The organism is Pedobacter sp. D749, from assembly GCF_019317285.1.
GTDB lineage: Bacteria > Bacteroidota > Bacteroidia > Sphingobacteriales > Sphingobacteriaceae > Pedobacter.
On record NZ_CP079218.1, the window covers coordinates 922,741 to 980,411 of the forward strand.

Below are 57,671 nucleotides of genomic sequence, written 5' to 3' on the forward strand. Positions count from 1 at the left end.
GCTACAAATGCGGCTCTAAAACACTTCATCGTAAACAAAGAACCCGATTTAAAAGAAATGACATACGAACCTTTTCTTTTTCCTTTAAGCAAATTTCATTTATACGATGATTTTGATAATGGGAAATCGGTGGGAGGTAAAATTGACCAGTTGCGATTATTTGTTTTTCTGGCCATTTGTGTATTATTTATCGCTTGCATCAATTACATGAACCTTTCTACCGCCAAATCTGAAAAACGGGCGAGAGAAGTAGGGGTGCGAAAAGCTTTAGGATCTACCCGCAACACCATCATGGGGCAGTTTATGGTAGAATCATTCCTGCTATCGTTTTTAGCCATGTTGATCGCGTTCACGCTACTCGAGGTTTCATTACCTTATTTTAACAATCTGCTCGATATTTCAATCAAAATTAATTATGGCGCAACCGGCTTTTGGGCGGTATTGCTTGCTATGATTTTGATTACAGGTCTGCTTGCCGGCAGTTATCCTGCATTTTACCTCTCCTCTTTTATCCCTGTAAAAGTACTTAAGGGATTTAAAGGCTCAACAGGTTCATTATCCATCCGTAAAATCCTGGTGGTGGTACAGTTTAGTCTTTCCATCTGCATGATTATTTCGGCAATTGTGATTTATAGCCAGATCCAGCACCTTAAAAATAAGCCTTTGGGTTTTGATGAAACGGCATTGGCACAGATCGACCTGGAAGGGGAATGGACAAAACCCGAAAAACTCAAAACCTTTAAAAAAGAACTGGAAAGGGAAGGAGCCATTGTTGCTGCAACCGAATATGCCAACTCTTTTACCAGTAGCGGTTCAATTACGGGCAATATTCAATGGCCAGGCAAACCCAAAAATGATGTCTCGATTATTAATTATAGAAGTACAGGTTTCGATTTTGCCAAAACAACTGGTGTAAAGATTCTTGCAGGGAGAGATTTTGATCCTAAATTTTCAGCTGATACGGCTACATCACTACTCCTCAATCAAAGTGCTGTTAACATAATGGGGTTAAAAAATCCTGTCGGTACCGTTATCCATTGGGGCGATAACCCACCGCTTAAAGTGGTAGGAGTGGTGCAGGATTATTCAAATGAATCGCTTGCGTCTAAAATACAGCCAACAGTTTATTATTACAATGTTAAAACGAGTCGGGTTTTGCTACTTAAGCTCAATCCGAAACAATCGCTTTCAACTTCTATCGGAAAAATTAAATCGATAAGTCAGAATTTAAACCCAGCTTACCCTATAGAGGTGAAAATGGTTAGCCAGGGCATGGCCGAAAAACTTAGGAGCGAAAGGTTACTTAGTGTCCTTTCGAACATTTTTGGAGGATTTGCCATTTTTATCTCCTGCTTAGGTTTATTGGGTTTAGCGCTATACACCGCCGAGCAGCGCAGTAAAGAAATCAGTATCCGTAAAGTATTGGGCGCTAATCTTTCTGATATCCTGGTCCTTTTGAACAAAGATTTTATGAAACTGGTAATCATATCCAATGTGATCGCTATCCCGGTAGCCTATATTCTTGTTGCCAAATGGCTGGAAAAATATGATTATAAAATTACGATTAATCCATGGCCTTTTTTGCTTGCCCTTTTAACCTCGGTAATTATTGCCATTTTAACAGTAAGCCTGCAAACCTTTAAAGTGGCCAAAGCAAACGCTGTTGATGCACTTAAATATGAATAAGACCTGCGTGAGGCGTTTGGTGTTAGCGATAAATCTACGCTGACCGCCAAACGCTACGCCAAACCTCAAAAATATGTTTAGACTTAACTTAAAAATCGCATTGCGAAACCTTTGGAGAAATAGAGGTATTACTTCAATTAATGTTGGTGGTTTAGCCATTGCTTTGGCTGCTTTTATTTTAGTTGTGCTTTATTTTACTTACGAAACCAGCTTCGATAAAACCAATCCAAATTACAACAATATTTATGTAGTTGGACGGATTTATCCTGATTTTAAAACGAACTACACTTCGCCGCCATTTGCAAAAGCAATAAAACAGAATTTCCCGGAGGTAGAAAATGCGGGAATTACAAAACGCGGGTTTTTTGAATTTGCCATGAAGAATGGCAAGAACACGTTATTTGCCAAAAACTTTATGCAGGCTGATTACAATGCAGCTAAAATTCTCAATTTAAAACCTACGGGCGGATTAGAAAAACCCGCAGGTGAGGCTGACAGACTTTCTTACCTGAGCGAGGAAAACATGAAAGTGCTTTTTCCAAATAAAACAGATAATAAACCTGAAATGGTAGGAATGGGACCAAGCAATTCGGGCATTACCAGTAAAATTAATGGTTCAATTAAAAATAATTTACATTCAAATATTACTTTCGACGGCATTTCAATCGGTAATGAAATAGGACATGGAGAGAATTATGGATATAACAATTACACGACCTATATTCAGGTAAAACCCGGAACAGACGTTTCAAACCTGGAACAAAAAATTACAGACTTATACCGAAAAGAATTATTAAAAGGCGAAACTGACCAAAAAACAATAGAAGAAATAAAGGGTGTTTCAACATTTTTAGACCCGCTTGCAAATTTGCACCTCAGGCCAAAGGCTGGTAATGATGCGCCTTATAAAATACTAATCGCCCTTTTTGTACTTGGAATTCTGATCCTGGTTATTGCCTGTATCAATTTCACCAATCTAAACATTGCTCAGGCTACAAAAAGGGCTAAAGAAGTTGGCGTAAAAAAAGTAATGGGTGCTTATCGTTTCCAGCTTACCACACAATTTCTTACCGAAATATTTATTCAATGTTTTGTCGCTACAATTCTTGCCTTAACAATAGCAGAATTAGCCCTGCCATATTTCAACAACCTTTTTCAGGTTAATTTATCCATCTGGAATATTGAAAATAACCTATTCTGGCAATTGCCTTTAATTTTATGCCTGATTACATTTGTCGCAGGCACTTATCCAGCCTTAGTATTGTCCGGTTTCAAACCTGCTTTAGTACTAAAAGGTAATTTTTCTACCAGTAAACAAAGCTCATGGCTGCGGAATGGCCTATTGATTTTTCAGTTCAGCATTGCGGTGATTTTTATAATCGGTTTGTTCATCATCAACGCACAATTGAAATATATGCGGACTCAGGATCTGGGTTTTACAGCAAATCAGGTTGTTTACATTAAAAACATAAGTCTTTTCCATAAACCTGAAAAATTTGCTCCGGTTAGAGATAAAATCTTAAAAATCCAGGGAATAAAATCAGTAACTGTAGCTACTGGTGTTCCTGATGGTAGCGAAAATGGAGGTAACGGTTATACCGTAAATGGTGTGCAGAAAAGCATTGATTTTGTCGATGTGGATTTTGATTACTTTGAAACACTTGATATTAAATTAAAAGAGGGGCGGTTTTTCTCAAAGTCATTCAGTACCGATACTACGAATTCTGTTGTGATAAATGAAAGTGCTGTTGCGAAATATGGAATTAAAAATCCAGTCGGACAAACAATAAGAGGCTGTAATATAGATTATAAGATTGTAGGGGTAGCAAAAGATTTTAAAGCACAAGGATTTGAAAGTGCTGTTCAGCCTACTATTTATGCAATTAAAAATCCTTGCGGAAATTCAAAAACGCAAATTATGGTTAAAATTGAGGAGAATAAAATGGCTGATGCTTTGGCTGCTTTGAAAGCACAATGGCCACAAATAAATCCTCAGGACGGCGAAGACTTTCGATATGAATTTTTAGATGAACTTTACGGTAAACTTTTTAAAAAACAGGAGCAGTTACAATCCGTGTTTTTCGCAGCGGCATTGCTCACCATCTTCATTGCTATTTTAGGTTTGTTTGCCTTTGCAAAATACATCACCAACGGACGCATCAAAGAGATCGCTGTGCGCAAAATTTTGGGTGCAAGTGATCTTCAAATCTTCAAATTAATTAATAGTTCATTTTTTATCATGGTACTCGTAGCTAACATAATTTCCTGGCCGGTAGCTTATATTCTTACTAAAAAATGGCTCGAAACTTTTGCCTACCGGATTGATTTACCTGTGCTACCCTTTATTAGTAGTGCAACAATTACCATTTTATTAGCTGTAATAACCGTAAGCATTCAGGCGAAAAAAGCGGTTAAAGCAAACCCTGTTGATGCACTTAAATATGAATAATGGTGTAAGCTTTAAGGTAAAAGGCGTAAGGTTAAAGCGCCCAAACCTTAAACCCTACACCTTAAACCTTTTACCTTATGTTTAAACTTAACCTCAAAATCGCCTGGCGAAACCTCTGGAAAAACAAAGGTTATACCCTTATCAATATTCTTGGACTGTCAATCGGGATGGCCAGTTGCATCCTCATATTTTTGTTTGTCCGTTATCAGCTCAGTTTTGATGAAGGTATTAAAAATGAAGACCGGATTTACAGGTTTGTAACCGATTGGAAGTATGATGCTTTTGATGATTACTCTTCCGGAGTTCCAATTCCAGTGGCTAAAGTGGCAAAAAGTGAAATAGCTGGCCTCGAAAAAACAGCTGCCATCGTTAAAAGAGGCACTATCGTACGTGTTCAGGATCAAAGTGGCAAAAATATTTTCAAAAGTGATGAAGATGTTTATTATACTGAACCTGATTTCTTCAGCATTTTTAATACACAATGGGTTTTTGGGTATCCTGACGAAGCCCTGAGCCAACCAAATACTGTCGCACTTTCAGAGGAAATGGCAAGAAAGTATTTTGGTCAGGCACAAAATGCTATGGGTAAAAGTATTTTAGTGGGTACGAAAACTTTCTTCAAAGTGACCGGCGTATTTAAAGACATGCCTCAAAATAGCAGCTATCCGCTTAAAATTGTACTGAGTTATAAAAGTTTTCCCGACCGGGATGATGATTGCTGGGACTGTGTGAGTTCTGGTAACGAATTTTATGTACTGGTAAAAAAAGGCTTAACTGCTAGCGATATCAAGGGGGCATTAGATCAGTTCAACAAAGTGCATTTTACCGATCATAAGATTGCCGGTAATCAGCATAATGTACTTCAGGCATTAAGAGATATTCATTTTAATGAACGCTACAACAACTTCGCAGAGAATTCGATGGGCAAAAAAGAGATTTATGGTCTGATTGTTATAGGGCTGTTTTTAATGATTACGGCTTGTATCAACTTTATTAACTTAAGTACGGCACAAGCCATTAACAGGGCGAAAGAGGTTGGTGTTAGAAAAGTAATGGGGAGCATGCGTAAACAACTTATTTTTCAGTTTTTGAGTGAAACCTTTATGGTTACGTTAGTTGCCATGCTAATCGCCTGTGTCCTTGCCGAATTATGTATTCCCCAGCTGCAAAACATTTTCAAGGGAAATATCACTTTCAGTCTGTTTCAGCATCCTGTAATTTTTGTTTTTATGCTGCTACTGGTGTTATTTGTCGGCTTTTTGGCTGGCTTTTATCCGGCAATAATTATGTCGGGCTTTAGACCTGCCTTAGCCATTAAAAATAAAATTACATTAAAGAATGGTGGCTTGAGTCTTCGTAAAATCCTGGTTATAGTACAGTTTTCCATTTCTATCATTTTGATTATCGGTACAATCGTAGTGATGAAACAAATGCATTATATCCGGCAAAAAACGTTGGGGTTTAATGCTAACGAGGTTGCAATGGTAAGCATGCCTACTGATAGCGTAAGTTTAATGAAACATGCAACATTTAAGGAGCGGCTGTCTAAATTGCCTGGTGTAGAAATGATTAGCTTTTGTCAGGATCCACCGCTTTCTCAAAATGTTAACTCATCCGACTTTACGTTCAATGGAATTAAGAATAAAGACTTTGAAGTAAGAAGGTTAAAGGCTGATGAAAATTTCTTTAAGCTTTTTAATTTAACCATTATTGCCGGAAAAGTATTTTCGAAAAGTGACACCGCGAATGGTTACGTGGTCAATGAAACTTTTCTTAAAAAAGTACATATTGCCAATCCTCAGGATGCGTTAGGAAAACTGATCAATTCTACGGGACAGAATATACCGATTGTCGGTGTGGTTAAAGACTTTAATGATAAATCTTTAAAGGAGAATATTTCAGGGCTTACCATCTCAGCAGGTAGAAACCAATATTACCGGGCAGCAATTAAAATGGATACGAAACAACTAATGACAACCACGAAGCAGGTTGAAGCTTTATGGAACAGCATTTTTCCAAACCATGTATATTTCTCTTATTTCGTTAATGATCGGATTAATAGTTACTACGAAACCGAAAAAGTGATGGGTATTTTATTTAAGGTATTCGCAGGAGTAATCATTTTTATTTCTTTTATCGGGTTATTCGGGCTGATGTCTTTCGTAGCAACACAGCGCACGAGGGAGATGGCCATCAGAAAAGTGCTGGGCGCAACAAATTATGAATTAATTAAAATGCTGAACGGATCATTTCTGCAGATGGTTTTTATTGCCAATCTGGTGGCCTGGCCCCTTGCATATCTTTTAGTGAATAACTGGTTGAATGGTTTCGCGTACCGCATGCATCTAAGCATTTGGCCCTTCTTATCAGCCATGCTGGCCACTATGGTGGTTACTTTAATTACCGTTTCTATCCGTTCTTATAAAGCAGCTGTCGCCAATACAATTAATGCACTGAAATATGAATAGAGATTCGCATATGGCGCCTGGCGTATGCGATAAGTCCCCGCTAACCGCCATACGCTCTACGCTAAACCTTTTACCTTATGTTTAAACTGAACTTAAAAATCGCACTGCGTAGTCTATTTAGAAACAAAGTTTATGCAGCCATAAACATTGGTGGTTTGGCTATTGGTTTAACCTCTTGCTTACTACTGTTATTATATGCTGGTTATGAGTGGGGTTATGACCGGCAATTTAAAAACTCACCGCATATTTATCAGGCGATGATTAATTTAAATGACCAGAAAGGAGAGGTGATCAGAACAATAAACCAATCGCAGAATGTGATGTTGGCTGCACTTAAAGAAGAATTTCCTGAGGTATTATACGGTGCCAGAATTACCGATGTTTATAAAAGATTGGTGGCCAATGGACAAGAAAGCTTAAAATTAGATAGCAGGTACGTCGACCCCGATTTTTTAAAATTATTTGATTATCATTTTATCAGTGGAAATCCTACAAAGGCATTAAATGATCCCAATTCTATTGTTTTAACTGAAACAGCAGCAAAACGGATATTCGGTACAACAGATGTGCTTAATCAAAAAGTACGATTTGAAAATCAGGTTGACTTAAAAGTTACAGGTGTAATAAAAGACCTTCCTACCAATATTACCTATGGTTTCGAATCGTTAACCACATTTACTTTATATGAAAATTTAAACCAGTGGCCAAAAAAACCAAATTGGGGTAGCCATGATTATTACACTTTAATAAAATTAAATGAAAATACAGATATAGAAGCCTTTAATATAAAGTTAAAGGGATTTGTAGGCAAACACTTTGCTGCTGCCAAAGAAGATGTATTTATTTATCCTTTAACAAAATTACACCTATACGGAACATTTTTAAATGGTAAAAGCATTGGGGGCAATATTAAGCAGTTGCAACTGTTTGTTGGTTTATCGATAGGTATCCTCCTTATTGCCTGTATTAATTTTATGAATTTGGCAACCGCCAGCACACAAGGCAGAGCAAAAGAAATTGGCGTCAAAAAAACTATGGGTGCATCCAGATCAAATCTGGTTTTTCAGTTTATGTTGGAATCATTCATTTTAACCCTGATTGGCATTCTGTTAAGCATTATTCTACTCGAATTCAGTTTGCCAATGTTTAACCGGCTATTGGGAATTGAAATTGTGTTTGATTACCTCAATCCAGCCAACTGGATATTGATTTTTAGTATTTTGGTTATAACCGGCTTCATATCAGGAAGCTACCCTTCATTTTACCTTTCTGGTTTTAACGTGATACAATCACTCAAAAAATCCTTAAATTTTAAAAAAGGATATGCCTTAACTTTCAGGCAGGTTTTGGTTGTCATACAATTTGGCTTTTCAGTGGTATTAATTGTGGCAACCATAACCATTTATAAACAAATCCAGTTTATTAAAAACATGCCTTTAGGTTACAGATCAAATGGACTGCTGGAAGTAGCTCACGAAGGATTGTTGTATGAAAAATTCAACCTGTTAAAAACAAGATTACTATCCAGTGGCGCTGTTGTAGGCGTAACACAATCATCTGGCAGTATTTCTAACAAAAACAGCAGTGTAAGAGGCCTGGGCTGGGTTGGGATGTCCGAAAGTGATAAAATGATCGATTTTGATCAGATCTACACCACTTATGATTTTACTAAAACGGTAAACATCAGGTTGTTGGCAGGAAGGGATTTTGATCGGAAATTTGCTTCAGATACAGCGGCAATACTTTTGAGCAAAAAAGCGGTTGAAGTAATGCACCTGAAACGTCCGGTTGGTACCAGCATTGTATACCAGGGAACAAAAAGAAATGTGGTAGGGGTTTTTGATGATATTGTTTGGGGTGACCCGAGTAAAGTTGCCGCACCTATGGTTATTGCTTATGCAGATATCAGTGATGTAATTACCATGCGCCTAAATCCCGATAAAAGTTTAAGTGAAAGCACTAGCATTATTAATAAGCTGGTAAAAGAATTAAACCCAAATTTTCCTGTCGAAATTAAATTTATCGATGGTTTAAACGAAATTAAACTAAAAAATGAAAAGATTTTGGGCACTTTGGCAAATCTTTTTGGATGTTTGGCCATTTTCATATCTTGTTTAGGTTTGTTCGGTCTTTCATCTTTTAGTACAGCGCAAAGAATAAAAGAAGTAAGTATCCGTAAAATCTTAGGCGCTTCAATTACAGAGTTGATGACTTTACTTTCTTTAAGTTTTTTAAAATTAATATTTATTGCAATTGTAATTGCACTGCCAGTTGCCTATTATATTATGAATAACTGGTTAATGCATTTCGAACTCAGAACAAGCTTAAATTTGTGGGTGTTTATGGCAACAGCAACACTTACACTGTTAATTTCAATTTTAACAATTACCTGGCAAACCTATCGCGCCGCAAAAACAAATGCAGTTGATGCTTTAAAATACGAATAATACCTGCGGATAGCGTTTGGCGTTCAGCGTGGATTTCCCGCCAACCGCCAACCGCTTTGCGCTTAATCCTAAAAATATGATACAATTAACCAACATCGAAAAATACTACGCAAACAAAGGCGTTAAAAATTATGTACTCCGTTTGGTAACCACAACCATTAAACAGGGAGAATTTGTTTCCATTATGGGGCCATCAGGTGCCGGGAAATCTACCCTGCTCAACATCATTGGCATGCTCGAAGAGCCAACCTATGGAACTTACGAGTTTTTGGGAGAAGACGTAACTTCACTTAACGAACGTAAACGCATTGAACTTTACCGCAATCACATCGGTTTTGTATTTCAGGCTTACCATTTAATTGACGAGATGACGGTGTACGAAAACATTGAAGCCCCTTTATTGTACAAAAAAATTGGTAGTTCTGAACGTGCCAGTAGGATTGCAGATCTTTTAGACCGTTTTAATATCGTGGCCAAAAAAGATCTGTTTCCTAACCAGCTTTCTGGCGGACAACAGCAATTGGTTGGCATTGCAAGGGCACTAGCTGCTCAACCGTCAATTATTTTGGCAGATGAACCAACCGGCAACTTGCAATCTGCACAGGCAGAAGAAATTATGACGCTGTTTAAAAAGTTAAATCAGGAAGATGGGATTACCATTATCCAGGTAACGCATTCGGAGAAAAATGCACAATACGGAAACAGGATTTTGCACATTGCCGATGGTGTGGTGAAGGAAGACTTAGCCGTATTAAGTTAGGTCAACATTAAAATATTAAGGGTAAATACAGCTTTGGAATTTAATAATTTCTATCTGTGTTTACCCTTTTTATCTGTGGTTAAATTAACTTTGCTTCATGCAAAAATCTTTTACCGATCAAATGGGCAGGGAAATTTCTATTAATTTTCCACCCAAACGGATTATTTCTTTGGTACCCTCACAAACAGAATTATTATTTGATTTAGGGTTGGACCAGGAAATTATCGGATTGACAAAGTTTTGTATCCATCCGATAGAAAAATTTGCAGAACGGACCAAGGTGGGTGGTACAAAAAAGCTGAATATCGATTTGATTAAAGATTTGCAGCCCGATCTCATTATCGGTAATAAGGAAGAAAATACGCAGAGCGATATAGAAGAATTAGCCGCATATTTTCCTGTATGGATGAGTGATATCTTTACTTTGGATGATGCCATGAAAACCATTGCACAGATAGGGGATCTGGTAAACCGGCAACCCGAAGCGGGTTACCTCAATCATTTAATATCGGCAGGTTTTAACGATTTAAAAACACTTGCCCTCCAAAATCATATTGATAAAAAGGTAGCCTATCTCATCTGGCGTAAGCCGTATATGGCCGCAGGAAAAAATACATTTATTGATGATGTTCTGCTGATTAACGGTATGACGAATTTAATTAAAGAAGAACGTTATCCTGCAGTAACGTTGGAAAAACTGAAAACCACAAATTGTGACCTGATTTTACTTTCATCAGAGCCTTATCCTTTTGGTGAAAAACATATAGAAGAAATCAGGGAGGCAATTCCTAATGCTAAAATTTTATTGGTTGATGGTGAGATGTTCAGCTGGTATGGAAGCAGGTTGGTTAAAGCCGTACAGTATTTTTTCGAATTCCAAAAACAACTTTATTAATCATCCCGTTTTAATTTTTGTAAATTGTAGCATAACATTAAATCAACCCGTTTAAACAATCATGAAAAGAATATTAGTATTATCCTTATTTATTGCTGCAATTTTTGGCTGTAGTACTATGAAAGACGCACACCATACCGGTTCTGTTACTGCAAGCGGAACTATTGAAAAACTTGGAGTGAGTACCTTTCAATACGGTACACATTTATTAAAAGCCGATAATAAAACCTATGCTTTAAAAAGTGGTTCGATCAATCTTGATACTTATTTAGATAAAAAGGTTACGATTAAAGGAAAAAAGGTTGCTGGTTATCCTGTTGACGGTGGACCGGAACTGATTGATGTTACGCTAGTGAAATTTTAGGTAAGATGGAAATGAAAAAGGGATAGCGGGTTGAGTTTACTGTGTCTCACAGACCATCTCTGATCAAACTTTTATAAGGTATAAAAATTTGATTTTTCAATTTAGTTTCTATCTTTGCAATCCTTAAAACATCCTAACTGCGGAAGTGGCGTAATTGGTAGCCGCACCAGACTTAGGATCTGGCGCTTCACGGCGTGGGGGTTCGAGTCCCTTCTTCCGCACAAAAAGATAAACCGTTCCGATTTAAAAATCAGAGCGGTTTTTTTATGGCACAGCCCATCAATTTTTGTAATCAGTATTACCTTAGCTATTTTTAACCACAGATGCACACAGATAAACACAGATTTTATATCTGTGTGCATCCTTTTTATCACTAGTCAGTGATGTTTACGCCTGCCTTTATATGCTGGAGGCTAAATAATATTTCCTTTCCGTTCTAGAGGAACGACTCCTTGGTAGCCAATTGCAAATTTGGCGTTTTCGTTCCGTAGGAACGTTTGGTGTTCAAACATCAATCTCTCTGCCGGCTCTGCCATCTAAACCCGATGGAAGCGGTCCCGATTTTTCATCGGGATAAAGCGTACAGCGGGACTGTATCATCCTAAAAGCTATTGAATTTGCTTTCCAAAAAGAATAAAGGCTTAAATGAAACCAATATTTTATTTCAGTAATAGGCCTGCTTTAATTTAAAAATCATTATGGTTTTTGCCTGCCTACATCATCACAAAAGCAACCAGCAAATCTTTTGAGTAATTTTTTCTCCTTAAAAATTAAACAGTTAGCGGTTTTTGAAAGAAATAATCAATAAAATATTGCAGATGCCTTTTGATTATTCAATCTTGTTTCTATCTTTGCAGTCCTTACAACATCCTAACTGCGGAAGTGGCGTAATTGGTAGCCGCACCAGACTTAGGATCTGGCGCTTCACGGCGTGGGGGTTCGAGTCCCTTCTTCCGCACAACAAGATAAAGGCCGTTCCGATTTAAACATCGGAACGGTTTTGTTTTTAAAAACATTGATTAATAAAAATTGATGTGCCGTGCCGGTTATGTCGATATATGGTTTTTTCTCAAATCTCATATCTCATATCTCCCGTCTAACTGTACATCACACTATATCTCAGAAAAAATGAATATTACACAGGAAAAAACCGGCAACTTAAATGCTGTTGTAAAAATCAAGATTGCACCTGCTGATTACACTGGAAAAGTAGAGAAAGCCATTAAAGATCAAGCTAAAAAAGCACAATTACCTGGTTTCCGTAAAGGAATGGTTCCTGCTGCCCACATTAAAAAAATGTATGGCAAAAGTATCCTGGTAGAAGAGGTTAACAACTTGTTAAACGATACCTTATCTAACTATATCGCTGAGCAAAAGTTAGAAATTTTAGGTCAACCCCTTCCTAAAATGGACGATGAGCGTGAATTTAAATGGGACAATACAGATGATTTCGAATTTGATTATGAATTAGGTTTAGCGCCGGCTTTTGATGTAAACCTTTCATCTAAAGATAAATTTACAGAATACGTAATTAAAGCGGATCAGGAAACTTTAGAAAGCCGTATCAAAAATATCCGCCGTAGTTATGGTAAAATGACTAATCCAGAGGTTTCGACTGATGATGATGTACTTTACGCCGAATTAACCCAGGTAGCTGAAGATGGTACTGTTGTTGAAGGTGGTATTACCAGTACTGCGAGTGTTCGTTTAGATCAGATTAAAGATAAAAAAATCCTTAAATCGCTTGTCGGTTTAAAGAAAGATGATGAAGTAACCATCGACATTCAAAAAGCATTTGAAGATGCTGCTGTAATTGCAAAAGCTTTAAATATTTCAGAAGAAGAAGCTGCTGATTTAAAAGCAAGCTTTAAACTTAACGTTAAAAATGTTAACCGTTTAGAAGAGTCGGACTTAAACCAGGAATTTTTTGATAAATTATTTGGTGAAGGTACTGTAACTGACGAAGCTGGTTTCAGGGCTAAAATTACTGAAGAAGTAGAAGGTATGTTTAAACAAGATGCTGAACGTAAATTATCGAACGATATTTATGAAGCACTTTTAACTAAACACACTTTCGAATTGCCTGATGAATTTTTACGTCGCTGGTTAAAAGCTACAAACGAAAAATTAACCGACGAAGAATTAGCTGAAGGTTATGATGATTTCGCTAAAAACCTTAAATGGACCTTAATCGAAAACAAAATCATTAAAGATAACAGCATTGAAATTAAATATGAGGATGTAGTTCAGGCGGCTAAAGCTAAATTAGATGCACAGTTCAGAATGTACAGTCCAAGCCCACTTCCTGAAGATCAACTGGCTCAGTATGCTGTTCAGTTTTTACAGGAAAAAGAAAATGCAAACCGTGTTTTTGAAGAGGTAAAAGCATTAAAAACTTTCGAACAAATCAAATCTGTTGTTACTTTAGAGCAAAAAGATATTGATTACGATAAGTTTTTGGCGCTAGTGGAGAAAAAGTAAAAACAGTTGGCGTTCGGCGCTAAGCGCTTAGCATAGTGTTTAAGCCGTTTTGGAAATGATTGTGCTATTGCTATATTTAGGTATGGCTCAATTTAAATTTCAATCGCTCGAAATTTGGCAGTTATCAATTGTGTTAACTGATAAATTACTAGATATAGCTGACCGATTGTCAGTTGACAAAAAATATAGATTTGCAGAGCAGCTCAATGGGGCTGCTCTTAGCATATCCAATAATATCGCCGAGGGGTCAGGTTCGGTTTCCAATAAGGAATTCGCTCATTATCTGAATATTGCACATCGTTCTACGTTTGAGAATGCAAATATTTTAGTAGTTTTAGAACGGAGGAAATATATTTCTGACACAGAGTTGAATGATTATCTGGAAGAATTAGATAAATTGGCACGGAAATTAACCAACTTCAGAAAATATTTATTAAAGTAACCAGCGTTTTTGGAGGGTTTAACGCTCACCGCAAAACGCCAAACTCTATAATCATGAACATAGATTCACAAGAATTCAGGAAATTTGCCGTTAAACATCAGGGAATTGGCGGTTTACACGTAGATAAATTTATTGCTCAGGCTAATTTGGATCCTAAGAGCATGACGCCATATATTATTGAAGAACGCCAGTTGAACGTAGCACAGATGGATGTTTTCTCAAGATTAATGATGGACCGCATTATCTTTTTAGGTGATGCCATTTACGATCAGAATGCCAACATTATCCAGGCGCAGTTGTTGTTTTTACAATCTGCAGATGCTGATAGAGACATTCAGATCTATATTAACTCGCCAGGTGGTTCAGTTTATGCAGGTTTAGGTATTTATGATACCATGCAGTATATCCAGCCTGATGTAGCAACCATCTGTACCGGTATGGCAGCATCAATGGGAGCCGTTTTATTGGTGGCAGGTGCAAAAGGTAAACGTGCTGCATTGCCTCACTCAAGAGTAATGATCCACCAGCCATCAGGAGGTGCACAAGGTGTGGCATCTGATATGGAGATCAACTTAAGAGAAATGTTGAAATTAAAAAAAGAATTATACGATATTATTTCAGAACACTCTGGTCAAACTTATGATTGGGTAGAGAAAGCTTCAGATCGCGATTACTGGATGACTGCCGATGAGGCAAAAGGTTTTGGTATGGTTGATGAAGTATTATCGAGAAACGCAAAGAAAGATGGCGAAACAAAATAAAGAATCCCGTTGCTCGTTCTGCCATTCTGGCAAGCATGAAACTTTAATGCTGATTGAAGGCATGGATGCATTTATCTGTGATAAATGTGTTACGCAGGCCAATCAGTTGCTTGCACAGGAATTAGGAACCAAAGGGACAAAAAATATTCAAGAGGCGATAAACTTGTTAAAGCCTCTTGAAATTAAACAACACCTTGATCAATATGTAATTGGTCAGGATGATGCTAAAAAGGTACTTTCTGTTGCTGTTTACAATCACTACAAACGTTTAAATCAAAAAATTGATAAAGACGAGATTGAGATTGAAAAATCGAATATCATGTTGGTGGGTGAAACCGGAACAGGTAAAACGCTTTTGGCTAAAACCATTGCGAAAATTCTGCATGTGCCATTCTGTATTTGCGATGCAACTGTTTTAACAGAAGCTGGTTATGTAGGTGAAGATGTAGAGAGTATCTTAACGCGTTTGCTTCAGGCAGCTGATTATGATGTAACGGCTGCTGAACGTGGTATTGTTTACATCGATGAGGTAGATAAGGTAGCACGTAAAAGTGATAACCCATCAATCACCCGTGATGTATCCGGAGAAGGTGTTCAGCAAGCTTTATTGAAGATTTTAGAAGGTACGGTAGTTAACGTTCCACCTCAGGGCGGACGTAAACACCCAGATCAGAAAATGATCACGGTAAATACGAATAACATTCTATTTATCTGTGGTGGGGCATTTGATGGTATCGAACGTAAAATTGCCAACCGTTTACGCACGCAGGCTGTAGGTTATAAAGTAAAGAAAGATGAGACAGTTTTAGACCTTAAAAATCTTTATAAGTATATTACACCTCAGGATTTAAAATCTTTTGGATTAATTCCTGAATTAATTGGTCGTATACCAGTTCTTTCTCACTTAAATCCATTAGATAAAGAATCTTTAAGAAACATTTTAACCGCACCTAAGAATTCATTAATCAAGCAATATGTTAAGCTTTTTGCTTACGAAGACGTGAAGCTTACTTTTGATGAAGATGTTTTAAATTTTATTGTAGATAAAGCAATGGAATATAAACTGGGAGCACGTGGTTTAAGATCAATCTGCGAAGCGATTATGTTGGATGCGATGTTTGATACACCAACGCAGACGGATGTCAAGGAGTTGCACATCAATCTCGATTACGCGATAGAGAAATTTGAAAAGGCCGACTTTAAAAAGTTGCAGGCCGCTTAAAAAAATCAAATCCTTCCCGTAATTCGGGAGGGATTTTTTGTAATATAGTATTGTTAACGCTATGCGCCATGCGCCTGGCTCTAAACCAAAAAGTATGAACGAAGAAAAAGATGTAAAAAAAAACGAGGAAATTGTAGAAAAATCTAAAAAAGTAAAAGAAGTAGAAAGTCCTGTTAAATCTGGATTAAAATCGAAAGATGAAATTGTTAAAAACTGGTTGCCACGTTATACTGGCAGGACCTTAGATCAATTTGGCGATTATATCCTGTTGACTAATTTCAGTAAATATGTAAGTATGTTTTCGGAGTGGAACGACAATGCGCCGATTATGGGTTTAGATAAGCCTATGCAAAGTGTTACCGCAAATGGTATTACAATTATCAACTTTGGTATGGGAAGTCCCCTGGCTGCAACCATGATGGACCTATTAACGGCCATTAAACCTAAAGCAGTTTTGTTTTTGGGTAAATGTGGCGGTTTGAAAAAGAAAAACCAATTGGGCGATTTAATCTTGCCGATTGCGGCCATTAGGGGAGAAGGTACTTCAAATGATTACCTGCCGGCAGAAGTGCCTGCTTTGCCAGCCTTTGCGCTGCAGAAAGCGATTTCTACTACTATACGCGATCATGGTAGAGATTATTGGACAGGAACCTGTTACACTACAAACCGCAGGGTTTGGGAGCACGACAAAGAGTTTAAGAAATACTTGAAAACTTTAAGGGCGATGGCTGTAGATATGGAAACGGCAACGATTTTTACCACGGCCTTTGCGAATAAAATCCCGGCTGGTGCATTGCTTTTGGTTTCCGATCAACCTATGATTCCTGAGGGAGTTAAAACGGCAGAAAGTGATAGCACTGTGACCGAAAAATATGTAGAAACGCACTTGCGCATTGGTATCGATTCATTAAAACAGCTAATTAATAATGGATTAACGGTTAAACACTTATTGTTTTAGCGTGTAATTAAGCTGACCACAAAGACTCAAAGCTCGCCAAGACTTTTCTTAGTGTGTTTAGTGTCTTGGTGGTAATTGGCCTATATTTGAGTTTTAAAACCTGGCAAGTAGCCATGCTTCACCAGATCATCTTCATTATCGATGTTGTAATTACATTTGTTGTGCAACAGTACAATTCTATCAGAAATATCCAGAATAGACTTATAGTAATGATCAGTAATAATAAAGCCCTTATATGCTTTTGTTCTATTGATGTGTTTCTTTAACTCTTCAATCCATACCGGAGATAATTGTGAAAATGGTTCATCAAGAAGTATATATTCGGCATCACTATAAATCATTAGTAAACATTCCATAAACCTTCGTTCTCCGCCAGATAGATCGTAAAATCTGGCATCTAAATTACTGGCAACAAATTCAATTTGCTTTAATTCTGCCTGTCCGTGTTTGCAAAAAGTATTAATTGCTTGCAAAATAGAAATCTTGCCTGGGATAAAGTTATCTTGAGGCAGATAGGACAGGTTTTTAGATAGGTAACCTTTTTGGTATACTTTGTTGTTTATATTAAGGTACTTGAAGTTCGCTTTGACGCTTCCAAAAATGATTTTTAATAAGGTTGATTTACCTGATCCATTCCTGCCCAATAAACCGACTACTTCGCCAATTTTACAGTTTAAGTAAACACTGCTTAATACTTCGCGGTTTGCAAAAGATTGGTTAACACTGTCGATAGAAAGTCCCTGCATGTTGATGATACAATTAAAATTCCGATAAAAACTATTAAATCATATAAAACCAGGTTTGTCATGATTTTTCTGAATCCTATGCCCTGATTTTTGAAATAATATGCAGTAGATTTATAAAACATAAAGTAGATGGCTATTGAAAATAACCAGCCAATAAATTTGATGAATAGGGCAAAGCTGTAAATCCCTGGCTCCTTAAAGCCATTTAAAATGAAAAATACCGATGTGAGTAAGCTAACCAGTACATTCCATAAAAAAATGGGCTTGTATACAGTTAAGGATTTTTTGAGTAAACCAATCGACATAATTTAAAGATATAAAATCATAACGATAAACTTAGTTGTCTGTAAACAAAAAAGATCGGTAGGGGGTAATCGTCATTTCGACCGTAGCGGAGAAATCTATTAACAAAAAAAGACCAGCCTTAGCTGATCTTTTAATACTGTATAAATCTAATCTCTTATCCTAAATAAGATTTTAAGATCTTGCTTCTTGAAGTATGACGTAAGCGTTGTAATGCTTTATCTTTAATCTGACGAACGCGCTCGCGTGTTAAATTAAATTTCTCACCAATTTCCTCTAACGAAAGTGGGTGGTTAGAACCTAAGCCGAAGAATAAAACGATAATTTCTCTTTCTCTCTCAGTTAAGGTAGATAAAGAACGTTTAATCTCTTCTGATAAAGATTCATTGATCAATGAACTATCTGTATTTGGCTCATGGTTTTCCAATACATCCAATAATGTATTTTCTTCACCTTGTACAAAAGGAGCATCCATAGATACGTGACGACCAGAGTTACTTAAAGTATCTGAGATTTTATCTACAGTTGTCTCTAAAATATCTGCTAATTCTTCCGGAGAAGGCTCACGTTCGTATTCCTGCTCCAGTTTAGAAAACGCTTTGCTGATTTTACTTAACGAACCTACCTGGTTTAAAGGCAAACGCACAATACGGCTTTGCTCGGCAATTGCCTGCAAAATAGATTGACGGATCCACCAAACTGCATAAGAAATGAACTTGAAACCTTTAGTTTCATCAAAACGTTTTGCCGCTTTAATTAAACCCAGGTTACCTTCGTTAATTAAATCTCCTAAAGTTAAACCTTGATTTTGATATTGTTTTGCAACAGACACAACGAAACGTAAGTTGGTTTTAGTTAAGCGCTCTAATGCGGCCTGATCGCCCTCACGGATTTTCCTTGCTAAAATTACTTCCTCTTCTGCTGTTATTAAATCTACTTTACCAATTTCGTGTAGGTATTTATCTAACGACTGACTTTCACGGTTGGTTATGGATTGCGTTATCTTGAGTTGTCTCATTTATACGTTTTGTGTGCTCTTTAATTATTGAAGTGTGCAAAGTTACGAAATTGTACGGCAATCCGAAAGGATAAAATGCTGAAAATGTTACCGTTTGCACATGTTTTTTACACTTTTACTTACAACAAAAATCATTCCAATAAAGTTTTTGACATGTTTTGATCAATATATCGTGTTATAGTTGTATTTCGATTATTATTTATTGTAAATCAATAAATATATTTTGATTTGTAATAATTAATTTTTTATGTTTGTCTTGTAAATAATTAAATAAATATGACGTTTCTTAAATTTCTATTTCTCAGGTTAAAAAATGTGCCTGTCAATTATTGGGTGATTTTGGCCCTAAGATTTTTTGTCAGATTACTCGGCGTAATAACTGTGTTTTACTTTTTGGTCTGCCTGGATTCTGAAAGAGCGAATGGGACAAAGTATCTTTATAACTTAATTTCTACAGTTTTTTATGCACTATTTTTTGTGTTTTTAGAATGGTATTTAAAAGCTTCATTAAAAAATGATCAAAAGAATGAGGTACTTAAATGGCTTAATATTTTAAAATGGGTTCCACTTTGTCTTACAGTAATTTTAGTATGTTTAACGGCGAAACTCAACTCCTTTATCTGGCCAAAAGAAACTGTTGAATATATAATTTATTCTTACACCCGGGTGTGGCCAATGGTTTTTATCCCAAATTTAAGTTTTATCATTATCACCCTGCTAATTTTTTATGCTTCAGCGATACTCGTTAGGAATAAGCAGCTAAAAGAAGAAAACGATTTAACGATATAATTATGAAAACGCAGAATCAAATTAGGTTAATTAAAATGGGTTATTTGGCAACACTTTTAATCGTAATACTGTTTTCGCTTAAAGATGCATCCAAGAGCTTTGAAGAAGGATATACAGACGGAGGCAAAGGCGGTGTATTGGGTATAGTACAGGGGTTATTTATATTGATCATTATGTTCTTTAGCTCAAGGGTATTGGTTTATCTCTATCGTTTTATTAATTCGATAGAGATGGGCAGTGTTTTTAGTACCGAAAATACAGGACGGCTTACGCGTATGGGATGGTATTGCACTATGATTCCATTTCTGCTGTTTATTTACAATGCTATGGTTTATGCAAATCAATTAAATAATCGCCAGGATGTAGTATTTAAGATAATTGAAAATGTTGATTTTCAGATTTGGCTATTGATTTTTGGTTTAACTCTTTTAACAATAGCATTTGTATTTAGAAAAGGAATTGAGTTACAACAAGAAAACGATTTAACAATATAAGCCCATGCCTATAATTATAAATTTAGATGTAATGTTGGCCAGGCGTAAAATGTCGTTAACCGAATTAAGTGAACGGGTAGGGATTACGATGTCTAATTTATCGATATTAAAAACCGGTAAGGCAAAAGCAATCCGTTTAGAGACTTTGGAGTCTATCTGTGCAGTTTTAGATTGCCAACCTGGCGATATCCTTGAATTTAGAGGAGAGTAAACCTCGCAGGTTTTTAAAACCTGCGAGGTTTGATCAGACCAAGGACCACAAACCTTTCTTATTAAACCTGATAGAGCGGAAAGCCCACAGCGCAGCGAGGACTTGAAGAGATAGCAGGACTGTCGTCTGCCATCAGCACTGAACCTTAAATTTCCAGAAAAAATGACCACCTAAGGCAACTTAGTACATTTAAATGAAATTGCTATTAGATTTAGATCTATCGGATTTTCTGATAATGATAGTTTAAAGAACACCCCGTCCTGCGGACACTCCTCTAAAGAGGGGAATAAAAAAACCTTCCAGTTTTCACTGAAAGGTTTATACGATATGATTAATGCTTTAGTCTTTTTGCTTTATGCTTATTACGCTTGTTCAGCCAATACTTTAGTTACTAAATCAGCAGCTTCTTTTAAAGCGATTGCTGAGTAAACCTGTAAGCCAGACTCATCGATTAATTTTTTAGCTTCTTCAGCATTTGTACCTTGTAAACGGCAGATAATTGGCACAGGGATATTACCAATTTCTTTATAAGCATCAATTACACCCTGAGCAACACGGTCGCAACGAACGATACCACCGAAAATGTTGATCAAAATTGCTTTAACGTTTGGATCTTTCAAAATAATGTTGAAAGCTGCTTTAACTGTTTGCGCATTTGCAGTTCCACCAACGTCTAGAAAGTTAGCAGGTTCACCACCAGCCAATTTAATAATATCCATGGTTGCCATTGCCAAACCAGCACCGTTAACCATACAACCTACGTTACCATCAAGGTTAACGAAGTTTAAGTTACTAGCACTTGCTTCAACTTCCATTGGATCTTCTTCTGTTACATCGCGCATTGCTGCGTAATCAGGGTGACGGAATAATGCGTTTTCATCTAAATTAACTTTAGCATCAACAGCAATTACTTTGTCATCAGAAGTTTTTAATACCGGGTTAATTTCGAACATTGAAGAATCTGTAGCTTCGTAAGCTTTGTATAAAGCAGTTACAAATTTAACCATTTCTTTATGTGCAGCTCCGCTAACACCTAAGTTGAAAGCTATTTTACGGGCCTGGAAACCTTGTAAGCCAACTTTAGGATCAATTTCTTCTTTGAAAATTAAGTGTGGCGTATGTTCGGCAACTTCTTCGATATCCATACCACCTTCGGTACTGTACATGATGATATTGCGACCTTTTGCACGATCTAACAAAACTGAAATATAGAACTCTTTGGTTTCAGAAGCACCTGGATAATAAACATCCTGAGCCACTAAAATTTTACTCACTAATTTACCTTCTGGGCCGGTTTGAGGAGTAACTAGTTGCATACCAATAATATCGGTTGCACGTTGTTTAACTTCTTCAAGGTTTTTGGCTAATTTAACACCACCACCTTTACCGCGACCACCAGCATGGATTTGCGCTTTAATTACAACCCAGTCAGAATTGTAATCTATTTTAAGTTGCTTAGCAGCCTCAACAGCTTGCTCAGGAGTATCGGCAACTATTCCTTCTTGAACGTTAACACCGAAACTTTTTAATATTTGTTTACCCTGGTATTCGTGAATATTCATTTGCTACAAAATTTGCCCAAAGCTACAATTTCAAACCCTTTAAACAAATAGCAATTGCCGATTTTTTCAGAAAATGAACGTTTTATGTTAATCGGGAAAAAGCATGAAGTAAGGACAGTGACTATTTTGTTTGAACCTCCTTACTATCTTGAATTTTTAAAATCTAGCATGGTTTCTAGGTGTTCTACAACACTTTTTTAGCCAAATTTTTAATTTCAGCTTTAATTTTTTGGTCAAAAACAGCTTTTAAAACTCCGGTTTTCAAGTTGTAAACAAAATATTCAACTTCATCTTTGTCGTTAAATTCTTTATCACTATTCGAATCTTTGATTAGATCCATTAATATTAAATCATGTTTGTCATCAATCTTCCAGCTGCTCAGGTCATAATTGTTTGGAGATATCCTGGTAAAAGACTTTCCTTGCAGGTTAGAGAGGTAAAGTTTTTTTGGATCTTTAGGTGTTAATTTTTTATCTCCATCATAGTCTGAATCAGTAATATTGTAATAAATAAACTGATCAGATAAAGTGTTTTTACTATTTGGACTATTTTCTGAATTGCCAATGCTAAAATGGTTAATGATGATCTTTTCTTTTGTTAGCAATTCACTTTTACCTGAAATAATGTTGTAAAAGATGAGGTTCCAATGATTTGTACTCACTTCCCTTTTATAGCTTTCGTTGTCATCATTATCATTTAATTTTAGTGGGTATAGAAGGATATCTGTTTTATTGATAATGATAGGAGAACCATATTGGATTTTGGGCTGACTCTTGGTTTGTGTGTTAGTGGTTTCATGTGTAGAGATGGTTTTGCTGTCTTCGGTACAGGCTGAAGCAAGTATGATTAGGCCTAATAATGTTGTTGTGATTACTTTTTTCATGTCGTTAATTTTGTGAGTGTAATTTAAACAAAAATAAAGTTGTTGTGAATTTTGTCTCTCAAGGCATATAACCTTGCAGAATGATAAAGCGATGGTTACGTCACAATCTTAGTTTCCCACAAACGGTGTTCCGAATATACCCACCGCCAGTTCTGCCCAGATGAGAAATAGCACAAGCAAAATGACAACAAGAACTATTGTTCTTAACGCGCCGGTTTTTAAGTTTCTAATCACCAGTTCGATGGCCAAACCCGTGCTGAGCAATAAAACTCCTGCGGTTACAAAATCGGATAGTGTCCAATCCACTTCATTTGTAAATTGCATAGCAACCAGTGGAATGGCCAATAAAAATGCCGTTACGCTTAAAATGATGATCATTCTTAGTTTGCCTGAGCTAAGTGTTTCTTGATTTTTCATGGTTTTATAATTATAATATATGATTTAAATAGTTGAAAATTAAACCTTTGCTTCCCGGTGCTAAATTGCACCGGGAAAACCAAATCCAACAAAAGTTTAGCAAAGGCGAGAGGTTAATTATAAAAGATTTTGATTTAATTCTTTAAATGAAAGTGTCTGTTGCTTTTCTTTTTCATTAAGTACAGCGCTACCTGCAACCTTACTTAATTTATATTTCATCTTGTTTAAATAGCGATAAAAGTTAAGCTTACCTGCTTTAAATAATGTTTTATGTGCCTGCCAAACCACTAAACTTGTACAGATGAAGAAGCACGAATAGGCATGATAAGCAATCCATTTCATGAAAGCATTCTTCTGATTAAAAATGATATACAAACGTTCTCTTTGAAAAGTAATGTGAGCAGCCTCATCAATTAGTATATCAGTACAGATTTGTTTGAGCAATGTGCAATTTGTGGCATCTTTTAGTGCCTGGTAAAATATTTGTGCGGCGCTTTCTACGGTAATTACTGCGATTGTCCAAAGCTCCATGTTGGTGTTGAAGTATCTTATTTTCCGGAATAATGTGTCTCCCCAATTTTTTTTAATTCTTTTTTCTTCAATTAAATCAAGGTATATACCTAAGTTATTTCCATGTTTTTGCTCTTCCTTTATAAACAGTTTTACCGCCGTTAGGTATTCGTAATCATTTATTGCTGCTGCATATTTTTTTGATGCATGGATTAAATGTTTGCCTTCCGACGTTTCCCCTAGCTGCCAGGCTTGCAGAGACTTTAGTATGTTTTGTTTTTCTAAATCAGAAATTTCCGGTTTAAGTGTCCAATCGATCCTATTAATTTTGCTGTTGTTTGAGAAGTAATTGGTCCAATATGCTGAGTTTTGTGTTTTCATGATATTGCTGATTAATTTATTCTTCAGTCGATATGTAGGTTGAAAATTTTGTGAACAGTATGGTTCAAAACGAACCACGCTAGTGCAATTAATGCTGACGCCATTGCTATTATTTTATATCGTCTATTCATTTGGTTTTTATTTATTCAGGCCAAAATATTCTGCCGTATTCCAATCCTGTAAATTCCATGATAACCAGCTTTGCTGACTATAACGCTCTTTAAAGTAGCCAATCCGTTGATCTAATTTTCTCATCAATGCTTCTTCCGGCTGGTCTACTTTAGCAATTTCCGAGTCGTTATTTTTCGAAGGATGGATCTTTGCCCGGTTTTTATCAAGAATAGGGAGTGTTTTTTCTGACAGAGAGGTTAAATAATAGGGATCGATCGCAACGGCATCAACATGATTCAGGTTATATTTCACGATTAAGACATCCCAGTTAATGAGCGTAAAAGTCAATAATAGAGCAAACCAGATATTCCCATTCACCTTGAAAAGGTAGAATATAGTTTTCTGTCTGGCTACTTTAAAATAAACGGTTGCCAAACCAATAATACAAAGAGTGGCAAATACCAAAACACCGATTCTTTTATGCGTTAAGCCATGAAATTCGATATAATAACCATCGCGGATGAATACTGAGATGATGAGGATAAAATTCTGAACCATCCAGGTATAGGCCAATAACCTTAAGGTTTTACTTTTATGGTAAAAGTTTAAGTTCCCCCTAAAATAATAGAGGATTACAGCCATGGCCATTACAATACTGAAAATTAATGAATTCGTGCCCTGGTGGAGTTCTCCCGAAAAATTGCCCGAAGGTTCATAGCCAAACCAAAGTGTGGTAATATCAATGGTATTTAACATTAGCAATAAAAGGTTAAGTGCGGCGAACGAAATGATACCCACGATGTACTCCGTTTTTAGTGCCATTTTTCGGGTCAGCAAGTTGCCGGTAAATGTTTCTACCACATTGTACCATATCGTTTTCTGACCTAAGCTTCTTCTCATCCGTATCAGTTGCTCTTTACATTTCAACTCAGCTTTTTCGAGGCTTTTATCAAAAAATGTAAGCAGTAAACCTGCAGTTAAAGCCAATCCAAAGCAAAAATGTATGATGCGATCAAAATTCAAGTCTTTAAAAAAGAAGTGAAATACATTATCTAAAAAGTTGCCAATGCTCGTTAAGATTGCCTCTGCATAATGTGCAAAAACATCACTTGCAGCTGCATAAAGGCATGAAAATATGATTACAATGATGATGGGTATGAAAATGTATTTAATCAAAGTAAAAACGGGCTTAAGGCTCACATTGCCAATACTGATTTGGCTGAGGTGTTTTATCGCATTAAACGGCGCTGTTAGCATCTGTAAAATGGCCGCTAAAAAAGCAGTAAAAATGGTCCTGATTTGTTGATGATGACCAAAACCAATAAATAATAGTAAGCTGATGTAATAAGTTGCCACAGATAAATCGGAATTGTTAATGACTACCAGTACTGCTGCCAGCAAATGTGCCAGGCCGTAAATTTTCAGTTTGGTGCTTTTGACCACGTCCGGATTAATAAAGGTGCTTACAAACAGGTATATGCTGTAAACAAGCAGATTGAGCGCAAGTCTTTCTTCCCAAAAGAGAAAAGTAAACAGCAGGCCGCCCAATAGGACAGACAGTAACATGAGGTTGGACTTATTTTTCATTTTTTAAAAGTTTTGATGATTAGTTTAGGGCTAAAAAGCAATAAAATATGCTTAGGGGAATGTTTAGAAGCATGAATAGCATTATAGTCGCAATTTTTCGCCAATGGTTTTGTTGCCTGAAGCATTCGAGGAGGAGGACGAGGAAAAATACACCATTTATTACGGTAGCAAAATAAATGTAGAACAGTCCGATGAACATAAGTTCGTTAACTTTTAGCGCAAAGTATGCCAAAAGTATGATGGTGCCAATCGAGGCAGAACACACGGCCATCCATTTGCCAGTTTCAATGAGTTCAGGTCTTTTTATTTCTTGTTTTTTCATTTTTAAAAGTACTTTGTATTTCAAAGCATATACTCAAAAAAAATAGTTTATAGTTTTCTAATCATTTTTTCAAGTGCATCTAAATGTGCTTTAAAGGCTTGCTTGCCCAACGCCGTAATAGAGTAGGTGGTACTGGTTTTTCTACCAATAAAACCTTTGTGTACTTTAATAAACTCGGCCTGCTCTAATGTGTTCAAATGTGAAGCCAGGTTGCCATCAGTTAATTCGAGCATTTGTTTCAGGTCGTTAAAACCAATTTCATCATTTACCACCAGGACAGACATAACGCCCAACCTGATCCGGCTATCGAATATTTTATTTAAATCTGCTATTGGGTTTTTCATCCTTACTGACCTCTCTCATATTTAAAATACATTAAAAGACCATAAACAATGTGCAATACACCAAAGCCAAAAGCCCAAAAAATTAAGCCATAACCCACGTAAAACATGCATATCAATCCAAGTATTACCTCGCAAAGCCCCAGGTAGCGAATGTCGCTGTAAGTATATTTACTGGCGTTAATCAGCGCTAGGCCATAAAAAATTAAACAGCTCGGCGCAATAATGGTATAAGTATTCGCATGGTTAATCAATAAAGCAATGATGAATAAACCTCCTGCAAACAGCGGAATAAATAAGTTAATTAAAAGTGATTTAGAAGTTTTATCCCAGATTGGAAGATTGTTTTTCTGACTTTTTCTATAGGTAAATAAAACGCCGCCGGCTAAAGCAATTACTAAAACAAAGATACCAAGTTTAATCAGGTTAAACTCCAGGTCCATTTCTCCATCTACACCATAACCATAACCCCGTTTGTTAATGAATTTGTTAATTTCATCATTTGCAAAATAAGCCCCGATTAAAGCGATAACGCCTGCAAAAACACCAGATAATCCACTTAAAGAAATGAATCTTGATGATCTATCCATCATTTGTCTGATATCTTTCAGGGTATTCAATTGTTCTTCCGGACTATTCATTTTAAAAGTGCTTTGTTTTTCAAAGTTAAATAGAAAATTGATATCTGCAAATCTTTTTTGTTTTTTTTTGGTTAATGGTAGGTTAGTAGTTGGTTAATGGTCACATAGTTCATGGCTGATAGTCTGAATATTCAAGAGATATATTTAATGGTAATTGTTTAATAATCAATGTGAAACATGCAATAAACTATTGTCAGTTAAAGCGTAAGCTAATCAACTATTAGGCGATTATTCATGAATCAATAAACGATTAAACTATTGGAAAAGTAACCATGAACTAATAAACCATCAACTATGAACCAATAAACCTTTGGCCAATGAACTATTGAACTAACAAACCATTTTACTAAATTTGAGGCATGCTAAAAGCCACTGGAATAAGAAAATCGTACGGAAATCTGCAAATTTTAAAAGGCGTTAATTTTGAAGTACAAAAAGGGGAGATTGTAAGTATTATTGGGCCTTCTGGTGCAGGTAAAAGTACTTTGTTGCATATTTTAGGAACATTGGATAAACCTGATGAAGGATTTGTAGAACTAAAAGGTACGGTTATAAATAAATTAAATGGCGATTTGTTGAGTACTTTCCGAAATCAGAATATCGGATTTGTATTTCAGTTCCATCATTTGTTGCCCGAATTTAGTGCTATCGAAAATATCTGTATTCCGGCATTTATTGCCAAAACCAATAAAAAACAGGCTGAAAACAGGGCGCTTGAGCTGTTAGATCTGTTCGGGCTTAAAGATAGGGGGCAGCATAAGCCCAATCAGCTGTCTGGAGGTGAGCAGCAACGGGTGGCCATTGCCAGAGCGCTGATCAATAACCCTTCAATTATATTGGCTGATGAACCTTCAGGGAATTTAGACTCTGAAAATGCAGCAGGATTACACCAGCTGTTTGTGACGTTGCGCGATAATTTCCAGCAAACGTTTGTAATTGTTACGCACAACGAACACCTTGCAAAAACCAGCGACCGTGTAGTGAGCATGAAAGACGGTTTAATTGTCTAAGGTTATGATTATTCTCTAATTCACTCATTCGATCAATTAATCATTCATTAATTACTAATTTATTCATTCAATCATTATACCTTGAAAATACTGATAACAGGGGGAAACAATGCCAAGGCTTTGAAGCTGATGAAAGCGTTCCCAAGTCATTTTGTGCTACTGGCTGATTATGGTGATGTGCCGGCGATAGTTACTGAAAATTATGCCTTTTCATCGCTGGGGCTACTCAATAAAGATAGCATTGCCCATATCCTATTAAATTTTTGCATCACAGAAGCCATAGATTGTATTATCCCTTTGCATGAGTATGAGGTTTTGCCCCTGGCTAAATCAGCAGTGCTTTTCGGGGAGTATGGAATCCAGGTGCTTTTGCCTAATGCTGATGTAATTACTGACTATTTAACTACAGAAAATATTACTCGTCAGCATTTTGCAGTGTTTATTCATGGTGACTGGATTTTTTCAACCGAAGAGCGCCTTGTTCCTGTAAATGCTTCTTCAAACCTGAATGGGGTTTTTGGCTTTAACAATGCTGATGATTTAAAACTTTTTACAATTTAACATGGATGCAAACCAATACGTTAAAGATAAGCAAATCGTAATTTTTGAATTGGATGATGTGTTATTTCCAGAGAAAGATTATTTACTACAGGTTTATTATCTGTTTGCCCAGTTTATAGAGTACACTGAGCAGAAAAGCGCACAGCCCATTCTCGGGTTTATGCGTAGCGAATATGAAAATAATGGCGCAGAAAAGCTTTTTGAAAAAACAGCAAACCAGTTCGGCATTGATCCAAAATATAAATATAATTTCGACCTCCTGCATCAAAATGCCCGCTTGCCTTTAAAGCTTTTGCTTTATAAAAATATGCTCGAATTTATGCAGGAACTTGTAATAGACCGTAAACAAATCGTTATTGTAACGGCGGGCAACCCTGAGCAACAACTTAATAAAATTAGGCAAACAGAGTGGAATGGGCTGGAGCAATATCTAACCGTATACTTTGTTGAAGAACTTGGTCAATCTAAAGCAGAAATTTTTCAGAACATACTAAACAGCAGTAATTTATCGCCTAACCAGGCGTTGGTTGTTGGTGCAAATAAAATTGATGAGCAACAATCTAAATTAATTAATTTGCCGTATATTGTGTCACTAGAAATTTACAAATAAATATGCTTAGAAAATTTATTTCGCAAAATGCATTTTTATGTGCTTTGCTTATTGTGGTTGGATTTACCGTATCGTGTAAAAAATCGAATAATAATCCTGATGCCAATACAGATGTTGAATCCAATCTGTTGCAAACACCAACCAGCGATCGGACACTACTCACTAAAGACTCCATCTTTCTGTACGCCAAGCAAACGTATTATTGGAACAAGAGCTTGCCTACATACGATAAATTCAATCCAAGAGCTTTTTCATCCAATGAGAAATTGCTGTATGCAATGACTCAGATTGCAATTAATCCGCAAACAAACAAACCATACGAGTATGTAGAGCGTTCAACCTCTCCTAAATATTCTTTTATAGATGATGGCTCTGTGGCTGGACAATTAGGTGGTGTGAATGGTGATTTTGGATTTTCGGTATTTTTTGCAGGAGATAACGATTTAAGGATTAAATATGTGTATGCTGCTTCACCTGCTGCCGGTCAGGGACTAAAAAGAGGCTATCAGATTATAAAAATTAATGGTAATTCAACCATAAATACTAGTGATGCCAGTATTAATTATGTAGTGAATGCGATTTTTGGATCCAGTACTACTGTTGCCTTAACTGTTTTAAAACCTGATCAGACCACTCAGGATGTAACGGTAACTAAGGCTGAATATAATGTTAACCCAATATTATTTAGTAGGACATATACCATCGGTGCTAAAAAAGTTGGGTATATTGTTTTCAACACATTTACAACAAATTCTGCGCCTTTGCTGGATAAGGCTTTTACTCAATTTACTACAGATGGTATTACCGAACTAATTGTAGATTTAAGGTATAATGGTGGTGGATCGGTACAAACATCAGAGGCCTTTGCCAACCTGATTGCACCTTCTACACAAAATGGTAAAGTAATGTATACCACTTACTGGACACAAACCATGCAGGATGATCAAGCTACAATTCTTCAAAACCAGAAGTTTTATGCTAAAGGCAGCGATAATGTTACCCGTTTGTATTCGTATTTCGATTATTCTTATAAACCTACAGTTGCAGCCGGAAACCAGGAGGTTTTTGCTAAACGTGGTTCGCTTAATGCCTTAACAAGGGTTTACTTTATCGTAACAGGGGGAACAGCATCTGCCAGTGAGCTGTTGATTAATAATTTGAAACCTGTAATCGATGTTAAATTGATCGGCAAGAAAACTTATGGCAAACCAGTTGGCTTTTTCTCTATCCGTATTGATAAAAACGACTTATATATTCCACAGTTTGAAACCAAAAATCAATTAAATCAAGGTGGTTACTTCGATGGAATGGCTGTTGATAAAGATATTTTTGATGATGTAACCAAAGATTTTGGAGATACCTCAGAAAATATGCTGGCACAGGCTTTATACTATTCTGCCAATGGAAATTTCTCTGCTTTACTGAAAGACAATGCCATTAGCAGTACCGCACCACTATCTAAAACCCGTGTTGAAGATTTGTCTGGTAAAATGGACCATGAATTTAAAGGAATGGTTGAAACCAGAAAGCTGAAGTTTAAATAATTATTAATGTTTTTTCTGAAAGGGCCAGTTTTGTATCTCAAATCTGGCCCTTTTTATATAGTTACTGCAATATTTGAGTAAATAAGTATTGCTTTTTTTATAAAAAATTGATAAGCTTGTTTAACATTAATCGTTAAAGAGACTCATGCCAATAGAAATTGTAGAAAAGGAACATATCAGTTATTTAAATATCATCAATGCTAAGGAAGATCACTCCCATGAACTGCAAACCAAACTTGATGAAGCGCAAAGGTTAGGTAATGAATTTAAATCAAAAGCCGTCATTACTTTTAATACAACCATCGGCCCTAAACGTGTTGATACCACCGTTTGGGCAGTAACAGAGAAATATATACAGCTAAAAAACAATATTCATATTCCGTTAAAAAGTTTAATTGACATTGATTTTTAAGCTTGCTTTAAGGAAATAAATCATCCCGAATTTATTTAACCTTATTACATTATGAGCACGCTACATAAAATTGCCTTAACCTTTATTAAATCTATTGGACCGGTAACGGCCAAAAACCTTCTTGCCTATTGTGGAAGTGCTGAGCAAATATTTTCGGCAAATAAAAAGCAGCTTTTGCAGATTCCAGGCATTGGAGAAAAAACAATTGAAGCCATTCGTGGTACCGATGCCCTGATCAGGGCCAGGCAAGAATTGGATTTTATTGAAAAACACGGGATAGAAGTATTGTTTTTTTCAGACAAGAGATATCCTAAAAGGTTAAAGAATTGTATCGATTCGCCCATCCTGCTTTATTCCAAAGGTACAGTTGATTTTAATCAGCAGCGTATCATCAGCGTTGTTGGAACCCGCAATGCAACAAGTTATGGAAAAAATCTCTGTAAGGAATTGTGCGAAGTTTTAGCGCCATATCATGTTTTAATTGTTAGTGGCCTGGCTTATGGCATTGATGTAACCACCCATAAAGAATGCCTTGCAAATCATATTCCTACTGTTGGGGTACTTGGTCATGGTTTAGACCGGATGTATCCAAAAATTCATAAAACAGTTGCTCAGAAAATGGTTTTGAATGGAGGCCTGCTCACTGAATTTCCAATCCTGACCAATCCTGACCGGCCTAATTTTCCACAAAGAAACCGGATTATTGCCGGCATTGCAGATGTTACCGTGGTTGTTGAAGCGTCAATAAAAGGTGGAGCCCTGATTACCGCAGAAATCGCAAACTCTTATAATAAGGATGTGTATGCTTTTCCGGGTAGAACAAATGACGTTTTTTCAGAAGGGTGTAATTTCCTGATCAAGACCAATAGGGCCGGATTAATCACGAATGCTAATGACCTGATTTATTACCTGGGCTGGGATGATGAGGTAAAGGTAAAGCATCATGTTCAACAAACCACCTTACAACTAAGCCTTACGCCTAATGAGCAACGGGTTATTAGCGCCTTACAAAATGGTCAGCTTTCTATAGATGAACTTTGCACAAACTTGAATATTCAGCAAAGTAAACTGGCCATTGTAATCCTCACCTTAGAGATGCAGGGTGTTATTGTTTCGTTACCAGGGAAAATTTACAAGTTGGTGTAATGGGTCTAGATATTAGATTTCTCTATTCCGTTTCACTACAGTCGAAACGAATCTACTTTCGAAATTGCATTTTACCCAATAATCAATCTATATTGCCTATCATAATTATAGATTATGCAATTAAATTCTTTTTAATTTTGATTATCAAAATTATGTTTCAAATAAAATATAGTTTGTAAAATACTTAATGCCATTGCTTAATTTTGTGATATGTGGTACAATAATATTTTAGAAACGATTGGCAATACGCCATTAGTTAAATTAAATACAATAACAAAAGGAGTTCCTGGAACAATTCTGGCGAAAATAGAGACTACTAATCCTGGTAATTCAATTAAAGACCGGATGGCGGTTAAAATGATTGAGGATGCCGAGAAAAGTGGTAAATTAAAACCAGGTGGTACAATTATAGAAGGAACATCAGGTAATACAGGTATGGGCCTGGCTATGGCAGCCATTATTAAGGGTTACAAATGTATTTTTACTACAACTGATAAACAATCAAAAGAAAAGGTTGATGCTTTACGTGCTTTTGGAGCCGAGGTAATCGTTTGTCCCACAAACGTTGAACCGGAAGATCCCCGTTCATATTATTCGGTTTCTTCGCGTTTAGAACGCGAGGTTCCAAATTCATGGAAACCTAATCAATATGATAATTTAGCCAACTCACAGGCGCATTATGAGCAAACCGGTCCTGAGATATGGGCACAAACAGAAGGTAAAATTACACACCTGGTAGTTGGTGTAGGTACAGGCGGAACCATTTCCGGAACGGGGAAATATCTGAAAGAAAAAAATCCGGATATTAAAATCTGGGGAATTGATACCTATGGCTCAGTTTTCAAAAAATATAAAGAAACAGGTATATTTGATAAGGATGAAATCTATCCTTACATCACAGAAGGTATCGGCGAAGATTTCCTTCCGGCAAACGTAAATTTTGATGTAATCGACCTATTCGAAAAGGTTACCGATAAAGATGCTGCTTTAATGACACGCGATATTGCACGCAAAGAGGGTATTTTCGTAGGTAACTCAGCTGGTGCTGCTATTGGTGGATTAATTCAGTTAAAAGATAAACTGAAGCCGGAAGATGTGGTTGTAGTCATTTTTCATGATCACGGCAGTCGTTATATGGGTAAAATGTATAATGAAGACTGGTTACGTGAACGTGGATTTTTACAGGACGAAAAATTAACTGCCAAATCTATTCTGGCTAAAAAAGAAAACACAGAGATTGTAACACTTGATGCTCAGAAATCAGTGCTCGAAGCTATCAATACCATTAAGTCGATGAATATTTCTCAAATTCCGGTAACTCAGCAAGGAATGATTGTAGGTAAAATTGCTGAAAGTGATATTTTATCTGCCTTGCTTGAAAATCCAGGATTAAAATCAGCTCCGATTTCTGAAATTATGACGGCTACTTTCCCATTTGTAGATTTGAATACGTCGATTGATAAAATTTCTTCGTTGATTAATAAAGAAAACTCAGCAGTTTTAGTGGAAGATGAATCTGGAAAGATTGAGATCATCACTCAGTACGATATTATTAATGCGATATCAGGGTAAGTGGATGTAAGATGGATGATGTAAGATGGATGGTGTAAGATGGGAAATGTGAAATGGGTGATGGTGTAATTCCTACGATCGTCCTCCTGAACTTGTTTCAGGATCTTTCAAGGAGTTATCCCTTTCGATACGTCCTTTCGAGTGGAGTGCAACGGAACCGAGAAATCTGTCAAGTTAGAATCTCTCCATTTCGCTGCGCTTCAGTCGAGATGACGAAAAACCATAAAAAACGTCCGGTAATTATTCCCGGACGTTTTTCTTTATGTTATTTTCGGTTTGGGTTTTACCTTAAACCCTCCACCTTCAAACCTTCTACCTTAGTGACTTGGCGCATCAGCATTTACACGCTTAATTTGCGCACCTAATGCACGTAAACGGGTATCGATATCCTGATAACCACGTTCAATCTGTTCGATGTTATAAATGGTCGATTTACCTTCAGCAGATAAAGCTGCAATTAACAATGAAACTCCGGCCCTGATATCAGGAGAAGTCATACTGATTCCGCGAAGTTTATATTTCTTATCAATACCATTAACGGTTGCACGGTGCGGATCGCAAAGGATGATTTGTGCACCCATGTCAATCAGTTTATCCACGAAGAACAAACGGCTCTCGAACATTTTCTGGTGAATGAGTACGTTTCCTTTTGCCTGTGTAGCCACAACCAAAACAATACTCAATAAATCAGGCGTGAAACCTGGCCATGGCGAATCGGCAATGGTTAAAATCGAACCATCAATAAAGGTGTCAATTTCGTAGTGTTTTTGCGATGGTACGTAAATGTCATCGCCACGACGCTCTAGTTTGATCCCTAGTTTTTTGAAAACCTCTGGTATTACGCCAAGCTCATCGTAACAAACATCTTTAATGGTAATTTCCGATTCTGTCATTGCGGCCATACCAATGAAAGAGCCAATTTCGATCATATCAGGCAGCATTCTGTGCTCGGTTCCACCCAATACTTTAACACCTTCAATAGTAAGCAGGTTTGAGCCTATGCCTGAAATTTTTGCGCCCATGCGGTTAAGCATCTTACAAAGTTGTTGTAAATAGGGTTCGCAGGCTGCATTGTAAATGGTAGTGGTACCTTTAGCTAAAACAGCGGCCATTACAATGTTTGCTGTTCCGGTTACCGATGCTTCATCTAATAGAATATAAGCACCTTGTAAATTGGTGGCATCAACGTTAAAGAAAGCCTTTTTGCTATCGTAAACGAATTTTGCACCTAGTTTTTCGAAACCAATAAAGTGGGTATCCAATCTTCTGCGACCAATTTTATCACCACCTGGTTTCGGGATTGCTGCTTTGCCAAAACGTGCCAATAATGGTCCTACAATCATAATCGAACCACGTAAACCACCACCTTTAGCTTTAAAAGTATCAGATTCAAAGAAATTTAAATCGATATTTTTGGCTTCGAAGGTATAGGTGTCTTTATTAATGCGTTCAACAGTAACGCCCAAATCGCCCAATAACTCGATCAGTTTGTTTACGTCTTTAATATCAGGGATATTGCTGATGGTAACTTTTTCTTCAGTAAGCAATACTGCAGATAAAATCTGTAATGCTTCGTTTTTGGCACCTTGGGGAGTGATTTCGCCTTTTAATTTAATTCCGCCTGTTATTTCAAATGCGTTCATATTTTTTTGTATTTAGTATCAGGTATCAAGTACTGATGTCGGTTTTTAACCTTCCATCTTATGCCTTTTACCCTTCACCCTTAATATTTAGGTTTATTGTTGTTGTTACGCTGACGATTATTGTTGTTATTATTGTTCTGACGGTTTTTACCGTTGTTGTTATTATTGTTGCTTCTGCCCCGGTTATTGTTATTATTGCTTTGACGAGGATTTTGCGCTCTAAATTCTACCTTCGCCAGGTTAACACCTTCATCAAGTGATAACAATCCGCCAGAAAGATATTTTAGATCTTTAATAATGGTATCATCGCTTACATTATCCTTATTCCAGGTAACATAAGCCATTTTCATAAAGTTTGCGATGCTCTGAACCATTGCCTTCTTAATTTCGGCATTTTCTTCGCGCATGGCTTTTTCGATCAGATTTTCAACCGTTTTACCATAGTGTTTATAGGTAATTCTTTGCTGAGGATAGGCCAGTGGCGCTGGTTTAATGTAAGCATTTTCAATTAATGGCTTAGGGTAAGGACTGTCTACATCAATCTGATAGCCAGAAATAATGTGTAAGTGATCCCAAAGTTTATGCTTAAAATCGGCTACATCACGCAAATGTGGTTGCAAAAAACCCATCAGGTCGATTACCGCCTGGGCATATTTATTACGTTCTTCAATGGTGGGTAATTCGCAGATATACTTCACCATATTTTGTACGTTACGGCCATATTCAGATAAAATTAAATGGCTACGCGTAGTATTATAATCAAAATTCATGTACAGATAAATTAATGGATAAATTTTCTGGCGATACGAATTATGAAATAACCAGAGGAGTTTAGGTTATGAATTCACCGAAATGTCTATTGCCAGATTTTCGTTTTATATATTCAAAGGTAATAAAATTATTTAATTTGTGATAGGCTTATCTAAATTGTGATAATTTTTAAGTGGGGCGATCATCTATCGTCCTCGTTTGTAACGAGGATGCAAGAGAATAGCGATTCTATCGCTTCTATGCACTTAATTTGCATTACAAATGCGTCTCTCACTAATCCCCGTTGCAACGAAAACTATTTAAAGATTATTTAATTTGTAGTATGCTTATCTAAATTGTGATAATTTAAGTGTTGCGATTTTTTTTGAAAATGTTCGTTCAGTAGTTCTTGGCTTCTTTAGCCCCGCTGTCCCTGCTGCCGAAGAAAAATCGGCATTCGTTCCCATCGGGTTTATTTAACTCTGGATTGTGCTTATCGAGAAAACATTTCTAGCGCCAATGAGCTAAAGTCATTTTAAGTATTTATGCATTTGGCTAAAGCCAATGAGTTAATGCAAACTTCCAATAATTTCCGTGTAAATCGGTGTTTCCGTGGCAATTAATTAACTGGCTACTTACCTTAATAATCTTAATCCCTTAATGGTAAAAAGCCTTAAACCTCGTCACTATTCTTAGGGTAATCAAAAAACACCAATTCTCCCGTTCCTTTGCTTACCATCTGCCACGAATCAAAAGGAAAAGAAATTAATACCATGCCCGCTGTTGGAATGTTGTAAATGTCGGCGTCGCATAACTCGTTCGCAAAATCAGTAAAACCAGGATTATGACCAAACATCACTACATTTTCAGCATCATCATCCAAGCCATTAACCACTTTAAGCAAAGCTGAGGTATTGGCCTCGTAAATAGATTCTTCGAATTGGATCTGATCGATTTGGTAAGCTTCAGCGAAAAATTTAGCTGTAGATTTGGCTCTTTTTGCCGGGCTACTAACAATCAAGTCTATTTTAAAACCTTTATTAATCAGTCTCTCGGCCATTTCAGGAGCATTTTCTTTGCCACGTTTGTTCAACGGTCTGTCGAAATCTTTTAAATCTAAATTTCCCCAATCCGATTTGCCATGGCGGACCAGAAGTAATTGCTTAGCCATCTAATTTCTCTTTAATTTTATTTACAATTGTTTCAGGATGAATTAAATCTATACAGTTTTCAACACCGCAAAGGCAGGGTTTGTTTCCATAAATAGAATTCGGTCTCGAAGGATGATCAACCTGGATACAATCACTTTCCAATTGTCCGTATCCCAAAAAGCCTGCGTAAGGATGTGTTGGCCCCCAAATGGATACCACAGGTACACCTACAAGTGATGCCATATGCATGCCTGATGAATCCATGCTCAACATTACATCTAAATTAGAGATAATGGCCAACTCTTCCGTTAAGTTAAAATTACCAATTAAATTATGGGTGTTTTTACGCTTTTCAGCCCATTTTTCAGCTATTTCCTGTTCTTCTTTACCACCTCCAAAAACCAGTATCTTGTAGCCGAGATCACTTAACGCAACAATTACTTCTTCCATTTTTTCTAAAGCATATACTTTATAAATATGTTGTGCGAAAGGAGAGATGCCGATTTTTTTTTTGGTTTTATCACTAAATAAAGCTTCGGCTTTTTTAGGTAGCGCCTGTGCTGATTTATTGATTTGGTGACTGAGTTTAATGTTGCAACCCAATTCGCGGAAAACATCAGCATAACGCTCAACTGTTTGACGCAGAGGTTTGAAAACTTTATTGTGCTGGCGAGTCAACGCTTTTTTCTCTGCCCTTCCTTTATTTATCCGCTTAATTTTTATTCCTGTTAAACGAAAAAAAGTAGAAATAGCCCGGCTTCTTAAATTGTCATGTAAATCGGCTATAGCATCTGGTTTATAGCTCCGAAGCTCCTGATAGAGTTTATACAGGCCGTCAATTCCCTTGTGAATGGTTTTAGGCTGGATAGGGTGGAAGATCAGCTTTGGGATGCCCTCAAAAAATGGTTTAAAAGCAGGTCTGCTTACCATGATGATTTCTGCAGATGGGTTTTGCTCTGAAAATTCTCGTAAAACGGAGGCTACCATGGCCACATCGCCCATTGCCGAAAAGCGTAAAACGATAATTTTTTGGGTTGCGGCCATATTTTCCAAGTAGTTCGTCATTGCGAGGCACGAAGCAATCTTAAAGCTATGGGTTTGAATAGCGAAAGTAGTAGGATTGCTTCGTGCCTCGCAATGACGATTTGAACTGTTATGCTTTATTATACAATACCGGATTCAAACTCGGGTCGTTATACATTTTCATTTGCTTGTACACTTTCATGTATTTTTTACCAGCTTCAATATCAGCCAATAATTCGTCAATACTGGTTGATAGATCGTCGCGTTGGGATAACAATACATTTAATTTAGTCTGGCATTGTGCACGGTGCTCAGCCGATGCACTTTCGCGTTCAGCTTCTTCCTGCATGTGGTAAATTTTTAGTGCCAATATAGAAAGCCTGTCTATTGCCCATGCCGGACTTTCTGTGTTGATTTTTGCTTCTGGTAAAGCTGCAATTCCCTGGTAAAGGTTTAAGAAATAACCATCAATAAACTCCACCATATCAGTACGCACCTGGTTTTGTGCATCAATGCGTCTTTTCCAGCTCAAGCCTTCAACAGGATCAATCTGTGGATTACGCACTACATCTTCCATATGCCACTGTGCCGTATCGATCCAGTTTTTAACGTAAAAGAGATGCTCTAAACTTTCGGCATCATACGGGTTTTCAACCGGATGGTCAATATCATCAAACTTGTGGTAGTCTGTAATTACCTGATTAAATATGCGGTTGGCAATTTCACTTATCATGGGGGCAAAGATATTAAAAGATTGAATAGATTGATTTTTTTCCTGACGGGATGATTACACAGATTATAAGATTACACAGATCTCTTCATAAAATTTAAAACAGGTTAATTTATAGTATGTTTTCCGCTAACCGCTAACCGCTAACCGCTAACCGCTAACCGCTAACCGCTAACCGCTAACCGCTAACCGTTCTTATTATCAAAATATGCCGTTATCTCTTCTAAAGAAAAAGCATTTAAACATTTATCGGCACTTAGGCCACCTTTGCGAGCCACTAAAATACCGTAATGCATATCATGGAAACCTTCGGTACGGTGGGCATCTGGATTAACAGAAAGTAACACGCCTTTTTCCAAAGCATAACGGTGCCAGCGCCAGTCTAAATCCAAACGTAAAGGATTGGCATTAATTTCGATCACCACTTTGTTTGCGGCGCAGGCGTCAATAATTTTTTTATAATCGATAGGGTATCCGGCTCTGCTTAACAATAAACGGCCAGTTGGGTGGCCTAAAATGGTAGTATATGGATTTTCAATTGCTTTTAACAAACGCGCTGTAGCTTTGGCTTCATCCATACGGAGATTACTGTGTACAGAGGCCACTACAAAATTGAATGTTTTTAGAATATCATCTGAATAATCGAGCGATCCATCACTTAAAATATCACTCTCAATACCTTTGAAAATTTTGAAAGGCGCGAGTTGTTTATTGAGCTCGTCAATTTCCTGGTGCTGGCCGAAAACACGCTGCTCATTCAAACCTTTTGCATAAACTGCGGTTTTAGAGTGGTCGCAGATTCCTAAATATTGAAGATTTAAGTGCTCTTTGCAATATACGGCCATCTGCTCTAAAGTATGCACACCATCGCTCCAGGTAGAGTGGTTGTGCAAACTGCCTTTTAAATCTTCGTATTGGATCAGCGTTGGAAGTTTATTTGCTTTGGCCAGTTCTATTTCATCAAAATCTTCGCGTAGTTCGGGTTCGATAAAAGCTAATCCGGCCTTGCTGTAAATTTCTTCTTCATTTGCGAAAGGTCCATCGCCGGCTAAAGCCAACACTTTTTCAACATGTTCGGTATTTCCGGTTAATGTAAACCACTGTAAATAAAAAGCCGATTTTTCAACGACATGTATTTTTATCCTAAAGCCAGCTTCAGTAGTACAGATAAATGAGTTTTCAGCTTCGATAAGCGAAAGCGGTTCAAAAGCAGGTAAGTTTTGTTTAAGGGTACCAATTTGTTCAGCACCGATCACAATTTCCAGTTCGTCGATAATTTCGCATGCCCTGCGGTATTGACCACCGAAACCCAAAAGTGCATTGTTATCAATATTTGCAGTCCAATCAGCAAGTTGAGTAAATAAAGTTTTGGCAAAACCTTCCACCTGTGCATATAAAAACCGTCCGTTGGCTGCCAGTTTAAACTCAATGGCATTTTTAATTTCTTCCTGTGTTTTTAAACCAAAACCTTTAGCCTCAATTAAACGATTTTCGTTGCAGGCATAATACAATTCACCTATACTTTCTATACCTAAGGTACGCCAGATAATGAATATCTTTTTCGGTCCGATGCCCTTTATGGCCAGCATTTCTACCACACCTTCTGGTGTTTTCTCCAGAATTTCGTTAAGTTCTTTTAATTCTCCTGTTTGGAGAAGTTCTATGATTTTGGAAGCCAGCCCTTTACCAATACCTTCAATTTTGTCCAGTTCATCTAAAGGTTTGTCTTTTAATGCAAAGGGCAGTTTATCTACTTTAAAATAGGCATTTGCTACTGATTTAATCTTGAAAGGATTTTCTTCATGCAATTCCATAAGCTGCGATAAGAGGCGTAAGGTGCGGGCGATGGTCTTATTTTCCATAAGGGGTAAAATTAGGAAATAATGCCTCAAATCCTTAAGAGCCCACAAATTAAAACACAATTTTTATTAATTGTTGTTTTACACTCATGAAAAATATAAAATATGCCTTTTTGGGATTAAGTATAAGTTTGGCAGCATGCCAATCTGCCAATAAAAATGATCAGCACAAAACGGATTCAGTAAGTAACCTAAAACCGGCCACAACACAGGTTATGGATGAACGGTTCCTAGTTGTAGCCGGTAAATCCATTGGCGAAATTTCTTTAGGCGAAAATATGGAAGAGGTAGGAGAAAAACTTGGAAGACCTGATGCTGGCGATGCCGCAATGGGAAAAGCCTGGGGGATTTGGTACAGTAACGATTCGACAGGAAAGCATCCTAACGAAATTGCGGTATATTCCTCTTACCGGGATACCAGTATGCTTGTAAAGGATGTAAAACAGATCCGGATTACCGCTAATAAGTTTAAAACAAAAGATGGTTTGGCAACAGGTACTACCCTTGAAGACACAAAACAGAAATTTCCTGCTATTGAAAAACTTTCTTCTTATTTAAATGAAGATAAAGATACGGTTACGGTTTATGATGCCAAAAAAGATGGGATTGGCTTTGAATTTTTAAAAGGGAAAAGCATTTCTTTAACGGTACATCCGGTAAATACTTCGGTTAACGCTACTTACCTTACTTTACACCCGGAGTGGAAATCGGTTAATTAGGGGGAGATGTAAGATGTAAGAGGTAGGATGGAAAATGGATAATGGGCTTTTTAGCTCATGGTTTGATAGTTCATGGTTAATTGTTTAGTATGTTATACCAACGTGGCTATTAACCATTTAACTATGAACCATCAACCCTTTTATGCGAATTCTAGCCTTCCATCATCCATCTTACATAATTCCCTATTTAATAACTGCTTCAAATGGCATACGGGCCTGAATTCCAGAACTAGCAATTACCTTTTTCATTTGTTGGTAAAGCATATAATTATCGCCAAGTTCCTGTTTGGTATAGTACGTTTTAACTCTGTCTGTACCTTCATCCATTAGCGATTTCCATGGGTCAATTACATCCGGGTATTCTACAACCTTATAATTCTTTATTTTAGCTTTTTTAGCAGCTGCTTTAATGGCATCATTAAAACTTCCAATTCTATCAGCCAGGCCAATTTGAACAGCATCAGTTCCAATCCAAACATGGCCACCGCCAATGCTATCAATATAGGCTTTACTTTTCTTTCTGCCATCGGCCACACGGCTTACAAAACCGCTATAAATTCTGTTTAATTCATTCTGGATGATGAATCTTTCACCTGCAGTCATAGGGCGGTTGGTAGCCATAATATCAGCATATTTACCCGTTTTAACACCGTCAAATGTAATTCCGAGTTTATTGGTCATTAAATTCTGGAAGTTCGGAATGATCCCAAATACACCGATAGAACCGGTAATGGTATTCGGTTGTACAAAAATACTGTCGGCAGCGCAACCAATATAATAACCGCCTGATGCGGCCACATCGCCAAAGGATGCGATAACCGGCTTTTCCTTTCTGGTAAGCACAACCTCTCTCCAGATCACGTCTGAAGCTAAAGCGCTACCTCCGGGAGAGTTTACACGCAGTACAACCGCTTTAATGTCGTCATCTAAACGAGCCTTTCTGATCGCTCTGGAAATACGCTCTGAACCGATTTGGTTATCAGAACCTTCTCCTCCGTTAATTTCACCATTGGCATAAATTACGGCAACTTTATCTTTTCCCTCTCCTGTATCGCTATTGTTTTTGGCATAATCGTTAATCGAAACTGCACGAATATTCTCTCCTCTGGTTCTGCCAGACAACCCTTTTAATTCCTCTAAAATCTGATCTTTGTACTTTAAAGCATCAATCATTTTAAAGTTTACTGCATCCTGTGGCTGCTGCACTTTGTAATTATCAGCAATGTTATACAGACTATCTTTTTGGATATTTCTGCTTTGCGCAATATCGGTTAAGAAAGTATTGTATAAACCACCAACATAAGCGGTAACCTGTTTACGGTTATAATCGCTCATTTTATCCAGAATAAATGGCTCAACTGCACTTTTGTAATTTCCTACACGGATAACCTGCATTTCTACACCAACTTTTTCTAATGTTCCTTTAAAGAAAGTTAATTCAGAGCTAAATCCTTTGAATTCTAGCGCTCCTTCTGGATTTAAATATACTTTATCAGCAACAGAAGCCAAATAATAAGCACCCTGGGTATATACTTCGCTGTAGGCGATAATTTTTTTATGTGATTTTTTAAAATCAATCAGTGCATTTCTCACCTCACGCAAAGTTGCATATCCGGCATTCGGACTGCTCACATTCAGGTAAATACATTTGATATTATCATCTGTTTTGGCTTTTTGCAGCGCTTTTAAGAAGTCGTTTAAGCCTATAGCTTCTTTTTCTTCACCTCCAACAATTGGCAGGTTTCCGAATGGATTTTTAGGTGTACGCTCGGTAATGGCTTGATCCAAATTTAAAAATAGTACCGAATTGTTCGATACCACAACTGTTTTGTCGCTATCAATTGAAGATATTAAACCCACTACAACTACGAAGCAGATAATAAATACAATTACTATCGATAAGAAAAAGCCCAACATAGAGGCAAATAAATACTTAAAGAATTCTCTCATTTAAATGTTTTAATTTTGTACTGTAAAGATATAAAAATACATGATGCTTAATCAAGCTTTAGAGTACAGTACGGCTTATTTGTTACTGGGTGGAAATTTAGGTAACAGGGAGGCAAATTTGAAAAAGGCCATCGAACTATTGAACGATAAAATTGGTAAGGTAATAGCCAGCTCATCTCTTTACGAAACGGCAGCGTGGGGCAAAACTGACCAACCTGCATTTTTAAACCAGGCAATAGCTTTACAAACTAATTTAAGTGCTTTGGAAGTTTTAGATCTTGCATTAGGTATTGAGCAGGAACTGGGCAGGGTGAGGAAAGATAAATGGGGGGAGCGCTTAATTGATATCGATCTGATCCTTTTTGGAGATCAAACCATCAATATTCCTGATAAACTTCAGGTACCTCACCCTCATATGCAGAGCCGGAAATTTGTGATGGAACCTCTGGCTGAGATTGCCCCCGACGTTGTACATCCTGTACTGGGGGAAACGATTTTGTCTATCTGTCGCAATATTGACGATCCGCTTGAGGTTAAAAAGCTTTGATGCAATAGATTTTATTGCACAAGGAGTTGAGAAAGGTAATATGAACATTCTTACCTTATCAAAGCTGTTAAGTTAAGTGATTGTCAGTCAGAGCATAGTCGAAGGCCTCTAACGCTTTATAAATCAAAAAGATAGATGTCCTTAGATTACTTTGCCATTGACAGCCTTTAATAGGATGGTCGTCATTCCCTCTCAGGCTTTTCGTGTGGACGCATCAACCTAGCCTTTATTTGTTTTTAGTAGATATTCCTAAGGCGATCGTCATGCTGAATTTATTTTACAAGTAGAAATAGTGTTTTCAATCGCCTTGTAGCTACTACGTGGTCAGCATCTTTCCTGCTTAATAACAAGCTTTTATATCTTAAAAATTATAGTTTGAAGATAAGTGTTGTTTTTTTTTCCGCACTATGCCTTATCATGTCGACACAATTGAATAAAACATTCTTCTATCGCTCTATGCCGCGGGGCATGGTACTTTGGAGCGCCAAAGTACCCAAAGCGCTTCGTCAATCCAGCAATGAGCCTTTTGCACAATCCTATGCGCATCAAAAAAACAGCGGCACTTCGTTTTGTGTTCGACATTTTTTCAAAAAATTTAAATCATCGTTATGAACACAAAACCACTGCGTTTCAGGTTTGTTAGTGCCAATTTACCTGAAATGCACCTGTTTTTTTGATTTCCCAGGCTCTTGGGATTGACAGCGTCCTTGGTTAAAATCCGTGCTTTATTAAAGTTGGTTAGCAAAACGCCTAAAATACTTAAAAGAAGATGTGTAGTCATTCTCGCGCAGGCGGGAATCTTAATGCAACATAAAAAAAACTGCTAAGGCATTACGATTATTCATAAGTTTTCCTTTATTCAATGGCATTCATGAGCACTCCGTGGTTCCCAATCAAGCCAATAGCTATCGGCTTGGGAATGACGATTCCATAAGAAATTATCCCTTAGGGTAATTTACTTGGAGTTGCTCCCCTAAAATGCAGAAAAGACAAAGCAATATATAATACCAATACAAAAGGTATGGCCGCAAATTTTAGAAAGGCAATTAATACTGCCGATAGGATGAGGAAAATAAATTTAATTTTGTTTTTCTCCCAGCTTAGATTGCTGAATTTTAAAGAGAATATTTTTATTTCGCTCACCAATAAAAAGCTTGTTATTGCCGTAATAGCAATCAGCAACATACTGGAGGCAATAATCTGTGGATAATCGTGCGCAATAAAAGGTAAAGAGCAGATAAATAAAGTATTCATTGGGGTGTTTAAACCGATAAAGTCTTCTGTTTGCCTTGCATCGTTGTTGAATTTTGCCAGTCGAAGCGCCGAAAAAACAGTAATGATAAAGCCGAAATAGGGTAGGTATTCAGATGAATAATCGCTTGCCTTTAACAGGTGAAACATAATTACCCCGGGTAAAAACCCAAAACTTACCATATCTGCCAAAGAGTCAAGATCTTTGCCAATTGCCGATTTTACATTTAATAAACGGGCAACCATGCCGTCAAAAAAATCGAATATTCCAGATAAAATAACGAAATAAGCTGCGGTTTCTAAATTGCCTTTAAATGCAAAAACGATTCCGATACAACCTGAAAAAAGGTTTGCACAGGTAATCGCATTAGGGAGATGCTTTTTCATGAGGTATAGGGTATAAGGTTTAAGGTGTAAGGTTTAGGCATCCAAATATGAACCTTAAGCCTTACACCTTTTACCTTCCAGCCTTAAACTAGCTGTTCATCGAAATTAAGAACTCTTCGTTACTTTTTGTTCCTTTTATTTGAGATTGAACAAATTCCATTGCTTCCTGGCTGTTCATATCAGCAAGGTGGTTACGTAAAATCCATACACGTTGCAAGATATCTCTGTCTAACAATAAATCATCGCGACGGGTACTTGATGCCGTAATATCAATTGCAGGGAAGATCCGTTTGTTAGATAATTTACGGTCTAACTGAAGCTCCATGTTACCGGTTCCTTTAAATTCTTCAAAGATCACTTCGTCCATTTTAGAGCCTGTATCGGTTAGTGCAGTAGCTAGAATAGTTAGTGAACCACCATTCTCTATATTACGTGCCGCACCGAAGAAACGTTTTGGTTTGTGTAATGCATTTGCATCCACACCACCCGATAATATTTTACCAGATGCAGGTGCTGTCGTATTATAAGCTCTGGCCAAACGGGTAATCGAATCTAAAAGGATTACTACATCATGTCCGCTTTCTACCAAACGTTTTGCTTTTTCTAAAACAATGTTGGCAATTTTAACGTGGCGCTCAGCCGGCTCATCAAAAGTTGAGGCAATTACCTCAGCCCTTACACTACGTGCCATATCGGTAACCTCTTCCGGGCGCTCATCAATTAATAAGATAATTAAATAAACTTCAGGGTGGTTTTTAGCAATTGCGTTAGCCACTTCTTTCAATAAATTGGTTTTACCCGTTTTAGGTTGTGCTACAATTAAACCACGCTGACCTTTACCAATTGGCGTAAATAAATCCATAATACGGGTAGAGTAATTGCTGTTATCCGTAAATAAATTTAATTTTTCTGTTGGGAAAAGCGGTGTTAAATAATCAAAAGGAACACGGTCGCGAACCTCCGCAGGGATTCTGCCGTTAATGGTTTCTACACGAACCAAAGGGAAGTATTTTTCGCCTTCTTTTGGCGGACGGATGCTACCTTTTACCGTATCACCTGTTTTCAAGCCAAAAAGTTTTATTTGAGACTGAGATACGTAAATATCATCAGGAGAAGTTAAGTAGTTGTAATCTGCCGAACGCAAGAAACCATAACCATCAGGCATAATTTCCAAAACACCCTCATTTGTAATTACGTTATCGAAATCTAAGTTAGAATAACTGTTTTCGTTTTTGTGGTGATTGCCACCGCTTGGTTGTTTTTGCTGGCGATTTTCGTCACGCTGCGGTTTTTCCTGCTTTTCTTTAGGCTCTTGTTTTTGTTTTGGAGCAACCGGAAGCACTTCTGCACTTTCTTCTATTAAAGCTGAGATTGGCTTTACACTTTCTTCTCCTTCAACAATCCTGTCAGGCTGTCTTTCCGGCTGTTGTTGGTGTTGAGGTTCGTCAAATAATGTTACCGCATCTCTTCTTCTTTCAACCGGCGCTGCAGGCTCATCTTTCGTTAACCTTGCTCTTTTTTTAACAGGCTTGTCGGCTGTAGTAGCTGCAGGCTTATCAGCTACCACTGTAGAAGCGGCGGCTGCCGCTGCAGCAGCAACTTTTGGTACTTTTGCAGCTTTGGTTTTAGGCGCAGGAGTAGCTGCAACAGGTTCGGTTTCGCTATAAGGGTCTGCACCAGCTTTAGCGGCATTTATAATTTCTTGCTGGTGTAAAAGTACTTCAACAAGGTCGATTTTTCTTAGGGAGTCGGCACCTTCAATGCCATAGCTTTTTGCTAGCTCACGTAATTCTGTTGTGAGCTTATCATTTAATTCTGTTTTACTAAACATTCTAAATATATATGTTTCAAGAAATTTTTCATTTGTTTATAACGGATGTTTTCTGTTATAAATTTGCACAGGCTTAAAAAATATTTGTGTTAATGTAAGCCCGGCTTTTCATTGTGCATAAGTTCTTAAGGCTATAAAACTAAATGAGTTGGTTATTGGATGTACTCAAATGTTTCATATATTGTTTATAAGCTGAATACAAAGCGACAATCGCTTTCAAAAATGGTAACAAAAAACAAGTCTTGATAAATTTTTCTGGGATATTCAGATAAACGGTTGAGAAATTATGGTGCAATTGTATGTATTTGAAACGTAATCTGCAAGCAAAAGTTTAAAATGTTTATAAAAATAATTAATGTGCGCATTATTTTGTCGCTCAGAAAACTTAAAAATCTTCATATTTGCAGCAAATAAGCCCATATATGACAAAGCAGCAACTTTTCGAGCAGATACAAAAAAAACGTTCATTTTTATGTGTCGGATTAGATTCTTCGTTAGATAAGATACCACAGCACCTGTTGAAATACGAAAATCCGATTCTGGAATTCAATAAACAAATTATTGATGCCACAAAAGATTTGTGTGTAGCTTATAAACCCAATACTGCTTTTTATGAATGTTATGGCAAAAAAGGATGGGAAAGCTTAATTGAAACCTGGAAATATATTCCACAGGATATTTTTTCTATTGCTGATGCTAAACGCGGCGACATTGGAAATACTTCTGCCATGTATGCCGAAACCTTTTTTAACGCTGCATCGTCTGATATGAGTTTCGATTCGGTTACCGTTGCACCTTATATGGGTAGCGATTCGGTAACACCGTTTTTAACTTTTAAAGATAAATGGGTAATTCTATTGGCTTTAACCTCGAATGCGGGGCATGCCGATTTTCAATTGCAGGAAATTGGAGCAGACAGGCTCTTCGAAAAAGTGATTAAAACCTCACAAACCTGGGCAACAGATGAGCAGATGATGTATGTAGTTGGGGCTACACGCGGTGCGGCATTTGGCGATGTACGTAAACTGGCACCAGATCACTTTCTTTTAGTACCAGGGGTTGGTGCACAGGGTGGAGATTTAAATGAAGTGTGTAAATATGGGTTAAACTCACAATGCGGATTATTGATCAATTCATCAAGGGGGATTATCTATGCCAGCCAGGGAGAAGACTTTGCTGAAAAGGCCAGGGAAGAAGCTTTAAAACTGCAACAGGAAATGGAGCAGATTTTGATTAAAGCAGGGTTGGTATAAAAACTGAATATCGGTTGTTGCTTTGAGAAATAATTTATCGTACACAATTCAATATTAAGAGACTGTTTAAAATTAAGTAAAATTTATTTCGTACGTCAGTCTGAGCGTAGTCGAAGACAATTTTTTATAGTTAAGAGAAGCAATCGACTTCGCTACCATTGACGTTGTTTTATAAATAATTATTAATCAGCATTTTAACTGCTTTCGCATTTCCATCCAGCTAGGCCATAGTAAGGTATCCCCGTTCTACTTAAATCCGGCCTAACAAATTTTTCGGGCTGCACCGTCCAAGCCAACCTACTAACTTCAAAAGAAAACGGCGTAGCCCTCATGAATGCAACTGAAAGTTATAAACAACAAATGAATAAATTTTCAGCCGGTGTTTTTTGTTTCTTTTTGACAGCAAAAAGAAAGAGCCCTTCGGCGGCGGCGAGCCGAGGCAAGACCGCGTGTAGGATAAGAGAAGACAATTTTACGTCACTCATATTGATTTTAAATAATACCCTCAGTGTGACAAACTAGGAGAAGTAATTTAATTGAATAAAATTTAAACAGGCTCTAATAATGTATATAATTGATTATTTTGCCTATAGCTCATCCTTTTTCTTTGTGTAAAAAATTCCTATATTTAATTGTTTATGACCAACCCTTTCGATGATATGGACTTTAAATCGTTACTTGAGCATGTAAAAAACCTTTCAGCTACCGAAAAAAAAGAATTGATGCAGGTTTTAAATCAAGGCCAGCTTCCGGTGGTTAATGAAGAGCAGGTAGCTTATGTAAAGACACCCGCAGCACATACTTCTTTTGATGCGAAGTGGGAGGAAAGTTTATCGGCTTCTGAATTTAAAGCAGCAGCCATTCAGCATATTAATGCCTTGCCTTGGAAATAGTCCGCTTCAATCCCTCGGTTCTGCTTTATCTTAACGAACTGGTTGATGTGCTTTTTTACGAAAACTATTTCAGTATCCGCGAAAGTGCTATAGATTACGTAATCAGATTGATTGATATCGCTGAAAGCAAAATCGTGAAGAAGCAATATTAAAGTGCTCCAAAGGCTATTTCTCAACATGGCAGTTGGCTAATCCATTTTAATATTAGTGAGAAAACAACCTGGTACTTTGTATTCGAAAAAATTGAGAATCGTTATTTGGTTACCTATGTGTTTAACAACTACTCCAAAGAAGCTCAAAATTTAAACGTATAAGTTAGTTGTAGCCAAATAAATTCATTATCTTCAAGGATGAATTTTCCGGAAGATTTTCTTCATTACGTTTGGCAATTCAGGTCGTTCGATTTTAACGATCTGCAAACCACACGTGGCGAAAATCTGAAAATCATAAATCCGGGCTTGCTTAATAAAAACTCTGGTCCCGATTTTTTCCATGCAAAAATCGAAATGGGTAATACCACCTGGGCGGGGAATGTAGAAATTCATTTAAAATCATCTGACTGGTTAAAACACAACCACCAGGTTAATCCTGCATATGAAAATGTAATCTTGCATGTTGTTTACCAGCATGATGCTGAAATAACCAGAATAGATGGAACCATTTTACCGGTTTTAGAACTGAAAAGTCGGATTTCAAAGGATCTGATCAGCAAGTACGAAAACCTGTTCCTCACCCTAACTGATTTTCCTTGCATTGCCCAAATAGGAAGCGTAGATGAGTTAATCGTAGATTCTTTTTTATCAAGAACATTGGTTGAGCGTTTTGAGCAGAAAACAAATGCTGTTACAGAAACCTTAAATGAATTAAACGGGAATTGGGATGAGACTTTCTACCGTTTTATGGCCCGTAATTTTGGATTCAAAATAAACACTCTACCTTTTGAGTTATTTGCCAAGGCAGTTCCACAGCATATTTATGCCAGACATAAAAACAATCCACACCAGATAGAAGCATTGGTTTTTGGTGCTGCGGGATTTTTAAATGATCATTTTGAAGAAGAATACCCCCGAAAGTTAAAAGCCGAATTTCAATTTCTCCAAAAGAAATATAACCTTACACCCATTGATGTTTCTCTGTGGAAATTTATGCGCATGCGTCCGCAAAATTTCCCAACCATTCGTTTGGCGCAATTTGCAGCATTAATAGTCAAAGCTAATCATCTTTTTTCTAAAATTATGGAAATAAAGGATGTGGCTGAACTGCGCACCTTATTTGAAGATTTGCCTGTAAACGATTACTGGAAAACACATTATCATTTTAAAAAGGTAGCTTCCTCCGTAAATATCCAGATCGGAAAAACATCAGTAGACAATATCCTTTTAAATACCGTGGCCCTGTTTTTATTTGCTTATGGAAAACATACGGCAACACAATATTTTATCAGTAGGGCAATTAAACTGTTAGAAAGTTTGCCCGCTGAGCAAAATGCAATTACCGATAAATATACTGAAGCGGGCGTGAAGATGACGAACGCATTTGCCTCTCAGGGAATTTTGCAGCTAAAAAAGCAATATTGCGACGAGAAAAAATGCCTATCTTGCGGTATTGGAATTAAAATTTTAAAACAGGCCTAAGCTTTTCTGCTTTCCGGTAAAACTTTACACCCTATAATCTGTTTCCGTATTATGGAATTTCCACATGAGCTAAAAGAACTATACCCTGGTCAAATTATTGAGGTTAGGGGGAATGCAGATGCCTTAACTGTTATTTTAAACAGAGATGTCGATATCCATCAGTTTAAGGCAGAATTAATCAAAAAGTTTTCAGGATTGGAAGAACAACAAACGCTTTTTATAAAACATGAAGATAAGCAGGATTTTGAAAAATTAATTTTGGAATAAATGCGTTTTGGTTTGCCATTAAAATTTAACCAATTAATTTTCCTAAATTAGATTGCTGAAAGCAAATCATGGTTTCGGACAGTTTTAATTTAGTGTAGTGCAATTAAGATTTTTAAAATAAGCTTAACATGTTCCAGAGAATTATAACTTATTTTGAACAGCAGAGTTTTGGAGTGTCTACCTATTTAGCCAATAAGCTAAATATGAGTACTGCTAAAGTGCGTCTGTTTTTTATTTATTCGTCATTTTTGGCGGTAGGTTTTCCTATACTGTTCTATTTTTTGGCTGCCGTAGTGCTCGATATCAGGACGTATATGAAAAGAATGCGAATGCGAATCTGGGAATAAAATGTAAGAGGTATTATGGATGATGGAAAATGGTTGCCAGATCAGACTTTTGACTAAAGACTCACGACTCCAGACTAATTTAATCATCATCTCTTAAAATTTCGGCAATTTCATTAAAGCCCTTTTCTGCGGCTAAATCTGCCGGGAGTTTTCCGCCTTCCATGCGTAAAGAAACTTCTGCGCCGTGTTCTAACAGTAAAATAATCAATTCAATATTTCCAAGCTGAGCGGCAGTATGTAAAGGGGCTAAGCCTGCTTTCTGGCAAACATTTGGGTAAGCACCCGCATCTAAGAGCATTTTAGTGATATTAAAATTATTGGCTGCAACTGCCGAGTGGATAGGGAATACATTGAAGCCATTTTTTGATGCCAGGTTAACCTCAGCGCCTTTTAAAACCAGAAAGCGGGCCAATTCTTCATGTCCGAAATAGCAGGCTAAACCAAGTGGTGTAAAACCATCTTCAGAAAATTCATTAATACTGGCAGGATTTTGAAAAATCAATAGCGTAGCCGCGTCGAATTTACCAACTGCACAAGCCTCAAACAAGGTTAAATGGTCTACAAATTCAGCAATTAAATCAGCTATTTCTTGTTTTTTGTAATAACAAGCCAGTAATAAGGGCGAAATGTGATGAGAAGTATCAACATTTGCCAATTTTGGATTTTCAATTAAAATTTCTTTTACTGCTTGTAAATTTCCGGCCTCAATGTGTTGTTCAAGTTGCGCTATACCCATCATATTGTTTCAAAAATCGCTTTAAATTAACGAAAATTAAGGAATTGTAAACTTTAATGTCTAAATATATATAGTGTGCAGCAAATTAGCAAAGGTTAGACCTCGCAGGTTTTAAAAAAGGCCATCTGCCAAAAAATCAATAACTAACTGATTTGGGCGTTAACTTTCTATAGACCTCGCAGGTTTTTAAAACCTGCGAGGTATTGATCATGAGTCTTAAGACCTAAGAACAACAGACTCATGTTAAATAAACCTGATAGAACGAAAAGCCCAGAACGAGGTACGAGTGAGGACTTGAAGTGATAGCAGGACTATCATGGCCGAAGTGCACAGAACCCTGCTTTTCAAAATAATATAAATCACCTAGTAAGCTGGTATCCCAGACCTCCAGGTTTTTAAACAGCTTCAGCCCTCAACGAAACCGTTAAAAATAAATTAAACGACGAGTTAAACCTGTAAGATCTGTAAATAAAAAATCCCGTTTAACCTCTCCAGGTAAAACGGGATAAAACCTAAAACAAAATCCGCTTCATATGATAAAACGTTACAACTTGTGTGTTGTTAAAATAATAGACAATATTTTCTGTTTAAGGTTTAATGCCTGATGAATAATTTTATTTAATTTAAGGCAGATTAAACAGAAGGTAGAAGGGTCTATTTACTTTGGTTTAATTGCGTTGTTTTAAAAAGAAGAGGAATGGCAGAAAGCTTGTAGCCATAATGGTTGCAATTTGTGATTATTTTTTTTGTCAGGCTTTCGTTAATGCTGCGCAGTTTTATCTAAGTTTGTTCAATATTAAATTATTTAGGATAGAAAATGTCGGTAAGGGGTAACCAGTTTAAAACCAATACATTCAGAGATAAAGGTGCAGAAAGTGCACCCGGCAAATCATCATCAGGCAGGAAACTGAAAGAAAAAATAGATTTTTTGCCAAACTTCGATCTGGCAGATGGCCGTGCAGTTAAAATTGTAGGACTGTTTTTTGTAATATTGTCATTATATTTTCTAATCGCTTTTACTTCGTATCTGTTTACCTGGCAAGATGATCAGAGTTATGTAATTGATGCCAATGGCGGTTGGAGTAACCTTTTTAAAACCACAGAGGAATTAAAGGAAGCTGGTGTTTCCATACCTGTAGTTCAGAATTGGCTGGGTAAGTTTGGTGCTTTATTATCGCACCAGTTTATTTACGAATGGTTCGGTATTGCCTCTTTCCTGTTCGTTTTGGCCTTTTTCATTATCGGTTACCGTTTATTATTTAAGGTTAAAATCCTTTCCATCTCTAAAACATTAGGTTACAGCTTTTTCTTCTTATTGTTTATTTCCTTAACCTTAGGTTTTGCACATAGTTTCTGGTCAGAATCGCCACATTATTTAGAAGGTGAGTTTGGCTATTGGAGCAATAAATTATTAGGTGCCCAAATTGGCGCTGCCGGTGTTGCCGGGTTAATCGCTTTTGCCGGGTTAACCATTTTAATCATCGCCTATAACATCGATTTTAAATTCCCGGAGCGTAAAGCGAAAGAAGTTTACCTCGATAACGATACGCCAGATTATGTAAACGACATTAGAACGCAAGCTGTAAAAAACAAAACTTTCGAAGAACCTTCAGCACCTATTGAATTTCCGGTACGCGATAAAGTACCAGGTAACGAACGTAAACAACAAAACGTGGTGTTACAGCCAAGCCGTTTCGAGGAAAAAGAAGAGGAAGAAACGATAGCACCTGTGGTATTATCGCCATTGGCTGCTAATTTGCCATTGGCTACTGCCGCAGCTTCATCAATGCCTTTAGTGGTAGAGCCACCAATTGAAGTGGAAAAGGAACCCGCTTTTACAATAGAAAAAACTGAGGAAGACAAAAAATCGGATGACCTGGTTGAGCAGTTTGGTAATTATGATGAAAAACTGGATTTATCTGGTTATAAATATCCAACAATTGATTTGCTTGAAAATTATGGTACCAATAAAATTTCGGTAAATGCTGAAGAACTGGAAGCCAACAAAAATAAAATTGTAGAAACGCTTAATCACTACAATATCGAAATTGATAAGATTAAGGCAACCATTGGCCCAACGGTTACGCTTTACGAAATTATTCCGGCGCCAGGGGTGAGGATTTCGAAAATTAAAAATCTGGAGGATGATATTGCGCTTTCGTTGGCTGCCCTGGGGATCCGTATTATAGCGCCAATGCCTGGTAAAGGCACCATCGGTATCGAGGTGCCGAATCAACACCCGGAAATGGTGCCGATGCGCAGTATTTTAAATACTGAAAAATGGAGCCAAACCACTATGGATTTGCCTATTGCCTTAGGTAAAACCATTAGCAATGAGGTGTATATTGCCGACCTGGCTAAAATGCCTCACTTGTTGGTAGCAGGGGCAACCGGTCAGGGTAAATCGGTGGGTATTAACGCCATCCTGGTTTCGCTGCTCTTTAAAAAACACCCTGCGCAACTTAAATTCGTACTGGTCGATCCTAAAAAAGTAGAGTTAACCTTATTCAATAGAATCGAAAGACACTTTTTGGCAAAACTACCTGGAGAGGCCGATGCGATTATTACCGATACCAAAAAAGTAGTGAATACGTTAAACTCACTTTGTATCGAAATGGATCAGCGTTACGATTTATTGAAAGATGCACAGGTTAGGAATTTAAAAGAATACAACGATAAGTTTGTTAAACGCAAGCTTAATCCAAATAACGGTCACCGCTTTTTGCCTTTCATTGTTTTGGTAGTAGATGAGTTTGCCGATTTAATGATGACGGCAGGTAAAGAGGTGGAAGCACCAATTGCGCGTTTAGCACAATTGGCAAGGGCAATCGGAATCCATTTGGTTCTGGCTACTCAGCGTCCATCGGTAAACATTATAACCGGTACTATTAAAGCCAACTTTCCGGCCAGATTAGCCTTCAGGGTATTGTCGAAAATCGATTCGAGAACCATTTTAGATAGTGGTGGTGCCGATCAGTTAATTGGCCGTGGTGATATGCTTTTATCTACCGGAAGCGACTTAATCAGGCTACAGTGTGCTTTCGTTGATACACCTGAGGTAGACCGCATTTCTGAATATATCGGTAACCAGCGCGGTTATGCTGATGCCTATCAACTGCCAGAATACATTGATGAAGCAGGAGAGGGAAGCAAGGCTGATTTTGATCCGAACGAGCGTGATAAGTTTTTTGAAGATGCGGCAAGGTTAATTGTAATGCATCAGCAGGGTTCGACTTCATTAATACAGCGTAAACTTAAATTGGGTTATAACAGGGCCGGAAGGATTATCGACCAGTTAGAGGCTGCAGGTATTGTTGGCCCATTTGAAGGAAGTAAGGCCCGCGAGGTTTTATATCCAGACGAATATTCTTTGGAACAATTCTTGAATGGTATGGATAACAAGGATTAGATTAAACCATTTAACAATAATCTACTCTAACGTTTCAAAGAAAAACTTAAAAAAGATAAAGATGAAGAAATTAATTTCGGCATTAATGGTTGTAGTTGCTTTTACAACTTCAACTTATGCTCAAACTGATGCGAAAGCTAAAGCCATTTTAGCTGAAGTGAGTAAAAAATACAAATCGTACAACGTAGTTAAAACAGATTTTACCTTTACTTTAGATAATCCAAAAGCTAAAGTAAAAGAAACCCAGCAAGGTACTTTATATGTTAAAGCCAATTCTAACAAATATAAAGTAGCCATGACTAACCAGGAATTGTTTAGCGATGGTAAAAGCCAGTGGACTTATTTGAAAAAGGACAAAGAAGTACAGGTAAGCAATGTAGATAACAGTGGTGATGCCATTAATCCGGCTAAGATTTTCACTGTTTACGAAAAAGGATTTAAATACGTGTATACCGGCGAACAAAAAGCTGGTGCTAAAACCTATCAAATGATCGATTTAACACCTGTAGATGCTAAAAAATCGATTTTTAAAGTGCGTTTAAGTATCGATAAAGCAGCAAAACAAATTGCAAACGTGGTATTGTTCGATAAAAACGGAAACAAATACACTTACAATGTGAAAACTTTTTCGCCTAACGTAAATGTACCTGAAACTACTTTTGCTTTCGATGCCAAAAAATATCCTGGTGTTGAAGTGGTAGATTTGAGATAACAGATTCAGCAGGCAGCGCAAGATTTTAGCACTTGCATGATAGAAGCGATTTAATCAGGACATATCCCTGGTTAAATCGCTTTTTCTTTTATAAGCCCTTTGTTTGCTTTTTTGTGATTTACAAACTTGAGTTCGATAAATAATGTGGCTTTTAGAGCTATTTTTTAGGTATTTTAGTATTAGTGTCGTCACATAGCTATCGGATTCATTTCAGGGGCTTAAAAGCATGAAAGATGCTGAAATAAATTCAGCATGACGATCATGTGAGGTAAAGCTGCTGTAAATACTAACTATGATTCAAATATTAATCGAACTCAGGTTACATTAATGCGTACAAGCAAGAGATTGATATTTGTAATTTTATTTCGTTTTGATTTACGGGAACGATTGCATAGATATATATGATTTATGATACATTTTTGTAGTAATATTACTAATTTCATGTTAATTAATAACCAAATATAATTCTACAATC

General features: G+C 37.1%; 51 protein-coding genes and 2 tRNA genes (1 of these 53 running past the window's edge). 33 read left to right on the forward strand and 20 right to left on the reverse strand.

The window, feature by feature from the left end; all coding sequences use genetic code 11:
- From KYH19_RS03845 to KYH19_RS03910, 14 genes are all read left to right on the forward strand, one after another.
- Positions 1 to 1,686 carry the 3' portion of an ABC transporter permease gene (locus tag KYH19_RS03845; protein ID WP_219077625.1) on the forward strand. 696 nt of this gene lie to the left of the window's left edge, so the window shows 1,686 of its 2,382 coding nt (coding positions 697-2,382); its start codon lies beyond the left edge, outside the window; it ends in the stop codon at positions 1,684 to 1,686.
- A gap of 73 nt (positions 1,687 to 1,759) precedes the next feature.
- Complete coding sequence (locus KYH19_RS03850) at positions 1,760 to 4,135, forward strand: ABC transporter permease (RefSeq protein WP_219077626.1); 2,376 nt, start codon at positions 1,760 to 1,762, stop codon at positions 4,133 to 4,135.
- Positions 4,136 to 4,212: 77 nt separating this feature from the next.
- Entirely contained in the window at positions 4,213 to 6,603 is a 2,391-nt protein-coding gene (locus tag KYH19_RS03855; protein WP_219077627.1) for an ABC transporter permease, read from the forward strand.
- Positions 6,604 to 6,680: 77 nt separating this feature from the next.
- Positions 6,681 to 9,050 (forward strand): ABC transporter permease, encoded by a 2,370-nt coding sequence (locus tag KYH19_RS03860; protein WP_219077628.1) that lies wholly within the window; start codon positions 6,681 to 6,683, stop codon positions 9,048 to 9,050.
- Positions 9,051 to 9,126: 76 nt separating this feature from the next.
- The gene (locus KYH19_RS03865; RefSeq protein WP_121282754.1) at positions 9,127 to 9,810 is read left to right on the forward strand and encodes an ABC transporter ATP-binding protein; all 684 of its coding nucleotides are present in this window, start codon (positions 9,127 to 9,129) and stop codon (positions 9,808 to 9,810) included.
- Positions 9,811 to 9,907: 97 nt separating this feature from the next.
- Positions 9,908 to 10,705: a helical backbone metal receptor gene (locus KYH19_RS03870; protein WP_219077629.1), complete on the forward strand. Its 798-nt coding sequence runs from the start codon at positions 9,908 to 9,910 to the stop codon at positions 10,703 to 10,705.
- 61 nt (positions 10,706 to 10,766) lie between these two features.
- Positions 10,767 to 11,069 (forward strand): hypothetical protein, encoded by a 303-nt coding sequence (locus KYH19_RS03875; protein ID WP_219077630.1) that lies wholly within the window; start codon positions 10,767 to 10,769, stop codon positions 11,067 to 11,069.
- 139 nt (positions 11,070 to 11,208) lie between these two features.
- Positions 11,209 to 11,290 (forward strand) — tRNA-Leu (locus KYH19_RS03880).
- A gap of 655 nt (positions 11,291 to 11,945) precedes the next feature.
- Positions 11,946 to 12,027: transfer RNA gene (locus KYH19_RS03885), tRNA-Leu, on the forward strand.
- Positions 12,028 to 12,197: 170 nt separating this feature from the next.
- Positions 12,198 to 13,550 (forward strand): trigger factor, encoded by a 1,353-nt coding sequence (tig, locus tag KYH19_RS03890; protein WP_219077631.1) that lies wholly within the window; start codon positions 12,198 to 12,200, stop codon positions 13,548 to 13,550.
- A gap of 55 nt (positions 13,551 to 13,605) precedes the next feature.
- On the forward strand, positions 13,606 to 13,992 hold the full coding sequence (locus tag KYH19_RS03895; protein ID WP_219077632.1) for a four helix bundle protein: 387 nt from the start codon (positions 13,606 to 13,608) through the stop codon (positions 13,990 to 13,992).
- A gap of 53 nt (positions 13,993 to 14,045) precedes the next feature.
- Entirely contained in the window at positions 14,046 to 14,753 is a 708-nt protein-coding gene (gene clpP / locus KYH19_RS03900) for an ATP-dependent Clp endopeptidase proteolytic subunit ClpP (protein WP_025142954.1), read from the forward strand.
- Positions 14,707 to 15,975 carry an ATP-dependent Clp protease ATP-binding subunit ClpX gene (gene clpX, locus KYH19_RS03905; protein WP_370630282.1) on the forward strand — a complete coding sequence of 423 codons (1,269 nt, stop codon included), beginning with the start codon at positions 14,707 to 14,709 and terminating at the stop codon, positions 15,973 to 15,975. Before clpP ends, clpX begins: the two co-directional genes overlap by 47 nt.
- A gap of 94 nt (positions 15,976 to 16,069) precedes the next feature.
- Positions 16,070 to 16,933, forward strand: a complete 864-nt coding sequence (locus tag KYH19_RS03910; protein WP_193424865.1) for an AMP nucleosidase — start codon at positions 16,070 to 16,072, stop codon at positions 16,931 to 16,933.
- A gap of 80 nt (positions 16,934 to 17,013) precedes the next feature.
- On the opposite strand, the gene KYH19_RS03915 is transcribed toward KYH19_RS03910, so the two are convergent.
- Both KYH19_RS03915 and KYH19_RS03920 read right to left on the reverse strand, forming a co-directional pair.
- Entirely contained in the window at positions 17,014 to 17,679 is a 666-nt protein-coding gene (locus KYH19_RS03915) for an ATP-binding cassette domain-containing protein (RefSeq protein WP_219077634.1), read from the reverse strand.
- A gap of 460 nt (positions 17,680 to 18,139) precedes the next feature.
- Positions 18,140 to 19,000, reverse strand: a complete 861-nt coding sequence (locus KYH19_RS03920; RefSeq protein ID WP_010601359.1) for an RNA polymerase sigma factor RpoD/SigA — start codon at positions 18,998 to 19,000, stop codon at positions 18,140 to 18,142.
- Between the two features lie 791 nt (positions 19,001 to 19,791).
- Between KYH19_RS03920 and KYH19_RS03925 the strand changes: the two genes are divergently transcribed.
- Complete coding sequence (locus tag KYH19_RS03925) at positions 19,792 to 20,283, forward strand: DUF2975 domain-containing protein (RefSeq protein WP_219077635.1); 492 nt, start codon at positions 19,792 to 19,794, stop codon at positions 20,281 to 20,283.
- Between the two features lie 4 nt (positions 20,284 to 20,287).
- Positions 20,288 to 20,494, forward strand: coding sequence for a helix-turn-helix transcriptional regulator (locus KYH19_RS03930; RefSeq protein WP_121282765.1), 207 nt, complete (start codon positions 20,288 to 20,290; stop codon positions 20,492 to 20,494).
- A 362-nt stretch (positions 20,495 to 20,856) separates the two neighbouring features.
- Here the strand turns inward: KYH19_RS03930 and sucC are convergent, their stop codons facing one another.
- From sucC to KYH19_RS03970, 8 genes are all read right to left on the reverse strand, one after another.
- Complete coding sequence (sucC, locus tag KYH19_RS03935) at positions 20,857 to 22,056, reverse strand: ADP-forming succinate--CoA ligase subunit beta (protein ID WP_121282766.1); 1,200 nt, start codon at positions 22,054 to 22,056, stop codon at positions 20,857 to 20,859.
- A gap of 184 nt (positions 22,057 to 22,240) precedes the next feature.
- Entirely contained in the window at positions 22,241 to 22,939 is a 699-nt protein-coding gene (locus KYH19_RS03940; RefSeq protein ID WP_219077636.1) for a hypothetical protein, read from the reverse strand.
- Positions 22,940 to 23,047: 108 nt separating this feature from the next.
- Positions 23,048 to 23,356, reverse strand: a complete 309-nt coding sequence (locus tag KYH19_RS03945) for a hypothetical protein (RefSeq protein ID WP_219077637.1) — start codon at positions 23,354 to 23,356, stop codon at positions 23,048 to 23,050.
- A 117-nt stretch (positions 23,357 to 23,473) separates the two neighbouring features.
- Positions 23,474 to 24,247, reverse strand: a complete 774-nt coding sequence (locus KYH19_RS03950; protein ID WP_219077638.1) for a ferritin-like domain-containing protein — start codon at positions 24,245 to 24,247, stop codon at positions 23,474 to 23,476.
- A gap of 138 nt (positions 24,248 to 24,385) precedes the next feature.
- The gene (locus tag KYH19_RS03955) at positions 24,386 to 25,945 is read right to left on the reverse strand and encodes a DUF4173 domain-containing protein (protein ID WP_219077639.1); all 1,560 of its coding nucleotides are present in this window, start codon (positions 25,943 to 25,945) and stop codon (positions 24,386 to 24,388) included.
- A gap of 19 nt (positions 25,946 to 25,964) precedes the next feature.
- Positions 25,965 to 26,267: a hypothetical protein gene (locus KYH19_RS03960; RefSeq protein ID WP_219077640.1), complete on the reverse strand. Its 303-nt coding sequence runs from the start codon at positions 26,265 to 26,267 to the stop codon at positions 25,965 to 25,967.
- A gap of 47 nt (positions 26,268 to 26,314) precedes the next feature.
- Entirely contained in the window at positions 26,315 to 26,611 is a 297-nt protein-coding gene (locus KYH19_RS03965) for a transcriptional regulator (protein WP_132401101.1), read from the reverse strand.
- 2 nt (positions 26,612 to 26,613) lie between these two features.
- Positions 26,614 to 27,249 (reverse strand): hypothetical protein, encoded by a 636-nt coding sequence (locus KYH19_RS03970; protein ID WP_255562542.1) that lies wholly within the window; start codon positions 27,247 to 27,249, stop codon positions 26,614 to 26,616.
- Between the two features lie 359 nt (positions 27,250 to 27,608).
- Between KYH19_RS03970 and KYH19_RS03975 the strand changes: the two genes are divergently transcribed.
- From KYH19_RS03975 to KYH19_RS04005, 7 genes are all read left to right on the forward strand, one after another.
- Positions 27,609 to 28,259 carry an ABC transporter ATP-binding protein gene (locus tag KYH19_RS03975; protein ID WP_132401095.1) on the forward strand — a complete coding sequence of 217 codons (651 nt, stop codon included), beginning with the start codon at positions 27,609 to 27,611 and terminating at the stop codon, positions 28,257 to 28,259.
- 81 nt (positions 28,260 to 28,340) lie between these two features.
- Positions 28,341 to 28,820, forward strand: a complete 480-nt coding sequence (locus tag KYH19_RS03980) for a hypothetical protein (protein ID WP_219077641.1) — start codon at positions 28,341 to 28,343, stop codon at positions 28,818 to 28,820.
- A gap of 1 nt (position 28,821) precedes the next feature.
- Complete coding sequence (locus KYH19_RS03985; protein ID WP_219077642.1) at positions 28,822 to 29,430, forward strand: HAD family hydrolase; 609 nt, start codon at positions 28,822 to 28,824, stop codon at positions 29,428 to 29,430.
- Between the two features lie 2 nt (positions 29,431 to 29,432).
- Positions 29,433 to 30,974 (forward strand): S41 family peptidase, encoded by a 1,542-nt coding sequence (locus KYH19_RS03990; RefSeq protein ID WP_219077643.1) that lies wholly within the window; start codon positions 29,433 to 29,435, stop codon positions 30,972 to 30,974.
- A 145-nt stretch (positions 30,975 to 31,119) separates the two neighbouring features.
- Positions 31,120 to 31,386, forward strand: coding sequence for a hypothetical protein (locus KYH19_RS03995; RefSeq protein WP_132401083.1), 267 nt, complete (start codon positions 31,120 to 31,122; stop codon positions 31,384 to 31,386).
- Between the two features lie 51 nt (positions 31,387 to 31,437).
- Positions 31,438 to 32,532 carry a DNA-processing protein DprA gene (gene dprA, locus KYH19_RS04000; protein WP_219077644.1) on the forward strand — a complete coding sequence of 365 codons (1,095 nt, stop codon included), beginning with the start codon at positions 31,438 to 31,440 and terminating at the stop codon, positions 32,530 to 32,532.
- Positions 32,533 to 32,742: 210 nt separating this feature from the next.
- The gene (locus KYH19_RS04005) at positions 32,743 to 34,104 is read left to right on the forward strand and encodes a pyridoxal-phosphate dependent enzyme (RefSeq protein ID WP_121282780.1); all 1,362 of its coding nucleotides are present in this window, start codon (positions 32,743 to 32,745) and stop codon (positions 34,102 to 34,104) included.
- 317 nt (positions 34,105 to 34,421) lie between these two features.
- Here the strand turns inward: KYH19_RS04005 and murA are convergent, their stop codons facing one another.
- From murA to KYH19_RS04035, 6 genes are all read right to left on the reverse strand, one after another.
- Positions 34,422 to 35,747: a UDP-N-acetylglucosamine 1-carboxyvinyltransferase gene (gene murA / locus KYH19_RS04010; protein ID WP_147229901.1), complete on the reverse strand. Its 1,326-nt coding sequence runs from the start codon at positions 35,745 to 35,747 to the stop codon at positions 34,422 to 34,424.
- An 80-nt stretch (positions 35,748 to 35,827) separates the two neighbouring features.
- Positions 35,828 to 36,517 carry a DUF4290 domain-containing protein gene (locus tag KYH19_RS04015; RefSeq protein WP_132401074.1) on the reverse strand — a complete coding sequence of 230 codons (690 nt, stop codon included), beginning with the start codon at positions 36,515 to 36,517 and terminating at the stop codon, positions 35,828 to 35,830.
- Positions 36,518 to 37,170: 653 nt separating this feature from the next.
- Positions 37,171 to 37,668 (reverse strand): histidine phosphatase family protein, encoded by a 498-nt coding sequence (locus KYH19_RS04020; RefSeq protein ID WP_219077645.1) that lies wholly within the window; start codon positions 37,666 to 37,668, stop codon positions 37,171 to 37,173.
- Positions 37,661 to 38,713, reverse strand: a complete 1,053-nt coding sequence (locus tag KYH19_RS04025) for a glycosyltransferase family 9 protein (RefSeq protein WP_255562543.1) — start codon at positions 38,711 to 38,713, stop codon at positions 37,661 to 37,663. The genes KYH19_RS04020 and KYH19_RS04025 overlap by 8 nt, the downstream gene beginning before the upstream one ends.
- Positions 38,714 to 38,801: 88 nt before the next feature.
- Positions 38,802 to 39,404 carry a DUF4254 domain-containing protein gene (locus KYH19_RS04030; RefSeq protein ID WP_219077646.1) on the reverse strand — a complete coding sequence of 201 codons (603 nt, stop codon included), beginning with the start codon at positions 39,402 to 39,404 and terminating at the stop codon, positions 38,802 to 38,804.
- A gap of 182 nt (positions 39,405 to 39,586) precedes the next feature.
- Complete coding sequence (locus tag KYH19_RS04035) at positions 39,587 to 41,263, reverse strand: DNA polymerase/3'-5' exonuclease PolX (RefSeq protein ID WP_219077647.1); 1,677 nt, start codon at positions 41,261 to 41,263, stop codon at positions 39,587 to 39,589.
- Positions 41,264 to 41,349: 86 nt separating this feature from the next.
- On the opposite strand from KYH19_RS04035, the gene KYH19_RS04040 reads away from it, so the two are divergent.
- Positions 41,350 to 41,979 (forward strand): hypothetical protein, encoded by a 630-nt coding sequence (locus tag KYH19_RS04040; RefSeq protein ID WP_219077648.1) that lies wholly within the window; start codon positions 41,350 to 41,352, stop codon positions 41,977 to 41,979.
- A 183-nt stretch (positions 41,980 to 42,162) separates the two neighbouring features.
- Here KYH19_RS04040 and sppA read toward each other — a convergent pair whose 3' ends face one another.
- Positions 42,163 to 43,929, reverse strand: a complete 1,767-nt coding sequence (gene sppA / locus KYH19_RS04045) for a signal peptide peptidase SppA (protein ID WP_219077649.1) — start codon at positions 43,927 to 43,929, stop codon at positions 42,163 to 42,165.
- A gap of 40 nt (positions 43,930 to 43,969) precedes the next feature.
- Here sppA and folK point away from each other — a divergent pair, with 40 nt between their 5' ends.
- Positions 43,970 to 44,476 (forward strand): 2-amino-4-hydroxy-6-hydroxymethyldihydropteridine diphosphokinase, encoded by a 507-nt coding sequence (folK, locus tag KYH19_RS04050; RefSeq protein ID WP_219077650.1) that lies wholly within the window; start codon positions 43,970 to 43,972, stop codon positions 44,474 to 44,476.
- 945 nt (positions 44,477 to 45,421) lie between these two features.
- Here the strand turns inward: folK and pssA are convergent.
- Positions 45,422 to 46,114 (reverse strand): CDP-diacylglycerol--serine O-phosphatidyltransferase, encoded by a 693-nt coding sequence (pssA, locus tag KYH19_RS04055; protein WP_219077651.1) that lies wholly within the window; start codon positions 46,112 to 46,114, stop codon positions 45,422 to 45,424.
- 88 nt (positions 46,115 to 46,202) lie between these two features.
- Positions 46,203 to 47,945, reverse strand: coding sequence for a transcription termination factor Rho (gene rho / locus KYH19_RS04060; RefSeq protein WP_219077652.1), 1,743 nt, complete (start codon positions 47,943 to 47,945; stop codon positions 46,203 to 46,205).
- A gap of 422 nt (positions 47,946 to 48,367) precedes the next feature.
- On the opposite strand from rho, the gene pyrF reads away from it, so the two are divergent.
- The 6 genes from pyrF to KYH19_RS04090 all read left to right on the forward strand — a co-directional run bounded on the left by pyrF (position 48,368) and on the right by KYH19_RS04090 (position 52,339).
- Positions 48,368 to 49,198 carry an orotidine-5'-phosphate decarboxylase gene (pyrF, locus tag KYH19_RS04065; protein WP_219077653.1) on the forward strand — a complete coding sequence of 277 codons (831 nt, stop codon included), beginning with the start codon at positions 48,368 to 48,370 and terminating at the stop codon, positions 49,196 to 49,198.
- Between the two features lie 638 nt (positions 49,199 to 49,836).
- The gene (locus KYH19_RS04070; protein ID WP_219077654.1) at positions 49,837 to 50,091 is read left to right on the forward strand and encodes a hypothetical protein; all 255 of its coding nucleotides are present in this window, start codon (positions 49,837 to 49,839) and stop codon (positions 50,089 to 50,091) included.
- Complete coding sequence (locus KYH19_RS04075) at positions 50,082 to 50,243, forward strand: hypothetical protein (protein WP_219077655.1); 162 nt, start codon at positions 50,082 to 50,084, stop codon at positions 50,241 to 50,243. Before KYH19_RS04070 ends, KYH19_RS04075 begins: the two co-directional genes overlap by 10 nt.
- A 198-nt stretch (positions 50,244 to 50,441) precedes the next feature.
- Positions 50,442 to 51,725 (forward strand): DUF2851 family protein, encoded by a 1,284-nt coding sequence (locus tag KYH19_RS04080; protein ID WP_219077656.1) that lies wholly within the window; start codon positions 50,442 to 50,444, stop codon positions 51,723 to 51,725.
- A gap of 51 nt (positions 51,726 to 51,776) precedes the next feature.
- Positions 51,777 to 51,992, forward strand: coding sequence for a hypothetical protein (locus tag KYH19_RS04085; RefSeq protein WP_132401039.1), 216 nt, complete (start codon positions 51,777 to 51,779; stop codon positions 51,990 to 51,992).
- A gap of 128 nt (positions 51,993 to 52,120) precedes the next feature.
- Complete coding sequence (locus KYH19_RS04090; RefSeq protein ID WP_132401036.1) at positions 52,121 to 52,339, forward strand: PspC family transcriptional regulator; 219 nt, start codon at positions 52,121 to 52,123, stop codon at positions 52,337 to 52,339.
- A 79-nt stretch (positions 52,340 to 52,418) separates the two neighbouring features.
- Here the strand turns inward: KYH19_RS04090 and KYH19_RS04095 are convergent, their stop codons facing one another.
- A complete protein-coding gene (locus KYH19_RS04095; protein WP_370630283.1) occupies positions 52,419 to 53,078 on the reverse strand; it encodes an ankyrin repeat domain-containing protein in 660 nt (219 codons plus the stop codon).
- An 814-nt stretch (positions 53,079 to 53,892) separates the two neighbouring features.
- On the opposite strand from KYH19_RS04095, the gene KYH19_RS04100 reads away from it, so the two are divergent.
- Positions 53,893 to 56,484, forward strand: a complete 2,592-nt coding sequence (locus KYH19_RS04100; protein WP_219077657.1) for a DNA translocase FtsK — start codon at positions 53,893 to 53,895, stop codon at positions 56,482 to 56,484.
- A gap of 61 nt (positions 56,485 to 56,545) precedes the next feature.
- Positions 56,546 to 57,196, forward strand: a complete 651-nt coding sequence (locus tag KYH19_RS04105; RefSeq protein WP_132401030.1) for an outer membrane lipoprotein carrier protein LolA — start codon at positions 56,546 to 56,548, stop codon at positions 57,194 to 57,196.
- The last annotated feature ends 475 nt before the right edge of the window (positions 57,197 to 57,671 follow it).

What these genes read in the sequence shown, in the direction of transcription:
- KYH19_RS03850 (WP_219077626.1), top strand. Translation starts at nt 1,760, where the DNA reads ATGTTTAGACTTAACTTAAAAATCGCATTGCGAAACCTTTGGAGAAAT.
- KYH19_RS03855 (WP_219077627.1), top strand. Translation starts at nt 4,213, where the DNA reads ATGTTTAAACTTAACCTCAAAATCGCCTGGCGAAACCTCTGGAAAAAC.
- KYH19_RS03860 (WP_219077628.1), top strand. Translation starts at nt 6,681, where the DNA reads ATGTTTAAACTGAACTTAAAAATCGCACTGCGTAGTCTATTTAGAAAC.
- KYH19_RS03865 (WP_121282754.1), top strand. Translation starts at nt 9,127, where the DNA reads ATGATACAATTAACCAACATCGAAAAATACTACGCAAACAAAGGCGTT.
- KYH19_RS03870 (WP_219077629.1), top strand. Translation starts at nt 9,908, where the DNA reads ATGCAAAAATCTTTTACCGATCAAATGGGCAGGGAAATTTCTATTAAT.
- KYH19_RS03875 (WP_219077630.1), top strand. Translation starts at nt 10,767, where the DNA reads ATGAAAAGAATATTAGTATTATCCTTATTTATTGCTGCAATTTTTGGC.
- tig (WP_219077631.1), top strand. Translation starts at nt 12,198, where the DNA reads ATGAATATTACACAGGAAAAAACCGGCAACTTAAATGCTGTTGTAAAA.
- KYH19_RS03895 (WP_219077632.1), top strand. Translation starts at nt 13,606, where the DNA reads ATGATTGTGCTATTGCTATATTTAGGTATGGCTCAATTTAAATTTCAA.
- clpP (WP_025142954.1), top strand. Translation starts at nt 14,046, where the DNA reads ATGAACATAGATTCACAAGAATTCAGGAAATTTGCCGTTAAACATCAG.
- clpX (WP_370630282.1), top strand. Translation starts at nt 14,707, where the DNA reads ATGAAGTATTATCGAGAAACGCAAAGAAAGATGGCGAAACAAAATAAA.
- KYH19_RS03910 (WP_193424865.1), top strand. Translation starts at nt 16,070, where the DNA reads ATGAACGAAGAAAAAGATGTAAAAAAAAACGAGGAAATTGTAGAAAAA.
- KYH19_RS03915 (WP_219077634.1), bottom strand. Translation starts at nt 17,679, where the DNA reads ATGCAGGGACTTTCTATCGACAGTGTTAACCAATCTTTTGCAAACCGC.
- KYH19_RS03920 (WP_010601359.1), bottom strand. Translation starts at nt 19,000, where the DNA reads ATGAGACAACTCAAGATAACGCAATCCATAACCAACCGTGAAAGTCAG.
- KYH19_RS03925 (WP_219077635.1), top strand. Translation starts at nt 19,792, where the DNA reads ATGAAAACGCAGAATCAAATTAGGTTAATTAAAATGGGTTATTTGGCA.
- KYH19_RS03930 (WP_121282765.1), top strand. Translation starts at nt 20,288, where the DNA reads ATGCCTATAATTATAAATTTAGATGTAATGTTGGCCAGGCGTAAAATG.
- sucC (WP_121282766.1), bottom strand. Translation starts at nt 22,056, where the DNA reads ATGAATATTCACGAATACCAGGGTAAACAAATATTAAAAAGTTTCGGT.
- KYH19_RS03940 (WP_219077636.1), bottom strand. Translation starts at nt 22,939, where the DNA reads ATGAAAAAAGTAATCACAACAACATTATTAGGCCTAATCATACTTGCT.
- KYH19_RS03945 (WP_219077637.1), bottom strand. Translation starts at nt 23,356, where the DNA reads ATGAAAAATCAAGAAACACTTAGCTCAGGCAAACTAAGAATGATCATC.
- KYH19_RS03950 (WP_219077638.1), bottom strand. Translation starts at nt 24,247, where the DNA reads ATGAAAACACAAAACTCAGCATATTGGACCAATTACTTCTCAAACAAC.
- KYH19_RS03955 (WP_219077639.1), bottom strand. Translation starts at nt 25,945, where the DNA reads ATGAAAAATAAGTCCAACCTCATGTTACTGTCTGTCCTATTGGGCGGC.
- KYH19_RS03960 (WP_219077640.1), bottom strand. Translation starts at nt 26,267, where the DNA reads ATGAAAAAACAAGAAATAAAAAGACCTGAACTCATTGAAACTGGCAAA.
- KYH19_RS03965 (WP_132401101.1), bottom strand. Translation starts at nt 26,611, where the DNA reads ATGAAAAACCCAATAGCAGATTTAAATAAAATATTCGATAGCCGGATC.
- KYH19_RS03970 (WP_255562542.1), bottom strand. Translation starts at nt 27,249, where the DNA reads ATGAATAGTCCGGAAGAACAATTGAATACCCTGAAAGATATCAGACAA.
- KYH19_RS03975 (WP_132401095.1), top strand. Translation starts at nt 27,609, where the DNA reads ATGCTAAAAGCCACTGGAATAAGAAAATCGTACGGAAATCTGCAAATT.
- KYH19_RS03985 (WP_219077642.1), top strand. Translation starts at nt 28,822, where the DNA reads ATGGATGCAAACCAATACGTTAAAGATAAGCAAATCGTAATTTTTGAA.
- KYH19_RS03990 (WP_219077643.1), top strand. Translation starts at nt 29,433, where the DNA reads ATGCTTAGAAAATTTATTTCGCAAAATGCATTTTTATGTGCTTTGCTT.
- KYH19_RS03995 (WP_132401083.1), top strand. Translation starts at nt 31,120, where the DNA reads ATGCCAATAGAAATTGTAGAAAAGGAACATATCAGTTATTTAAATATC.
- dprA (WP_219077644.1), top strand. Translation starts at nt 31,438, where the DNA reads ATGAGCACGCTACATAAAATTGCCTTAACCTTTATTAAATCTATTGGA.
- KYH19_RS04005 (WP_121282780.1), top strand. Translation starts at nt 32,743, where the DNA reads ATGTGGTACAATAATATTTTAGAAACGATTGGCAATACGCCATTAGTT.
- murA (WP_147229901.1), bottom strand. Translation starts at nt 35,747, where the DNA reads ATGAACGCATTTGAAATAACAGGCGGAATTAAATTAAAAGGCGAAATC.
- KYH19_RS04015 (WP_132401074.1), bottom strand. Translation starts at nt 36,517, where the DNA reads ATGAATTTTGATTATAATACTACGCGTAGCCATTTAATTTTATCTGAA.
- KYH19_RS04020 (WP_219077645.1), bottom strand. Translation starts at nt 37,668, where the DNA reads ATGGCTAAGCAATTACTTCTGGTCCGCCATGGCAAATCGGATTGGGGA.
- KYH19_RS04025 (WP_255562543.1), bottom strand. Translation starts at nt 38,713, where the DNA reads ATGACGAACTACTTGGAAAATATGGCCGCAACCCAAAAAATTATCGTT.
- KYH19_RS04030 (WP_219077646.1), bottom strand. Translation starts at nt 39,404, where the DNA reads ATGATAAGTGAAATTGCCAACCGCATATTTAATCAGGTAATTACAGAC.
- KYH19_RS04035 (WP_219077647.1), bottom strand. Translation starts at nt 41,263, where the DNA reads ATGGAAAATAAGACCATCGCCCGCACCTTACGCCTCTTATCGCAGCTT.
- KYH19_RS04040 (WP_219077648.1), top strand. Translation starts at nt 41,350, where the DNA reads ATGAAAAATATAAAATATGCCTTTTTGGGATTAAGTATAAGTTTGGCA.
- sppA (WP_219077649.1), bottom strand. Translation starts at nt 43,929, where the DNA reads ATGAGAGAATTCTTTAAGTATTTATTTGCCTCTATGTTGGGCTTTTTC.
- folK (WP_219077650.1), top strand. Translation starts at nt 43,970, where the DNA reads ATGATGCTTAATCAAGCTTTAGAGTACAGTACGGCTTATTTGTTACTG.
- pssA (WP_219077651.1), bottom strand. Translation starts at nt 46,114, where the DNA reads ATGAAAAAGCATCTCCCTAATGCGATTACCTGTGCAAACCTTTTTTCA.
- rho (WP_219077652.1), bottom strand. Translation starts at nt 47,945, where the DNA reads ATGTTTAGTAAAACAGAATTAAATGATAAGCTCACAACAGAATTACGT.
- pyrF (WP_219077653.1), top strand. Translation starts at nt 48,368, where the DNA reads ATGACAAAGCAGCAACTTTTCGAGCAGATACAAAAAAAACGTTCATTT.
- KYH19_RS04070 (WP_219077654.1), top strand. Translation starts at nt 49,837, where the DNA reads ATGACCAACCCTTTCGATGATATGGACTTTAAATCGTTACTTGAGCAT.
- KYH19_RS04080 (WP_219077656.1), top strand. Translation starts at nt 50,442, where the DNA reads ATGAATTTTCCGGAAGATTTTCTTCATTACGTTTGGCAATTCAGGTCG.
- KYH19_RS04085 (WP_132401039.1), top strand. Translation starts at nt 51,777, where the DNA reads ATGGAATTTCCACATGAGCTAAAAGAACTATACCCTGGTCAAATTATT.
- KYH19_RS04090 (WP_132401036.1), top strand. Translation starts at nt 52,121, where the DNA reads ATGTTCCAGAGAATTATAACTTATTTTGAACAGCAGAGTTTTGGAGTG.
- KYH19_RS04095 (WP_370630283.1), bottom strand. Translation starts at nt 53,078, where the DNA reads ATGATGGGTATAGCGCAACTTGAACAACACATTGAGGCCGGAAATTTA.
- KYH19_RS04100 (WP_219077657.1), top strand. Translation starts at nt 53,893, where the DNA reads ATGTCGGTAAGGGGTAACCAGTTTAAAACCAATACATTCAGAGATAAA.
- KYH19_RS04105 (WP_132401030.1), top strand. Translation starts at nt 56,546, where the DNA reads ATGAAGAAATTAATTTCGGCATTAATGGTTGTAGTTGCTTTTACAACT.